The 53,028-nt window shown below is 65.1% G+C and carries 62 protein-coding genes and 1 riboswitch (1 of these 63 cut by a window edge); of the genes, 38 read left to right on the forward strand and 24 right to left on the reverse strand.

Translation table 11 applies throughout. The features are described from left to right. Together DKB74_RS10150 and DKB74_RS10155 are read right to left on the reverse strand one after the other, a co-directional pair. On the reverse strand, positions 1-82 hold the start of the coding sequence (locus DKB74_RS10150) for a serine hydrolase domain-containing protein (protein ID WP_109808020.1). 1,349 nt of this gene lie to the left of the window's left edge; the window shows 82 of its 1,431 coding nt (coding positions 1-82); the start codon lies at positions 80-82; its stop codon lies beyond the left edge, outside the window. Between the two features lie 186 nt (positions 83-268). Next, positions 269-904: a hypothetical protein gene (locus DKB74_RS10155; RefSeq protein ID WP_109808021.1), complete on the reverse strand. Its 636-nt coding sequence runs from the start codon at positions 902-904 to the stop codon at positions 269-271. Positions 905-1,060: 156 nt separating this feature from the next. On the opposite strand from DKB74_RS10155, the gene DKB74_RS10160 reads away from it, so the two are divergent. From DKB74_RS10160 to DKB74_RS18565, 6 genes are all read left to right on the forward strand, one after another. Then, positions 1,061-1,789, forward strand: a complete 729-nt coding sequence (locus DKB74_RS10160; RefSeq protein ID WP_193504438.1) for a sterol desaturase family protein — start codon at positions 1,061-1,063, stop codon at positions 1,787-1,789. 62 nt (positions 1,790-1,851) lie between these two features. Next, positions 1,852-2,688: a MipA/OmpV family protein gene (locus DKB74_RS10165; protein WP_109808022.1), complete on the forward strand. Its 837-nt coding sequence runs from the start codon at positions 1,852-1,854 to the stop codon at positions 2,686-2,688. Between the two features lie 42 nt (positions 2,689-2,730). Then, positions 2,731-2,839: riboswitch (TPP riboswitch) on the forward strand. Positions 2,840-2,910: 71 nt separating this feature from the next. Continuing rightward, a complete protein-coding gene (gene thiC, locus DKB74_RS10170) occupies positions 2,911-4,890 on the forward strand; it encodes a phosphomethylpyrimidine synthase ThiC (RefSeq protein ID WP_109808023.1) in 1,980 nt (659 codons plus the stop codon). A gap of 112 nt (positions 4,891-5,002) precedes the next feature. Then, positions 5,003-5,518 carry a nuclear transport factor 2 family protein gene (locus DKB74_RS10175; RefSeq protein WP_109808024.1) on the forward strand — a complete coding sequence of 172 codons (516 nt, stop codon included), beginning with the start codon at positions 5,003-5,005 and terminating at the stop codon, positions 5,516-5,518. A gap of 338 nt (positions 5,519-5,856) precedes the next feature. After that, positions 5,857-6,429, forward strand: coding sequence for a DUF2199 domain-containing protein (locus tag DKB74_RS10185; protein ID WP_109808026.1), 573 nt, complete (start codon positions 5,857-5,859; stop codon positions 6,427-6,429). A 222-nt stretch (positions 6,430-6,651) separates the two neighbouring features. After that, positions 6,652-7,590 (forward strand): hypothetical protein, encoded by a 939-nt coding sequence (locus DKB74_RS18565; RefSeq protein WP_145960946.1) that lies wholly within the window; start codon positions 6,652-6,654, stop codon positions 7,588-7,590. A 35-nt stretch (positions 7,591-7,625) separates the two neighbouring features. On the opposite strand, the gene DKB74_RS10190 is transcribed toward DKB74_RS18565, so the two are convergent. After that, entirely contained in the window at positions 7,626-7,892 is a 267-nt protein-coding gene (locus DKB74_RS10190; RefSeq protein ID WP_109808027.1) for a Txe/YoeB family addiction module toxin, read from the reverse strand. A gap of 242 nt (positions 7,893-8,134) precedes the next feature. Between DKB74_RS10190 and DKB74_RS10200 the strand changes: the two genes are divergently transcribed. Further along, positions 8,135-8,815, forward strand: a complete 681-nt coding sequence (locus tag DKB74_RS10200) for a hypothetical protein (protein ID WP_109808028.1) — start codon at positions 8,135-8,137, stop codon at positions 8,813-8,815. Positions 8,816-8,880: 65 nt separating this feature from the next. Here DKB74_RS10200 and DKB74_RS10205 read toward each other — a convergent pair whose 3' ends face one another. Then, on the reverse strand, positions 8,881-9,627 hold the full coding sequence (locus DKB74_RS10205) for an SDR family NAD(P)-dependent oxidoreductase (RefSeq protein WP_109808029.1): 747 nt from the start codon (positions 9,625-9,627) through the stop codon (positions 8,881-8,883). A gap of 110 nt (positions 9,628-9,737) precedes the next feature. Here DKB74_RS10205 and DKB74_RS10210 point away from each other — a divergent pair, with 110 nt between their 5' ends. Together DKB74_RS10210 and DKB74_RS18895 are read left to right on the forward strand one after the other, a co-directional pair. Further along, positions 9,738-10,103, forward strand: coding sequence for an ArsR/SmtB family transcription factor (locus tag DKB74_RS10210; RefSeq protein WP_109808030.1), 366 nt, complete (start codon positions 9,738-9,740; stop codon positions 10,101-10,103). A gap of 79 nt (positions 10,104-10,182) precedes the next feature. Further along, complete coding sequence (locus tag DKB74_RS18895; protein WP_164497938.1) at positions 10,183-10,338, forward strand: hypothetical protein; 156 nt, start codon at positions 10,183-10,185, stop codon at positions 10,336-10,338. 51 nt (positions 10,339-10,389) lie between these two features. Here DKB74_RS18895 and DKB74_RS19080 read toward each other — a convergent pair whose 3' ends face one another. Continuing rightward, on the reverse strand, positions 10,390-10,515 hold the full coding sequence (locus tag DKB74_RS19080) for a hypothetical protein (protein WP_275658167.1): 126 nt from the start codon (positions 10,513-10,515) through the stop codon (positions 10,390-10,392). A gap of 125 nt (positions 10,516-10,640) precedes the next feature. Between DKB74_RS19080 and DKB74_RS10215 the strand changes: the two genes are divergently transcribed. Next, complete coding sequence (locus DKB74_RS10215; protein WP_109808031.1) at positions 10,641-11,027, forward strand: DUF4440 domain-containing protein; 387 nt, start codon at positions 10,641-10,643, stop codon at positions 11,025-11,027. 8 nt (positions 11,028-11,035) lie between these two features. Here the strand turns inward: DKB74_RS10215 and DKB74_RS10220 are convergent, their stop codons facing one another. Further along, positions 11,036-11,515, reverse strand: coding sequence for a YaiI/YqxD family protein (locus DKB74_RS10220; protein WP_109808032.1), 480 nt, complete (start codon positions 11,513-11,515; stop codon positions 11,036-11,038). Between the two features lie 90 nt (positions 11,516-11,605). Between DKB74_RS10220 and DKB74_RS10225 the strand changes: the two genes are divergently transcribed. After that, positions 11,606-12,202 (forward strand): hypothetical protein, encoded by a 597-nt coding sequence (locus tag DKB74_RS10225; RefSeq protein WP_109808033.1) that lies wholly within the window; start codon positions 11,606-11,608, stop codon positions 12,200-12,202. A gap of 15 nt (positions 12,203-12,217) precedes the next feature. Here the strand turns inward: DKB74_RS10225 and DKB74_RS10230 are convergent, their stop codons facing one another. Then, positions 12,218-13,354: a GGDEF domain-containing protein gene (locus DKB74_RS10230; protein WP_239987459.1), complete on the reverse strand. Its 1,137-nt coding sequence runs from the start codon at positions 13,352-13,354 to the stop codon at positions 12,218-12,220. A 75-nt stretch (positions 13,355-13,429) separates the two neighbouring features. Beyond that, complete coding sequence (gene ung, locus DKB74_RS10235; protein ID WP_109808035.1) at positions 13,430-14,164, reverse strand: uracil-DNA glycosylase; 735 nt, start codon at positions 14,162-14,164, stop codon at positions 13,430-13,432. Between the two features lie 84 nt (positions 14,165-14,248). On the opposite strand from ung, the gene DKB74_RS10240 reads away from it, so the two are divergent. Both DKB74_RS10240 and DKB74_RS10245 read left to right on the forward strand, forming a co-directional pair. Then, entirely contained in the window at positions 14,249-14,866 is a 618-nt protein-coding gene (locus DKB74_RS10240; RefSeq protein WP_109808275.1) for a DUF6445 family protein, read from the forward strand. Between the two features lie 11 nt (positions 14,867-14,877). Beyond that, positions 14,878-15,249 carry a tRNA-binding protein gene (locus DKB74_RS10245; RefSeq protein ID WP_109808036.1) on the forward strand — a complete coding sequence of 124 codons (372 nt, stop codon included), beginning with the start codon at positions 14,878-14,880 and terminating at the stop codon, positions 15,247-15,249. A gap of 25 nt (positions 15,250-15,274) precedes the next feature. Here the strand turns inward: DKB74_RS10245 and ubiG are convergent, their stop codons facing one another. Beyond that, complete coding sequence (ubiG, locus tag DKB74_RS10250) at positions 15,275-16,006, reverse strand: bifunctional 2-polyprenyl-6-hydroxyphenol methylase/3-demethylubiquinol 3-O-methyltransferase UbiG (protein WP_109808037.1); 732 nt, start codon at positions 16,004-16,006, stop codon at positions 15,275-15,277. A gap of 59 nt (positions 16,007-16,065) precedes the next feature. Here ubiG and DKB74_RS10255 point away from each other — a divergent pair, with 59 nt between their 5' ends. From DKB74_RS10255 to DKB74_RS10270, 4 genes are all read left to right on the forward strand, one after another. Further along, positions 16,066-17,331: an aspartate kinase gene (locus DKB74_RS10255; RefSeq protein WP_109808038.1), complete on the forward strand. Its 1,266-nt coding sequence runs from the start codon at positions 16,066-16,068 to the stop codon at positions 17,329-17,331. Between the two features lie 233 nt (positions 17,332-17,564). After that, positions 17,565-18,005, forward strand: coding sequence for a helix-turn-helix transcriptional regulator (locus DKB74_RS10260; RefSeq protein WP_239987460.1), 441 nt, complete (start codon positions 17,565-17,567; stop codon positions 18,003-18,005). Between the two features lie 103 nt (positions 18,006-18,108). Then, the gene (locus DKB74_RS10265) at positions 18,109-18,639 is read left to right on the forward strand and encodes a DUF4199 domain-containing protein (protein WP_109808276.1); all 531 of its coding nucleotides are present in this window, start codon (positions 18,109-18,111) and stop codon (positions 18,637-18,639) included. 128 nt (positions 18,640-18,767) lie between these two features. After that, positions 18,768-21,734 (forward strand): porin family protein, encoded by a 2,967-nt coding sequence (locus DKB74_RS10270; RefSeq protein ID WP_239987461.1) that lies wholly within the window; start codon positions 18,768-18,770, stop codon positions 21,732-21,734. A gap of 111 nt (positions 21,735-21,845) precedes the next feature. Here DKB74_RS10270 and DKB74_RS10275 read toward each other — a convergent pair whose 3' ends face one another. From DKB74_RS10275 to DKB74_RS10335, 13 genes are all read right to left on the reverse strand, one after another. Continuing rightward, positions 21,846-22,748, reverse strand: coding sequence for a flagellar motor protein MotB (locus DKB74_RS10275; RefSeq protein ID WP_109808040.1), 903 nt, complete (start codon positions 22,746-22,748; stop codon positions 21,846-21,848). A 56-nt stretch (positions 22,749-22,804) separates the two neighbouring features. Next, on the reverse strand, positions 22,805-23,668 hold the full coding sequence (gene motA / locus DKB74_RS10280; protein WP_109808041.1) for a flagellar motor stator protein MotA: 864 nt from the start codon (positions 23,666-23,668) through the stop codon (positions 22,805-22,807). 100 nt (positions 23,669-23,768) lie between these two features. Continuing rightward, positions 23,769-24,659, reverse strand: a complete 891-nt coding sequence (gene flgL, locus DKB74_RS10285; RefSeq protein WP_145960947.1) for a flagellar hook-associated protein FlgL — start codon at positions 24,657-24,659, stop codon at positions 23,769-23,771. An 8-nt stretch (positions 24,660-24,667) separates the two neighbouring features. After that, positions 24,668-26,002, reverse strand: coding sequence for a flagellar hook-associated protein FlgK (gene flgK, locus DKB74_RS10290; RefSeq protein WP_109808043.1), 1,335 nt, complete (start codon positions 26,000-26,002; stop codon positions 24,668-24,670). Further along, positions 25,999-26,352 (reverse strand): rod-binding protein, encoded by a 354-nt coding sequence (locus DKB74_RS18940; protein ID WP_109808044.1) that lies wholly within the window; start codon positions 26,350-26,352, stop codon positions 25,999-26,001. Before DKB74_RS18940 ends, flgK begins: the two co-directional genes overlap by 4 nt. Beyond that, positions 26,349-27,443 carry a flagellar basal body P-ring protein FlgI gene (locus tag DKB74_RS10300; protein WP_109808278.1) on the reverse strand — a complete coding sequence of 365 codons (1,095 nt, stop codon included), beginning with the start codon at positions 27,441-27,443 and terminating at the stop codon, positions 26,349-26,351. The genes DKB74_RS18940 and DKB74_RS10300 overlap by 4 nt, the downstream gene beginning before the upstream one ends. A 17-nt stretch (positions 27,444-27,460) precedes the next feature. Further along, positions 27,461-28,165: a flagellar basal body L-ring protein FlgH gene (locus DKB74_RS10305; RefSeq protein WP_109808045.1), complete on the reverse strand. Its 705-nt coding sequence runs from the start codon at positions 28,163-28,165 to the stop codon at positions 27,461-27,463. 1 nt (position 28,166) lies between these two features. Then, on the reverse strand, positions 28,167-28,955 hold the full coding sequence (gene flgG, locus DKB74_RS10310; protein WP_109808046.1) for a flagellar basal-body rod protein FlgG: 789 nt from the start codon (positions 28,953-28,955) through the stop codon (positions 28,167-28,169). 14 nt (positions 28,956-28,969) lie between these two features. Then, positions 28,970-29,713, reverse strand: coding sequence for a flagellar basal-body rod protein FlgF (gene flgF / locus DKB74_RS10315; protein WP_109808047.1), 744 nt, complete (start codon positions 29,711-29,713; stop codon positions 28,970-28,972). 23 nt (positions 29,714-29,736) lie between these two features. Continuing rightward, entirely contained in the window at positions 29,737-31,032 is a 1,296-nt protein-coding gene (locus DKB74_RS10320; RefSeq protein WP_109808048.1) for a flagellar hook protein FlgE, read from the reverse strand. Positions 31,033-31,058: 26 nt separating this feature from the next. Then, positions 31,059-31,748: a flagellar hook assembly protein FlgD gene (locus tag DKB74_RS10325; protein ID WP_109808049.1), complete on the reverse strand. Its 690-nt coding sequence runs from the start codon at positions 31,746-31,748 to the stop codon at positions 31,059-31,061. 2 nt (positions 31,749-31,750) lie between these two features. Beyond that, a complete protein-coding gene (gene flgC, locus DKB74_RS10330; RefSeq protein ID WP_109808050.1) occupies positions 31,751-32,164 on the reverse strand; it encodes a flagellar basal body rod protein FlgC in 414 nt (137 codons plus the stop codon). Between the two features lie 3 nt (positions 32,165-32,167). Then, a complete protein-coding gene (locus tag DKB74_RS10335; RefSeq protein ID WP_109808051.1) occupies positions 32,168-32,518 on the reverse strand; it encodes a flagellar basal body rod protein FlgB in 351 nt (116 codons plus the stop codon). 211 nt (positions 32,519-32,729) lie between these two features. Between DKB74_RS10335 and DKB74_RS10340 the strand changes: the two genes are divergently transcribed. The 8 genes from DKB74_RS10340 (at position 32,730) to DKB74_RS10375 (ending at position 39,166) form a co-directional block, all read left to right on the forward strand. Further along, positions 32,730-33,401 carry a motility protein A gene (locus DKB74_RS10340; protein ID WP_109808279.1) on the forward strand — a complete coding sequence of 224 codons (672 nt, stop codon included), beginning with the start codon at positions 32,730-32,732 and terminating at the stop codon, positions 33,399-33,401. Beyond that, positions 33,398-33,949: an OmpA family protein gene (locus tag DKB74_RS10345; RefSeq protein WP_109808052.1), complete on the forward strand. Its 552-nt coding sequence runs from the start codon at positions 33,398-33,400 to the stop codon at positions 33,947-33,949. Before DKB74_RS10340 ends, DKB74_RS10345 begins: the two co-directional genes overlap by 4 nt. A gap of 35 nt (positions 33,950-33,984) precedes the next feature. Further along, on the forward strand, positions 33,985-34,524 hold the full coding sequence (locus DKB74_RS10350) for a flagella basal body P-ring formation protein FlgA (protein WP_239987462.1): 540 nt from the start codon (positions 33,985-33,987) through the stop codon (positions 34,522-34,524). 74 nt (positions 34,525-34,598) lie between these two features. Continuing rightward, positions 34,599-34,898, forward strand: a complete 300-nt coding sequence (locus DKB74_RS10355; protein ID WP_109808053.1) for a flagellar biosynthesis anti-sigma factor FlgM — start codon at positions 34,599-34,601, stop codon at positions 34,896-34,898. Further along, entirely contained in the window at positions 34,885-35,196 is a 312-nt protein-coding gene (locus tag DKB74_RS10360) for a flagellar protein FlgN (protein WP_109808054.1), read from the forward strand. Before DKB74_RS10355 ends, DKB74_RS10360 begins: the two co-directional genes overlap by 14 nt. A 199-nt stretch (positions 35,197-35,395) precedes the next feature. Then, on the forward strand, positions 35,396-36,310 hold the full coding sequence (locus DKB74_RS10365; protein ID WP_109808055.1) for a lysozyme family protein: 915 nt from the start codon (positions 35,396-35,398) through the stop codon (positions 36,308-36,310). A 4-nt stretch (positions 36,311-36,314) separates the two neighbouring features. Then, complete coding sequence (flhA, locus tag DKB74_RS10370; protein WP_193504418.1) at positions 36,315-38,399, forward strand: flagellar biosynthesis protein FlhA; 2,085 nt, start codon at positions 36,315-36,317, stop codon at positions 38,397-38,399. Between the two features lie 29 nt (positions 38,400-38,428). Next, entirely contained in the window at positions 38,429-39,166 is a 738-nt protein-coding gene (locus tag DKB74_RS10375) for a sigma-70 family RNA polymerase sigma factor (RefSeq protein ID WP_239987463.1), read from the forward strand. Positions 39,167-39,178: 12 nt separating this feature from the next. On the opposite strand, the gene DKB74_RS10380 is transcribed toward DKB74_RS10375, so the two are convergent. Together DKB74_RS10380 and DKB74_RS10385 are read right to left on the reverse strand one after the other, a co-directional pair. Continuing rightward, entirely contained in the window at positions 39,179-40,075 is an 897-nt protein-coding gene (locus DKB74_RS10380) for a retropepsin-like aspartic protease (protein WP_109808057.1), read from the reverse strand. Between the two features lie 250 nt (positions 40,076-40,325). Continuing rightward, positions 40,326-41,465 carry a flagellin N-terminal helical domain-containing protein gene (locus tag DKB74_RS10385; RefSeq protein WP_109808058.1) on the reverse strand — a complete coding sequence of 380 codons (1,140 nt, stop codon included), beginning with the start codon at positions 41,463-41,465 and terminating at the stop codon, positions 40,326-40,328. A 238-nt stretch (positions 41,466-41,703) separates the two neighbouring features. On the opposite strand from DKB74_RS10385, the gene DKB74_RS10390 reads away from it, so the two are divergent. From DKB74_RS10390 to fliP, 13 genes are all read left to right on the forward strand, one after another. Continuing rightward, entirely contained in the window at positions 41,704-42,969 is a 1,266-nt protein-coding gene (locus DKB74_RS10390) for a sigma-54 interaction domain-containing protein (protein ID WP_109808059.1), read from the forward strand. Next, the gene (fliE, locus tag DKB74_RS10395) at positions 42,966-43,319 is read left to right on the forward strand and encodes a flagellar hook-basal body complex protein FliE (protein ID WP_109808060.1); all 354 of its coding nucleotides are present in this window, start codon (positions 42,966-42,968) and stop codon (positions 43,317-43,319) included. The genes DKB74_RS10390 and fliE overlap by 4 nt, the downstream gene beginning before the upstream one ends. A 3-nt stretch (positions 43,320-43,322) precedes the next feature. Next, a complete protein-coding gene (gene fliF / locus DKB74_RS10400) occupies positions 43,323-45,023 on the forward strand; it encodes a flagellar basal-body MS-ring/collar protein FliF (RefSeq protein WP_109808061.1) in 1,701 nt (566 codons plus the stop codon). Next, positions 45,020-46,033: a flagellar motor switch protein FliG gene (gene fliG, locus DKB74_RS10405; protein ID WP_109808062.1), complete on the forward strand. Its 1,014-nt coding sequence runs from the start codon at positions 45,020-45,022 to the stop codon at positions 46,031-46,033. The genes fliF and fliG overlap by 4 nt, the downstream gene beginning before the upstream one ends. Beyond that, positions 46,026-46,775, forward strand: coding sequence for a FliH/SctL family protein (locus tag DKB74_RS10410; RefSeq protein ID WP_109808063.1), 750 nt, complete (start codon positions 46,026-46,028; stop codon positions 46,773-46,775). Before fliG ends, DKB74_RS10410 begins: the two co-directional genes overlap by 8 nt. Beyond that, on the forward strand, positions 46,769-48,100 hold the full coding sequence (locus DKB74_RS10415; RefSeq protein WP_109808064.1) for a FliI/YscN family ATPase: 1,332 nt from the start codon (positions 46,769-46,771) through the stop codon (positions 48,098-48,100). The genes DKB74_RS10410 and DKB74_RS10415 overlap by 7 nt, the downstream gene beginning before the upstream one ends. Next, positions 48,093-48,524 (forward strand): hypothetical protein, encoded by a 432-nt coding sequence (locus DKB74_RS10420; RefSeq protein WP_109808065.1) that lies wholly within the window; start codon positions 48,093-48,095, stop codon positions 48,522-48,524. Before DKB74_RS10415 ends, DKB74_RS10420 begins: the two co-directional genes overlap by 8 nt. Positions 48,525-48,559: 35 nt before the next feature. Then, entirely contained in the window at positions 48,560-49,861 is a 1,302-nt protein-coding gene (locus tag DKB74_RS10425) for a flagellar hook-length control protein FliK (protein ID WP_109808066.1), read from the forward strand. 17 nt (positions 49,862-49,878) lie between these two features. Beyond that, a complete protein-coding gene (locus tag DKB74_RS10430; RefSeq protein WP_109808067.1) occupies positions 49,879-50,496 on the forward strand; it encodes a flagellar basal body-associated FliL family protein in 618 nt (205 codons plus the stop codon). Positions 50,497-50,502: 6 nt separating this feature from the next. Beyond that, positions 50,503-51,447, forward strand: coding sequence for a flagellar motor switch protein FliM (locus DKB74_RS10435; RefSeq protein WP_109808068.1), 945 nt, complete (start codon positions 50,503-50,505; stop codon positions 51,445-51,447). Next, positions 51,444-51,743 (forward strand): flagellar motor switch protein FliN, encoded by a 300-nt coding sequence (gene fliN, locus DKB74_RS10440; RefSeq protein WP_109808069.1) that lies wholly within the window; start codon positions 51,444-51,446, stop codon positions 51,741-51,743. The genes DKB74_RS10435 and fliN overlap by 4 nt, the downstream gene beginning before the upstream one ends. Beyond that, positions 51,740-51,994, forward strand: a complete 255-nt coding sequence (locus DKB74_RS10445; RefSeq protein ID WP_109808070.1) for a flagellar biosynthetic protein FliO — start codon at positions 51,740-51,742, stop codon at positions 51,992-51,994. The genes fliN and DKB74_RS10445 overlap by 4 nt, the downstream gene beginning before the upstream one ends. A gap of 155 nt (positions 51,995-52,149) precedes the next feature. Continuing rightward, on the forward strand, positions 52,150-52,917 hold the full coding sequence (gene fliP / locus DKB74_RS10450) for a flagellar type III secretion system pore protein FliP (RefSeq protein ID WP_420822407.1): 768 nt from the start codon (positions 52,150-52,152) through the stop codon (positions 52,915-52,917). Positions 52,918-53,028 lie beyond the last annotated feature (111 nt).

The following is a 53,028-nucleotide window of genomic DNA, read 5'->3' on the forward strand; positions in this document are numbered from 1 at the left end:
CGTCGATCGCGCGGTCGGGCGTGCTCGCATGCAGGATGCAGCTCATCCCCAACGCCGCCAGTATCGCTATCGCCCGCCGCATGCCCGCTTCCCCTGAAACTTCTGCGTCAGCCTAGCATGGCAGCGACGTTCGACCCAATTCGTGTCGGAAACGCAACGGTCGTTCCGCGCCGTTACCGTTCCAGCGGCGAGCGGTTCAGCCATGGCAGGCCGATCAGATAGCCCATGCCGGATTCAAGCCCGATGGGGATGATCGGATGCAGTTGGATCAGGTCAGGGCCTCTCGTACCGGGCCGGTCGCTTCGGGCGCCAGTTCGCGCCACAGCATCGCCTGCGCCTTGTGCGCGCGTGCAATCGACCGTTCGTCGTCGACCGGAAAGAGGCGCGCGTTGAGGCCGACTATGCCGATCTGTTCGCGCACATGGAAATAGCGGGTTTCTCCGGAAAGCAGCTCGAATCCGAAGCAATGCGCTCCCCCGCCGCCACCGCTTATCCTTACCTGCCCTTCATAACGGCCGGGCGGAACCGTTACTGCTGTTCCCGACCATTGCGGCAGCGCCACTTCGCCGATGCCGCCCAGCTTTACGACTGCCGGCGAGCCTTGATGGACGCGGTGATCGGCATAGAATATCAGCTGCGCCGCTCCGGGTGGCGGCGGCGCGACAAGGTCGCCGACATATGTGTCGCGCAGCTTGAACACCCGCCGACCGCCCACCAGCATCGGCATGAAGAACAGGAATGCGATTATTGCGAGCGCGCCGCCCATCACTGCGGCCATCACCGGCCAGTCGCCTGCTTCCGCTCTGCCAAGGTTTTGAAGAATGAAAAAGGCAGCGGCGCAGGCGAGGATGAACGCCAGCGACCGTGCATAGGACAGAATCAGCCGGATCAGTGCGACGAACATGGCGGCCCCCCTTGCCGATGATGGTCGATCATTTGTTTAGCGCGTCGGTTCGCGTCGTAAAGCGGATGGCGCCCTCGCCACTAGGACGCGCCGCCGTTTCACGATATCGGTCGGTGCGTGGATATTGCCCTCGCCATTATTGCGTCCGCGCTTGCCATGACGCTGATCGTCGGGGTGCGCTATCTGCTGTCCAGCGGCGGCTTTGCGCTGGCGACGCGGCTGCGCCATCCCGGCCTGTATCGCGGGCTGGAGCCTCAGATGCGGCGAGAGATCTATTGGTCGCTCGCCAGCGCCGCGATTTACGGCATCCCGGCGGGCGTGGTGGCATGGGGGTGGCGCGCCTATGGCTGGACGCGCATCTATGAAGACGTCCACGCCTTTCCGCTCTGGTATCTGCCGGTGTCGGTGCTGCTCTATCTGTTCGCGCACGACACATGGTTCTACTGGACACACCGGTGGATGCACCGTCCGCGCTGGTTCCGCATCGCCCATGCCGTCCATCATGCCAGCCGCCCGCCCACCGCATGGGCGGCGATGGCGTTCCATCCGGTCGAGGCGATTACCGGCGCGGTGGTGATCCCGGCGCTGGTGTTCCTGATCCCGATCCATGTCGCCGCGCTTGGCCTGGTATTGGCGATCATGACCGTGATGGGCGTGACCAACCATATGGGATGGGAGGTTTTTCCCCGTTTCCTGTGGCACGGGCCGATCGGCCGGTGGGTGATCACTGCCAGCCATCATCAGCGGCATCACGAACGCTATCGGTGCAATTACGGCCTGTATTTCCGCTTCTGGGACCGGCTCTGCGGCACCGATGCCGGGCTGGGCGGATTCGGCGGCGATGCTGCGCTGCAAAAATCGCGGCGTGCGCCGGAGCGAAAGTAGAAGCGCATCGTTTCAGCTTCTATCGGGCACGTGTTCGCGTTCCCCTCCGGAGAATTTTGCTTATGCGTATCCTGATCCTCGCCGGCGCGATTGCCTGCACTGCCGTCGCGTTTCCCGCTTATGCCCAATCGGCAGGCGAAGACCGGAACGAGGATTTCGCGATTCTGGGCGTCGCCGCGACGCTTGTCCCCGATTATGAAGGGTCGAGCGATTATCGCATCGCGCCTGCGCCGGGCGGGTTCGGCCAGGTCGGCGGTGTCGGGTTTCAGCTTGCCGGCAATCGCCTCAGCTTCGATCTGATGCCCGATCTTCTCGACTCCGGGTGGAAGATCCAGGCCGGCCCGATGGGGGCGATCAATTTCAACCGCACCAGCACCAAGGCGATCGACAATGCGCAGGTCGCTTCGCTGGGCAAGATCGGCACGGCCGTCGAACTCGGCGGATTTGTCGGCATTGCCAAGACCGGCGTGGTTACCAGCGACTATGATCGGCTGTCGGTGACGCTCAGCTATCGCCACGATGTTTCCGGCGTCCATGACAGCGGCGTGTGGACTCCCACCCTCGCCTATATGACACCGCTCAGCCGCAAGGCGATGGTGTCGGTGTTCTTCTCTGCCGACCATGTCGGTGACGGCTATGCCGACACCTATTTCTCGATCTCGCCCGCCCAGTCGGTGACCAGCGGCCTGCCCGCCTATGCCGCGCGCGGCGGGTGGAAGAATTGGGGCACCGGGATCGGCGGCGCCTATGCGCTGACCGGCGATCTTACCGGCGGTCTGCTGCTCGTCGGCGGCGTCGGCTATCGCCACCTGCTCGGCGATTTCGCCGACAGCCCGGTCACTATGGTCGGCAGCGCCGACCAGTGGCTCGGCGTCGCCGGGCTCGCCTACAGCTTCTGATCCGCCCCCTTGCGCGCGGCCCGATAAGCTCTAGACTCACGACCATATCCCCGGGGGAGCGCTGACCCGCGCTTGAGAGGCAGGCTGGAGCCTGCGACCCGCTGAACCTGATCCGGTTGAGACCGGCGTAGGGAGTGGCGCGCACAGGCAGTCCGGGGGATTGCCGCGCACGACGCTCATTCCGCCGGTCGTGATCGATCGGCAATCTGGAGTGAGCATTGCATGGCCGACAACCCGACGATTCCCGAACTGAAAGTCACCACCGGCGCGATCCGCGGCAGCCGCAAGGTGCATGTCGGCCCGCTCCGCGTCGCAATGCGCGAGATCGATCTGGAGCCCTCGTCGGGCGAACCGCCGCTGCGCGTCTATGATCCCTCCGGCCCCTATACCGACCCGCAAGCCCGCATCGACATCATGGCCGGCCTGCCCGAACTGCGCCGCGACTGGATTCGCGGGCGCGGCGATGTCGAGGAAGTTACCCAGCGCGAAGTAAAGCCAGAGGATAACGGCCTGTCCGGCCCCGATCGTTCGGGCGGGGTCCAACCCTTCCCCAATGTCCGCAAGCGCGTGCTGCGCGCCAAACCCGGCGCCAATGTCAGCCAGATGCATTATGCGCGCAAAGGCATCATCACGCCTGAAATGGAATATGTCGCGATCCGCGAAAATATGGGGCGCGAAGCGATGCACCGCGACGCGACGCGCGACGGCGAAAGCTTCGGTGCCGCCATCCCCGATTTCGTCACCCCCGAATTCGTCCGCGACGAAGTCGCGCGCGGCCGCGCGATCATCCCCAACAACATCAACCACCCCGAAAGCGAGCCGATGGCGATCGGCCGCAATTTCCTGGTCAAGATCAACGCCAATATCGGCAACAGCGCCGTCGCCAGCGACGTGGCGAGCGAAGTCGACAAGATGGTCTGGGCCACTCGCTGGGGTGCGGACACGGTGATGGACCTTTCCACCGGCCGCAACATTCACGACACCCGCGAATGGATCCTGCGCAACTCCCCCGTCCCGATCGGCACCGTCCCCATCTATCAGGCGCTGGAGAAAGTCGGCGGCGTTGCCGAGGATCTCAGCTGGGACATTTTCCGCGATACGCTGATCGAACAGGCCGAACAGGGCGTCGATTATTTCACCATCCACGCCGGCGTCCGCCTGCCCTATGTCCCGCTCGCGGCAAAGCGCGTCACCGGCATCGTTTCGCGCGGCGGCTCGATCATGGCCAAATGGTGCCTCGCCCATCACAAGGAGAGCTTCCTCTACGAAAAGTTCGAGGAAATCTGCGAGATCATGAAGGCCTATGACGTCGCCTTCAGCCTGGGCGACGGCCTGCGCCCCGGCAGCATCGCCGACGCCAATGACGAGGCACAGTTCGCCGAACTCTACACGCTGGGCGAACTGACGCATAAGGCATGGGCGCATGACGTTCAGGTGATGATCGAAGGCCCCGGCCATGTGCCGATGCACAAGATCAAGGAGAATATGGACAAGCAACTGGAGGTGTGCGGCGAAGCGCCCTTCTACACGCTCGGCCCGCTCACCACCGACATCGCGCCCGGATACGACCATATCACCAGCGGCATCGGCGCCGCGATGATCGGCTGGTACGGCACGGCGATGCTCTGCTACGTCACGCCCAAGGAGCATCTGGGCCTGCCCGACCGCGACGATGTGAAGGTGGGCGTGGTGACCTACAAGCTCGCCGCCCACGCCGCCGATCTCGCCAAGGGCCACCCGGCGGCGAAGCTGCGCGACGACGCGCTCAGCCGCGCCCGCTTCGAATTCCGCTGGCGCGACCAGTTCAACCTGTCGCTCGATCCCGACACGGCGGAGCAATATCACGATCAGACGCTCCCGGCCGAAGGCGCCAAGACCGCGCATTTCTGCTCGATGTGCGGCCCCAAATTCTGCTCGATGAAGATTTCGCAAGAGGTGCGCGATTTCGCCGCGAAGCAGAATCAGGGCGCCGACGGCTTCCTCGCCGCCAATCCTCCCCGCGACGGGGATGCGGGCGCAGGAGCGGATAGCGATTTGCCGGGGGCAAACCGCAGTTCCGGAGCCGACTCGCAAAGCGAGCCGTGGCCGCAGGCCGGTGGAGAGGGCTCAGCCCCGACCGAAACCGAAGCCGAAGCCGGGATGGCGAAGATGTCGGAGAAATATCGCGATGGCGGCGATCTCTATGTGAAGGCGGAGCACTGACCCCTCGCTGCGCCGCCGATGGCTCCATCTGCGCGGTTGGCAGAATGTCCGATTGACCCGCAAACGGCCTCCGCGCTTGTTCGCCTCAGAGCGGCAAACAGGGAGAGTTCGGATGAAAACAGCATGGCTGGTCATGGCCGGGGCGGCGCTCGTGCAGTCCGCGCCGGCATCGGCGCAGGAGGGCGCGCGCAAGGATTATACCGCCGTCAGCGCGGCGACCGCACCGGTCGCCGATGCCTATTTCGATGCCTATGTATCGCGAAACTGGGACGCGCTGGAAATCCTGCTGGCGGAGGATGCGAGCTTTCAGGACCCGACCGCCACCCATATTTTCGGCGGCGTCCTTTCCCAGGGGCGTCAGGCGATGATGCAGCGCTTTCGCATGGGCTATGCCGGCATCAGCCATATGGAATTCGTCAGCAACCGCCGGCTCTATTCGGGCGAAACCGCGATCTACGAAGGGGTGCTCCATTGGGGCCTGGACCTTGGCGACGGGACATTGGTGGACAGCGCCACGCCGATGGTGATCCTGTTGACGGTGGAAAACGGAAAGGTCGTGCGCCACCGCGACTATGTCGATTATGCGCCGTTCGTCGCAGCGGTCCGAAAGGCCCGCTCGTCCGGTTGAGCCGCCCGGCCAATACGCCGGAACCACGCATTTCCGCGCAATGAAAATCGCGCAGAAAGTTCGCGAATCCGCAGCGGGCCGCACAGCAAATAGCGGCGACCCGGGCGACGGCCGCGATCGCAAACCCGAAACCTCCGCCGCGAAGCAGAATCACGCCGCCAACAGCTTCCCCGCCGCTTCCGCCCGCCCGCGAGGGGCAGGGGGAGGGCTCGTCGCCGCTCCCGGCGGAAGCCGAAGCCGGAATGGCCGATATGCGCTAAGGGTCTTCAAGCGAACCGGCAGCGAGCTGTATATGGGTGCCGGGGATCGCGAACACGACTGAAACACCGGGGGGATTGATGTTCGGATGGGGCAAGAAACCACCACCGAGTGCGGCCGAGGTGCTGCGCTCTGGCCGGTGGCGGTGCGAAAATTGTGCGACCGAACATAGCTGGCCGTTCGATCTCGCCGCGCGCGCGCCGGATCCCTGGTCGCATGGAGACGCGTATCAGCCCAATAGCGAGCTCCATCTGGACGGCGATTTCCTCTCGGAGGATTTTTGCGTCATCGAAGGGCGGCACTTCATGGTCCGCGCGGTGCTCACGATTCCCGTCAACGGCGTGGACGGCGATTTTGGCTTTGGCTGCTGGACCACGCTCAGCCGCGAGAATTTCGGCAAATATGTCGATGGCTTCGACAGCGGCGACTTTGGCGAAGACGCAATGTGGTCGGGCTGGCTGGTCAATCGTCTCGCCATCGTGGCGGAGGATGACGATCCGATCGCGCTGTGGGTGCAACCCAGACCGGAGCGCCAGCGCCCGTTGCTATGGGCGCAGAGCGACGAACACGTCCTCGGCATCGCTCAGGACGAAGGGATTTCCCCGGAAACGATGCTCGAAATCCTGCGCCGTTACGGTCACGCGCCGGAATGACTAGCATTCCCATACGGCAAGCGCCGAAGCAGCCATGGAACAGATGAGCAAGGTGTTCAAGGAAACTGGCAGCGAACTCTACATTGGCGCCGGGGATCGCGAGCGGGATTGAGAAAATGCGCGCAGTATTTGCTCGTCATCTCAAATGGTGCTTTCTTTCTCTCGGGCTAATATTGCTGCTTGAGGGGAAGGAATATGGGGTGGCGAGGCACTCTGCGTGCAATGGAAGCTGCGGGACGGCGCGCGCAGCGAGACGCAGAGCGCCGACAAAGGCTTCAACAGAAAGCGAACATGATTTCGGAGGCGGCCGATGCTGTTGCCGAATGGGAAGATGTCATGAGCGATCTCGTCTCAATTCATGACGCTAAAACCACGACTATCGATTGGGCAGCCCTGACCAAGGCACCGGCGCCATTGCAGCCGCAAGCTACTTCATCTCGAGAGCTGATAGCCATTTCCAAAATCGAGGCCTTCAAGCCTAGTGTTTTCGATTTTCTCAGGGGAGGTTCAGACAGACGCCTCGCTCGATTGCAAATGGTACTTGATACCGCGCGGGCTGAAGATGAGAGAGACAATCAGCTGGCATCGAACTCATATAAAATCGCACTTTCCGAATGGGAAAGCGACCGCGCTCTCGCGAAGCGAATTCTCGATCACGACCCTGCGGCCTTTCGCGATGTGATATCAGAAATGCAAACCCTATCTTCAGAAGGGCTCATTGGGTCCAACATTGAATTCAATATTTCGCAAGCCGCAGTTCATGCCATTGCAAAGGTTCATGACGATAGCATCGTGCCAAGGGTACGGAGAAAGCAACTTGCCAGCGGCAAGCTTTCAGAATCCAAGATGCCAGCTGGCGATTTCAACGAACACTATCAAGATTATGTCAGTAGTGTTGCGCTGAGAATAGCGGGTGATCTGTATGCGATATTGCCAATTAATGAAATATATGTAACATGTTCTCCGGAGATTCTTGATACAAAGACAGGATACAAGCGGTTTACCCCAATTATATCTGTAAAGTTTGTACGAGAAACTTTTAACAAATTGAACCTAAGTCGCATTGACCCTTCAGATGCGTTGAGAAATTTTGTTCACAGGATGGACTTCAAGCGAACAAGAGGGTTCGCTGAAGTAGATCCGCTAATGCCGTTAGAATAAGCAAATAGAATAATAGAATAATGGTGGCGGTCCACTCAATAACAATACCGACAATTCGCCATCTGCAGCGTCTGCTCCTCACCGCTTCCCGCCACGCGATACACCAGCTGCTCCTCCCAACTGATCCCCCGCGACCACCAGCCGGACAGGTTGCCGCCGATCGGCTCGGGTTTGCCGGTCCCCTTGAACGGGTGTCGCCGACATTCCTCGATCAGGCCATTCAGCTTTTCGAGCAGCTTCGGATCATGCTCCTGCCAATGGCGATAGTCTTCCCACGCCGTAGACCAGAAGGCGACGTTCACGGGAATTCTATGCCCTTGGCCTCGCCTGCCTCGAACCCGCGCACTGCTTCCAGCAGCCGCTCGGCGTTCATCGGGCAACTGTACAATAATACGTACAGATTTTCAGTCGTCAGTTGTGGCCGTCGTTCCCGCCTGCGCAGGCGGTACGGATGCTGTCGAGAATGACGCAGACATAGGCCCGGGGAGAACAAACCAAAAACAAACCCTGTCCTACACGCGCAAAATCTGCTCCATCCTGTCCGATGAAGCACAGCAGACCTCCGACCCCGCCCGAACCGGCCGATGACGAAGCTCCGTTCGATGCCGAGTTCGAACCCGTCCCCACGCGCCATCGCCACGATGGCTGGACCCCCGACAAACAGACTGGCTTTATCGAGGCGCTCGCCGAATGCGGCTGTGTCGATGAAGCCTGCAAACGTGTCGGCATGTCGACCACTGCCGCCTATGCGCTGCGCCGCCGTGTCGATGCGCAAAGCTTTCGCGTCGCCTGGGATGCGGCGCTCGATTACGCGATCCGCCGCCTGTCCGACGCCGCCTTCGCCCGCGCGCTTCATGGCGTCACCCGGCCGGTCTTCTATCAGGGCGAACAGATTGGCGAGCGGCGCTATTATGACGAGCGGCTCACCATGTTTCTGCTGCGCTATCGCAATCCCGAACGCTATGGCGCCTGGCTCGATAATATGGAGGCACGGCGCCACCCGGACGGCGCCGCGCTGACGCTCGCCCAGGCGGTCGATCGCGTTGCCGAGGACGGCTGGGCCGATGCGCACGGCCATCACGCGCCCGAACGCGATCCGCTGCGCACCGATCCACGCCGCCTCACCGAACGCGACCTGCAACAGGCCGCAACCGATAGCGCGCGGCGCGAAAGCGAACGCCAGGATGCCGATTGGCGCGACTTTCTCGACGGGAGCGACGAATGACGGGGGACGTGGTGGCAACTTCGCCAACTTCCACGCCCGCCGTCGCCGCGCCCGCCCGCCCGCAATCAGGCGCCGCCGCTAACGCCCAGCGCTTCGCCCGTGATCCACCGCGCCTCGTCGCTTGCCAGGAACACCGCAGCCAGTGCGATATCGTCGGGATGGCCGACCCGGCCCAGCGGCGTCTGTGCGATGATCTGGTTGGCGAAGTCCGACCCCTCGACGATCCCCGCCGCGTCGGTCCCTTCGGTCATCGTCATCCCCGGCGAGATCGCGTTGACGCGGATCTGGCGCGGGCCAAGCTCGCTCGAATGGACGCGCGTGATCGCGTCGACCGCCGCCTTGCTCGCGGTATAGAGCGCGGAGCCCGGCATCTTCATCCGCGTGATGTTCGAAGAGATGTTGATGATGCTCGCCCCCTGCCCAAGATGCGGCACCGCGGCCTTGGTGACGTTGAGCAGCCCCAGTACGTTGACGCCGAACATCCGGTGATATTCCGCCGGGTCGAATTCCTCGATCGGGGCAAAGGCATAAACGCCGCTGTTATTGACCACCACGTCGACGCCGCCGAATTCCCGCCTGGCCGCCGCGATCAGCGCGTCGGCCTGACTCGCATCGGTCACATCGGCCTGCACCGCCACTGCCTTGCCGCCCGCGTTCACGATCGCTTCGACGGTGGCGTCCGCGCCCTCCCGGCTGCTCGCATAATTGACGATGACGGACGCGCCCTCGGCGGCCAGCGATTTGGCGATCGCCGCGCCGATGCCCTTCGATCCGCCGGTCACAACGGCGGTTTTGCCCTGCAAACGAGCCATAATAAGTTCCTTTTCCAGACGCCAACGGTCGAAAGTGACCGCTTAGTGCGTTAGTTCGGGAATATGGAACTATTGAACCTTGGGACAAAGGGGACTATCTGATTTTTATCATGCGTGCCTTCGTTCATCCCACCGTCGATCAGATGACTCCGCAGGCAATTCTGCACGCGCTCGCCGATCCGGAACGGGCGAAAATCTATGCCGAAATCGCCGGGCTGGGATGTATTCAGGGCTGTGCGACGCTTGCCGACACGGGCGAGCGCGTCATTCCGAAATCCTCGCTTTCGCAGCATTTTCGCGTGCTTCGTGAGGCCGGGTTGATCCGGTCCGAACGGCACGGCGTGGAAATGCGCAACTATGCCCGATGCGCCGAAATCGACGCTCGCTTCCCCGGACTGCTTGTCGCGATCATGCGCGCATATGCCCAAAATTCGGGGCAGGAATTCGCGGAGGCGGTCGCGGCAAAGCACGCTTAGGCGATCGGTTCGCGCGCCCCGGCGGCCAAATCCGCACGCCCACTGGCGTCGAACCGCCACAGCGCGCATAAGCCCGCCGATGGCCGATCTCTATCTCAAGAAACTCGAATCCGAACGCCGCCAGCTCTGGGCAACCTGCCGCCTTAAGGGGCTGGCGCGCGACACGCCCGAGCGGCAGCGGATCGCGGAACTGGACGAAGCGATCGCCGCGCACAAGGCGCGCACGGCGGGCTGAGCCCGGGCTCCCGGCGCGCCTGCACCCGCGCCGCTCGCGCTGCTGTGCCGGCTAGTTGTTGATCGTCACCATCGCGACCGGCTTGCCCTTGGTCGACGGGTTGGATGCGTTCTTCTTTTCCTTTTCCGCCTTGGGCTTGCGGATTTCGCGGTTCGACTTTTTCTGGCTCTTGGCCATGGGTGGTTCCTTTGCGGGCGATGGTCGCCCGGCACCACCCTAGGCGCTTTCCCGCGCGCAGCCCCATCAATTCGGCGGCGCGCGTATCTTGCCTTTGGCGGCGATGGCGCAGAAAAGCCCGCACCATGTCTGCCGCCGAAATCGCCATCCGCGCCCGCCGCGCCGCGTTCAATGCCGCAATCGCCGCACGCGATGCTGCCGCGATCGGCCCGATCCTGGCGCGCGACTGCGTGATGGTGACGGGCAGCGACAGCGCCGTGATCGCCGGGCGGCTGGCGCAGGTAAAGGTCTGGCGCCGCGAATTCGCCGCCGCGCGCCCCGCGCTCTATGTCCGCATGCCGGAAAGCGTGACGGTCTCGCCGGTCGAACCGATCGCAATGGAACAGGGGCGCTGGGAAGGGCGCGACGGCGCCGACGGCCCGGTGACCAGCGCGGGCAGCTATGCCGCCAAATGGCGCGAAACCGGCGGCGATTGGGTGATCGTGGCAGAGATTTTCGTGACGCTGGCCTGAAGGCAGCTTCAGCGGCTTTTCTGTCGCACCAATGCCGTGTCGAGCGCCTGCAGGAACCGCGATCGATCCGCCTTGGAAAAGGGCGGCGGCCCGCCGCCGATCCCGTCCGCCCCGGCGCGCAGGTCCGCCATGATCGCCCGCGTCGCGATCGCGCCGCCGATCGATGCGCTGGTAAACGGCTTGCCATTGTTGCCGATCACGGTCGCGCCCGCCTTCAGGCACCGGTCGGCGAGCAGGATGTCGGCAGTGATGACGATGGTCTCCGGCCCGGCATGTTCGGCGATCCAGTCATCGGCGGCATCGAACCCGTCCGAAACGATCTTGCGGCTGATCAGCGGATGCGCAGGAATGCGGAACGGGCTGTTGCTGACGATCGTCACCGCAACCGCGTGCCGCATCGCGACGCGATAGATTTCGTCCTTCACCGGACAGGCATCGGCATCGACCAATATGCCGGGTTCGGCTTGCGCCGCACGGGGTTCGTTCATTCGCCCGGCTTACCCGCCCGCCCGGCTTTCGCCAAACCCCTGGCATGCGGCAAAGGGAACCGCGCGCCGCGCTCGGGGGTTGTTGCGGCCATGAAAAAATTCCTTGCCGCAACCGCGCTTACGCTCGTCCTCGCCGCCTGCTCGCCTGCGTCGACCGACGCTCCGGCAACGCAGAATGTCGTCGTCGCCAACGAAACCGATCCGCTGACTCCGGTCGATCCGGGCACGCCGACACCCGCCCCCGGCGAAACCGCCGGCGCCAACACGCTGACGCTGGAAGGGCTGGGCGCGTTGAAGATCGGGCAACCGGTGCCGGAAGATTCGGGCTGGGCCGTCCGCGGGGCCCAGACGTCCGACGCATGCACGACCGTATCCTCGCCCGATTATCCGGGCGTCTATGCCATCGTCACCGACGGTGCCGTCCACCGCATCAGCGTGGGGCAGCGTTCGGACGTGAAGCTGATCGAAGGCATCGGCCCGGGATCGACCGAAGCCGAGGTCAAGGCTGCTTTCCCCGGTTTCCGCGAAACGCCGCATAAATATGTCGAAGGCGGCAAATATCTGACCGCACCCAATGCCGATAGCGGCGACCCGGCCGTCCGGTTCGAACTCGACGCCGATGGCAAGGTAACGGTGATGCATGTCGGCACCATGCCGGTGCTCGGCTATGTCGAAGGCTGCGCCTGACGCCGGATTGACCGTTCAGGCCGCGGCGGTGGCGCGGGACGGCGAGCGACCAGCTTCGCGCGCTTCTTCCTTGGCGGCATAAAGCCGCATATCGGCGGCGTGCATCAGCGCGGCGACGCTGGTGGCGTCCTCCGGCGTTGCCGCCGCGCCGAAACTCGCCCCGACGCGCAACCGCTGTCCGTCATGCGGGACCGGCATGGTCAGTGCGATGCTGATCGCTTCGATCTGATCGCGCGCCGAACGGGCATCGTTGCCGGGCAACAGGATGGCGAATTCGTCGCCGCCGATCCGCGCGACCGAAAGCGCCGCAGGTGCCATCGCCCGCATCCGTTTTGCCAGGGCAATCAGCACGGCGTCGCCCGCCTGATGACCATGGGTGTCGTTGACCGGCTTGAACCCGTCGAGATCGGCGAGCAACAGCGTCAGCGGCGCGGCGCTATCCATCTCGGCCTGGGCGATGCGCTCGAACGCCAGCCGGTTGTCGAGCCCGGTCAGCGGATCGGCTTCTGCCAGCTGTTCGAGTCGCTTCTCCAGCACCAGCGCGGCGACGGTCTCCCGGAACTTGCTCAGCACCACGCTCGCCTGCATCGCCGTCAGCAGGATCAGCATCACCGCCATCGCCCGCAGCGAGCTATATTCATAGGTCATCAGCTTGATCGTGATCGGCGCGAGCGCGCCCACCATTCCGGCAATCGCGGCGCGCGGCACGCTGAGCAGACAGGTCGAGGCGATGATCGCCGCGATGCCGGTGAAGACCGGCGCGGTCATGCAATAATATTGCTCAGTTTCGGTAAAGGCATTGACGCACCACAGGCCCGACACCAGCCCCATCGCGCCGCTGGTCCAGATCGCATAACGATGCTGGCGCCGGGCGGCATCGGCATGTTGTGGTTGCGGGCGAAAGCGGCTGATCGCTAGCACGGCAAGGCAGGTGCCGGTGAGGATGACGGGCGGCGCGGCTTGCTGCCACCAGGGCAGATCGCCGAGAATGGCATAGGCCATCGCCAGCGAATTCGCCGCGACCAGCACGCACATCATCGGCAGGAAATCATGGAGCCGGCGGCTTTGGCGCAGCGCCAGCTCGTCGCGAACCGCCAAAGGAATTTCTGGGCGCACCAGCCGGCGCAGTCGCGCGCGCGCGGACGAGGTCACCGTGGATTCCGCGTACATACCCATCCCCCGGCAGGTGCAAGCCCCCGGGAATGCGCTGAATTTGCTAATAAAAGCCTAAATCAGCCCCACAGGCGAGTCAGTCGGCGAGGGGAGCGACCAGTCGATCGGAGCGCGGCCATGGCTTTCCAGAAAATCATTGGCCTTCGAGAAATGCCTGCAGCCGAGAAAGCCGTTATGCGCCGATAGCGGCGAGGGGTGCGCGGCCTTGAGCACCAGATGGCGTCCACCTCGCTCGACCGACGGGATGAAGGCTGCCTTCTTCTGGGCATAGCTGCCCCAGAGCAGGAAGACGACCGGCTCTTCCTTGGCTGCAACCAGCCGGATCACCGCGTCGGTGAATTTTTCCCACCCCCGGTCGCGGTGCGATGCGGCCTTTGCCATTTCGACGGTCAGCACCGAGTTGAGCAACAACACGCCCTGCTGCGCCCAATGTTCGAGAAAGCCGTGGCAGGGCCGTTCGATGCCCAGATCGGCGTGAAGTTCCTTGTAAATATTGACGAGGCTGGGGGGCGGACGAACGCCCGGGCGAACCGAAAAGCACAGGCCATGCGCCTGTCCGGGGCCGTGATAGGGATCCTGCCCCAGGATGACGACGCGCACCTTGTCGAGCGGGGTGAGGTCGAGCGCCCGGAACCATTCGCTGCCGGCCGGGAATATCCGCTTTCCCGCCTGGCGCTCGCCGAGCAGGAACTGCTTGAGTGCGGCCATATAGGGACTTGCGAATTCGCCGGCGAGCGGTTCGCGCCAGCTCGGGTCAAGCTTGATGTCGGTCGGTTCGGCAGAGGCCATGTCGCTCTGGTGGCGCAGGGCGGGGGAGCGCGTCAATGCCCTGCGGGCTTTGCGGCGGCGGCGCAGGCTGGCATGGAAGGCGTCATGCTGCCTTCGCTGATCCTCATCGACGATTTTCTGGCCGACCCCTGGTCGGTGCGGCGCCGCGCACTGGCACTCGATTATGATCCGAAGTTCAAGAAGGGCAATTATCCGGGCCTGATGTCGACCACCCCGCTGGAAGTTCGCGGGATGGAGCAGGCGGTGTCGCAACGCGTCGGCGTGCCGCTGATGGCGGCTCCACGCACGATGCACGGCCATTGCCGCCTGACGCTGGCGGGCGACACCGGCAAGAGCGGCGTGCATATCGATCCCGCCGCCTATTCGGGCATCCTCTATCTGACACCGCCCGAACATTGCCGTGGCGGCACCGATTTCTTCCGCCACCGCCCCACCGGGCTCGATCGCGTCCCGCAAAGCGAGCGCGAGCTTGCGCCGACCGGCTATCGCGATATCAACCGGCTGATCGAGGAGGTCGTCAACGGCGACACGCTGAAGCCCGCGCGCTGGGAAAAGACGATGACGGTGCCGATGCGGTTCAACCGCCTGCTCTTGTTCAGCCCGTGGATGTTTCACAATGCAGCGAAGGGCTTTGGCAAGGGGCCCGAGGACGGGCGTCTGGTCCAGACGCTGTTCTTTGCCGCCGCGCCGCGCCCTGCCTGAGGAGCAATGCGATGCACATGAACCATGATCCCGCCGAAGATGCGGCACCGCAAATCGCCTTCGACCAGTTTCTCGCCGTCGATATCCGCGTCGGCACGATCATCGCAGCCGAAGCCTTTCCCGAGGCGCGCAAGCCCGCGTACAAGCTGACGATCGATTTCGGACCGGTGATCGGAACGAAGCGCAGCTCGGCGCAGATCACCGAACATTATGCGCTCGACGACCTGCCGGGGATGCAGGTCGCCGCCGTCGTCAATTTCCCGCCGCGCCAGATCGGGCCGATGATGTCCGAAGTGCTGACGCTGGGCATGCCCGATGCCGATGGCAAGGTGGTGCTGATCGGCCCGAGCAAGCCGGTCCCCAATGGGGGGCGGCTGTTCTAGGCTACTCCTGCGGAGCCGGCTGCCTTCAGGCCGCAACTGCCGCCAGCAGATAGTTGAGCGTTTCGTTGTCGCCGGTCGTGAAGCCATGGCCGGGGGTGAAGCTGAGCCCGGTCCTGGCGATTACCGTGAGCCCGGCATCCGCCAGCATTGGCTCGAGTTCTTCGGGACGCAGGAAACGGCTCCAGTCATGCGTCCCCCTGGGGATCATGCCGGTGCCTTCGCCGATGGTGATCATCGCCAGACGCGAGATCGCGGTGCGGTTGGGTGTCGACAGCAGCAGCAGCCCGCCCGGTGCCAGTGCTCCCGCGAGCCCCGCGACAAAGGCAGCGGGATCGGCGACATGTTCGATCACTTCCATCGACGTGACCAGATCGAAGCGGCGCCCCGCCAGATCCTCGATCCCGCCCGCGATATATTCGATGTCGAGCCCCGATTGCGCGGCATGGGCAGCGGCGGCGCCGATATTTTCGGGCGCGGCATCGACGCCGGTCACTCGGGCGCCCATTCGGGCGAGCGGTTCGGCAAGCAGCCCCGCGCCGCAACCGACATCGATTGCGGTTTTGCCCGCCAGCGGCGTGAAGCTGGCCGGGTCGCCGCCCCAATGCGCATCGATCTGTTCGCGGATGAAGGCGAGGCGCGGCGGATTGAGGCGATGCAGCATCGCCGAGCTGCCCTTCGGATTCCACCAGTCGGCGGCGAGAGTGCCGAAATGTTTTGCTTCAGCCGGGTCAATCGTTGCTTTTATTGCGTTCGCCATAAACCGCTCCTATCAGGACGCCCCATTCTATCCAATGCGCGGAATCGAGCGACACCCACATGGCACGTATCGTGATGAAGTTCGGCGGCACCTCGATGGCCGGGATCGAGCGCATCCGCAATGTCGCCCAGCGTGTCAAACACGAATGGGACCAGGGCAATGAAGTCGCCGTCGTCGTATCGGCGATGGCAGGCGAAACCGACCGGCTGGTCAATTTCTGCCGCGAAGCATCCTCGCTGTACGACCCGCGCGAATATGACGTGGTCGTATCGTCGGGCGAACAGGTGACGAGCGGCCTGCTCGCCATCGCGCTGCAGGCGATCGGCGTTCCGGCGCGCAGCTGGATGGGCTGGCAATTGCCGATCCGCACGTCGGACGGCCATGCATCGGCTCGGATCGAAGCGATCGAGACCGATTCGCTGCTCGCGGCGATGGGCGAAGGCGGCAGCGGCCGCGAAGTCGCGGTAATTCCCGGCTTTCAGGGCATGGCGCTGGGCGATCGCGTCGCGACGCTGGGCCGTGGCGGATCGGACACATCGGCAGTGGCGATGGCCGCGGCGATGAAGGCCGACCGCTGCGACATCTATACCGATGTCGATGGCGTCTATACCACCGATCCGCGCATCGTGCCGCGGGCACAGAAGCTGTCCAAAGTGACATATGAGGAAATGCTCGAACTGGCGAGCGTCGGGGCCAAGGTGCTGCAGACGCGATCGGTCGGGCTGGCGATGAAGGAAAAGGTGCGCGTCCGCGTGCTTTCCTCCTTCGATGACATTCGCGACGAAGACGGACATCGCGGCACGTTGATCGTGGGCGAAGAGGAAGTGAACATGGAACGGCAGCTCATCACCGGTATCGCGCACGACAAGAACGAAGCGAAGATCACGCTTACCGAGGTTTCGGATCGTCCCGGCGCGGTGGCATCGATCTTCACGCCGCTGGCCGATGCGAACATCAATGTGGACATGATCGTCCAGAATGTCGCGCACACGACCGGATCGACCGACGTCACCTTCACCGTGCCCAAGGCAGAGCTCGCCCGCGCGCTCGACGTGCTCGAAAAGGGACAGGAAGCAATCGGCTATTCGAAGCTGATCCACGATCCCAAGGTGACCAAGGTGTCGGTGGTGGGCGTCGGCATGCGCAGCCATGCCGGTGTCGCGGCGGCGATGTTCAAGACGCTGGGCGATCGCGGCATCAATATTCAGGCGATCACGACGTCGGAGATCAAGGTCAGCGTGCTGATCGAAGAGGATTATACCGAACTGGCGGTGCGCGTGCTGCACACCGCATACGGCCTCGACGGTCCCGACGCGGCGGAATAGGCTGGGTCCACCCGACCCCGGAAAACCGCAGAAACGCGTGCAAAGTTCGCACAGGTTCGCACCGTAACGCGCGCGGGCACATGCGCGCGCGTACGCGAGGGGACTTTTTGCACCGATTGCGCGGGGCATCGGCGGCTTCACATCAACGATTCGAAAGAGCCTTTCCCGACTGGCAAATCAAATCCTACATTGCAAACTCCGCCGTCTGTCGGGCGGGCAGCAAGGGGAAGCAGGTGCGGATCGGCGTCGAACAGATCGGAGGATGGCGGCGCATCCTGATCTATGGCGCGCTTTTCGCGCTGGGCGTGCTGCTGCTCGAATGGATCGACTATCAGCGGCTGGTGCGGTCGCGGTCGAGCGATATCTGGCTTTTCCTTGTCGCGCTGGGCTTTCTGGTGCTCGGCATCTATCTGGGCGGGCGGCTATTGCGCGCGCCGGCGCCGCGCCCGTTCGACGGCAATCCGCAGGCGCGGGCGCAACTGGGCATCAGCGACCGCGAACTGACGGTTCTTGAGGCGCTGGCCGCGGGCAAATCCAACCGTCAGATCGCCGATGCGCTGCATGTCTCCCCCAATACGGTGAAGACGCATCTGGCCAATCTCTATGCCAAGCTCGAGGCCGAACGGCGGACCGATGCGGTGGCGCGCGGCCGGGCGCTGGGGCTGATTCCATGACCGCCCATTTCCCCCCGTTCACGAAAATCACCCGTTCGGGCGATTGCCCCAACCGGGTTGTGCGGTGCTGATCGGCGCTTCTTCGCAAACAAGGGAGCGGACGATGATACGACATATTCTGATATTCGGTACGATCGCGGGGCTGATCGTGGGATCGGTGCTGTTCGGCACCGGCGTGACGATCCTGCACGATGTGACACCGACGATCGGCATGGCGATCGGCTATACGTCGATGCTGGTCGCATTCAGCATGATCTTCATCGCGATCAAGCGGCAGCGCGATATCGTGCAGGGCGGCGTGATCCGGTTTCTGCCCGCGCTGGGCATGGGGCTGGGCATCACGATCGTGGCGGGGATATTCTATGTCCTTGCCTGGGAAGGCGTGCTGGCGGTGACCGGCTTCGATTTCATGGCGGGCTATGTCGAGGCCGATCTGGATGCGATGCGCGCGGCGGGGGCGGATGCGGCGGCGATTGCGCGGCGCAGTGCCGAACTGAATGCGATGATGGCCGGATATGACAATCCGCTCTATCGCATGCCGCTGACCTTTACCGAGATCGCGCCGGTGGGCGCAGTGATTTCGCTGATTTCGGCGGCGTTGCTGGCAAACCCCAGGTTCCTGCCCGCGCGCTGAGCCGGAGTGCCGGCGGAAATTTAATTCGCGCTGGCACATTTCTGCGACAAGTGGCTTGTAGCCGAATGGAGATGGGCATCGGCGCGTCCGGGGTTGGGCGCGCCGATCTGTTTGGGAGTATCTCCGGCATGCGCCGCTTGGTTCTGGTTTCTTCGATATTGATGGCGACGACATCTCCGGCAGCGCTCGCGGCGCAGGTGGTGCAGGATGTGCCGGGCGGTCAGGATGCCGCCGGACAGAATGTTCCTGCGCAGGAAACGCCATCGCAGGACGTTCCGCCCCAGGACGTTCCGCCGCAGGATGCCTCGGGCCAGACCGCACAGGATGCGCAAGCGGCGAGCGATATCGCCGTCACCGATGACGAAATCGTCGTCACTGCCGAAATGCGCGGCTCGGTGGTCGGCGACATCCAGCCCGAACAGGTGCTGACGCCGGCCGATATCCGTTCCTATGGCGTCAGTTCGGTCGGCGAATTGCTCGATGCCCTGGCGCCGCAGACAAGTTCGGGCCGGGGCAGTGGCAGGCCGGTCGTCCTGCTCAACGGGCGCCGCATTTCGGGCTTTCGCGAATTGCGCGACATCCCCACCGAAGCGATCGAGCGCGTCGATATCCTGCCCGAGGAAGTCGCGCTCAAATACGGGTATCGCGCCGATCAGCGCGTCGTGAACATCGTGCTGCGCGAACGGTTCCGCTCGATCACCGCCGAACTCGAAGGCGGCATGCCGACGGCGGGCGGGTTTTCGACGCAGGACGCCGATCTCGACATCCTGCGGATCGCGGGCGACGCGCGGATCAGCTTCCATATCGGCTATGAAGGCCGCTCGGCGCTGACCGAGGATGAGCGCGACATCGTGCCGACGCGCGAAAGCCTGTTCGACCGCTATGGCAATGTCACGGCAACCGACGGCAGCAGCGAAATCGATCCGGCGCTGAGCGCGCTGGTCGGAACGCCCGTAACCGTGGCCGGTGCGCTCGCGCGGGCGGCGGACGGCGCCGTGTCGCTCGCCGATTTCGTCCCCGGCGCCAATGCTCCGAACAGCGGCAGCGAAGCGCCCTATCGCACATTGCAGGGATCGAACCGGACGCTGACGGTCAACGGCGTCATCGCGCGGCCGATCGCGCCGCGCGTGACTGCGACGTTCAATGTCGAACTGACCGCGACCGAGAGCGAATCGCTGCTCGGGCTGTCGACGGCGACGCTCACTCTGCCGGCGGGCAATCCCTATTCGCCGTTCGCCGATGATGTGACGCTTTATCGCGCCTATCCTTCGCTCGGCGCGCTCGACCGCGATACGTCATCGCAGACGATCCATCTCGGCACCGGGTTCAATGGCGATGGCGATATCTGGCGCTGGTCGGTGACGGCGAATTACGACCGGTCGACGTCGGAAACGATCACCACCACCGGCATCGACGTCACGCCGTTCCAGACCGCGCTCGACCTGGGCGATCCGGCGTTCAATCCGTTCGGCGATCCGCCGCTGGATATGCTGTCGTTCCTGCCGCTCGATATTTCGCGATCGACATCGAATGCCGGAACGGTGGAGGCGCAGACATCGGGCAAGCTGTTCCGCATGCCCGCGGGCGAAGTGAATACCAGCATCCGGATCGGCGGCGCGCTGAGCGATTATTCGTCCGATTCGACGCGTTCGGGCATCAGCCGCACGAGCGGCGTTTCGCGCCAGACCGCCAATGGGCAGTGGAATGTCGACCTGCCGATCGCCAGTCGGCGCGAAGGCGTGCTCGACGCGATCGGTGATCTGTCGCTCAACGGCAATGTCGAAGTCGAGCAGCTTTCCGACTTCGGGACGCTGGTGACCTATGGCTATGGACTCAACTGGTCGCCGATCGAGCCGGTACGCTTCCTGATCTCGGTGACCGAGGAAGAAGACGCGCCGAGCGCGCAGCAGCTGGGCAATCCCACCGTGGTCACGCCCAATGTCCGCGTGTTCGATTATACGCGCGGCGAATCGGTGCTGGTGACAACGATCGGCGGCGGCAATCCGGGGCTGGAGGGCGAGCAGCGCCATGTCTTCAAGATCGGCATGAACGCGCAGATTTTCGAGGACAAGCCCGACCTGCGCTTCAGCGCCGAATATGTGCGCAGCACCACGCGCAATGCGATTTCGAGCCTTCCCGCCGCGACCGCCGAAATCGAGGCGGCGTTTCCGGACCGGTTCATTCGCGATGGCGATGGCGTGCTCGTCACGTTCGACAATCGCGCGGTCAATTTCGCGCGGACCGACCGCGAGCAGTTCCGCTATGGCGTCAACCTGTCGCTGCCGCTGTCCTCAACCGTCGAACGGCGCGTCGCCGAATATCGCGCGGCGCGCGAACGCGCCCAGCGCGACGGCACGGCGATGCCCGAACCGCCCTTTGGCATGGGTCGGCGCGGCAACCGGCCCGACGGCGCGCGCGGCGGCGAGGGGGCGCAGGGTGCGCCGGGTTCTCAGAGTGCGCAGGGCGAAGCGCGCGGCGAAGCCGGGCAGGGTGGCCCGGGCGGTCGCCAGCGTGCCGAGGGTCCCCCGCCGGGTGCCGGTGGCGGCGGTCGCGGGCCCGGTGGTGGTCGCGGCTTTGGCCGGATGGGCGGGCGCAACGGCGCGATGGCCGGGCGCATCCGCTTCTCGCTCTATCACACGATCCATCTGCGCGACGAAGTCGTGATCCGCGACGGCCTGCCCGTGCTGGACCGGCTCAACGGTTCGGCGGTGGGCAGCAGCGGCGGTCAGGCGCGGCACGAGTTCGAGCTGAACGCGGGCGTGTTCAAGGATGGTCTGGGCGTCAACCTGTCGGGCAAGTGGCAAGGCGCCACCCATGTCAACGCAGGCACCAGCGCCGCGCCCGAGCAATTGCGCTTCGGTAGCCTGGCCACCGTGGATGCGCGGCTGTTCGTCGATCTGGGGCGTCAGGTCACGCTGGTCCGCGACCATCGCTGGCTGCGCGGCACACGCGTGTCGCTTTCGATATCCAACCTGTTCGATTCGCGACAGAAAGTGACCGATGCGAGCGGCACGGTGCCGCTGACCTATCAACCCGATCTGATCGATCCGGTGGGGCGGCGCATCTCGATCGAGTTCCGCAAGCTGTTCTTCTGACGCTATTTGTGTAAGCGGCGCCGGCCCACTCCCCACCCGGCCTCCCACAAAATACTGCCGATGGGAGGCCGGGTGGGGGAGCGGGCCGGGGCCGCCAAACCGCAAACGCGCCTACTCGCCGAATTCACCGGGACGATAGAGCAATGTGATCGCCACCCGGCGGTTGCGCGGATCGGCGGGATTTTCGCGAATCATCGGTTCGCGATCGGCGACGCCCTCGATGCGCGAGAAGCGGGCTTCCTCCACGCCGCCCACGGCCAGCCGACGGCGCGTGGCCTCTGCGCGTCCGCTCGACAGCATCCAGTTGTTCATGCGCAACGGATCGCCATAGGGCACGCTGTCGGTGTGGCCGCGGATCATGATCGGGTTGGGCAGCGCCTTGATCGCTTCCGACACCAGGCCGACCAGCGAATCGGCGGACGATACCAGTGCCGTCGTGCCGCTGTCGAACATCGAATAATCGGCATCATCCATCAGGTCGATCCGCATGCCGTCACGCGTCTGGACAAAACGGACATGGTTGGCGAGTTGCGCCAGCTGGGGCGACTGGCTGATCCGGCGCTGCAATTCGCGGCGCATCTGTTCGAAATTGCGCTGATCCTCGCGCTCTATCGATTCGCGGCTGCGCAGCGAACCGCGCTCGGCGGTGCCGACCTGAATACCGCCGGTCGAATCGGCGGGGATCGTCAGCGCGCGCGTGCCCGTCTGGGCCGCCTTGTGCGGGTAATTATCCTTGTCGATCACGCTTTCGCCGCCGAACAGCCCGTTCGAACCGGCGCTGTTCTGTTTCAGTTCGATCAGCGTGGGCGCGAAATAGTCGGCCAGTGCCTTACGCTGTTTCTCGGTCGTCGCGCCGAGCAGCCAGAGCAGCAGGAAGAACGCCATCATCGCCGTCACGAAATCGGCATAGGCGACTTTCCAGGCACCGCCATGATGGCCGCCATGCCCTTCCTCGATGATTTTCTTGACGATGATGACCGGCTGGTTCGAACCGTGCGGCGCGCGAGCTGCCATTTACTGGTCCTCCCGGACAGAACGGCACCGGCCGAACAGGCGAAGCCGAACAAACATCATCGACCGCGCAATCCGTCGAACACTTCGCCGAATGCCGGCTGGTTCGAATGGGCGATGCCCGACCGTGCGGCTTCGATCACCAAAGGCTGCGGATGGCCGTGGAGCGAGGCAATGATGATCTGCTTCACCGTGTGATAGATTGCCGCATCGGCATCGATCACCTGCTGCAGCCGGGTGGCGAGCGGCCCGACGATGCCATAGGCGAGCAGCACGCCCATGAAGGTGCCGACCAGTGCCGACCCGATCATCCCGCCCAATATGCTCGGCGGCTTGTCGATCGAACCCATTGTCTTGACCACGCCCAGCACGGCGGCGACGATGCCGAGCGCGGGCAGGGCATCGGACAGCGACTGGAGCGTCGTCTGCGGCCCCTGAACCTCGTGATGGTGAGTCTTGATGGTGTTATCCATCACTTCCTCGACCGCATGCACGTCGAGCGTGCCCGACGACACGACGACGAGCCGCAGCGTATCGGCGATCAGATTGACCAGCGTCTTGTCGGCAAGCAGGCGCGGATATTCGGCGAAGATGGCGGAAGACTGCGGATCCTCGACATGCGGTTCGAGCGCGATCGGCCCTTCGGTACGCAGCATCTTCATCAGTTTCGACACGAGGAAGATCGTGTCGAGATAATCCTGTTTCTTGTATTTGGGGCCCTTGAGCACCTTGACCACGCCGCCGCCCAGCGCCTTCAGCTCCTTGGTCGAATTGCCGATGATCAGCGCGCCGACCGCGGCGCCGCCGATGATCAGCATTTCGTGCGGAATCGCTTCGAGCACGGGGCCAAGCGCGCCGCCGGTGATCGTGAAACCACCGAAGACCATGACCAGCAGGACGACAAGACCGATCAGCGGAAACATGACGTTATCGATATCCCCCCTTGGCCTGGAAAAGGCTCCCCGAACCCAGAACGGCCGGAGCGCGGAAAACTTGCGGCAAAACTGGTTACCGTGCCGCTAATCACCGCAGATAATCGAACAGCGACAGCGAAGTGAGCTTGGTGAAGCTCGATTGCGTGGCGTCGAGCACGGTCAGCGTCTTCTGAAGTTCGGCGATCGCCGCCGTCATATCGACTTCCTCGAGCGCGCTGCGGCTTTCGGTTCGCGTCGTCGCGGCAGTATCGAATCGCTCGGCGACATAATCGAGCCGGATCGCGCGCGCGCCGACCGAGGCGCGCGTCGCACCGACGCTGGACAGCGCGTCGCCGATGGCGTCCGCTGCCTGGCCGATTGCGCCGGTATCGCCTGCCTGAAGCGCGGAGGCCAGCGCCGCGAGCGCGCCGAACGCGCCATCGCCATCGCTGCCGAAGACCCGCGCGCCGCTGACGCTTGCCTGAACCGAATCGCCGTTGCCGATCGGGATCGCCGCCGGTTCCCCCGAACCGGCGAAGCGGATCGTGCCATCGTCCTGCTTCACATAGGCAGTATCGCCCGTCGCCCCGGCAAAGAGCGGCTGGCCACGGACATCGGTCTGATTGGCGAGCGAGAAAAGCTCGTCGACGACGCCGTCGAGCTCTGCCGAAATCGCCGCGCGATCGGTTTCGTTCAGCGTGTCGCTCGCGGCCTGCAGCGCGAGTTCCTGTGCGTGCTGCAATTGTTTTTCGACGCCGGACAGCGCGACATCGGTTTCGCCCAGGATCGTCTGGGCAAGATCGACATTGGCGGCGTCGGCCTTGGCATTGGCGCCGTCGCGATCGAGCGTCTGGATGCGCCGCCATGCGGTGGCATCGTCGGACGGCGCGTCGACGCGCTTGTTGGTCGCGATCTGTGTCTGCAGCCGATTGGCGTCGATCGACAGGCCGGTGATCTGCGACGTGGCGTGGCTGTAGAGCTGGTTGGTCGAAATGCGCATCGCCGTGCTCACTGGATATTGAGGATGGATTGCAGCGTTTCGCGCGCCACCTGGATGACGCGGCTCGACGCCTGATAGGCCTGCTGGAACCGGATAAGGTCGACCGCTTCCTCGTCCAGATTGACGCCGCTTACCGAATCGCGGGCGGCAACCGCGCTGTCGTGGATCGCGGTCTGGGCGTCGGCCACGGTGCGGCGTGCGGAAAGCGCCGTGGCGTTGGCGGTCACGGCATCGGCGATGCGCCCTTCGGCATTGGTGGTGCTGCGCAGCGCCTCCAGATTGGCGAGGTTGCTGTTGTCGCGCGTTCCACCGCCCGGGGCGGCCGCCGCGATTCCGCGTGGATCGGTGAGCGCGAGACTCATCTGCGACGGCGGATCGCCTGCTTCGAACATCGGTGCGCCCGACATGCCGTCGAGCCCGATGCCCTGCGCTTGCACGCCATTGACGCCTTCGGTCACGGCAGTGGCGACGGCGTCGAGTTCGGCCCGGGCGTCGGCGATGCGCTGAGCCCCTTCGATCGTCCCGGCGAGCGTGCCGCCGCGCGCGACCATCGCCTGGGTTCCGGCATGGTTGTGCACGGCAAGCGAAACCGCGCCCGCTTCGTTGCGCAGATAGGTGACGCCGCCATGGCTCTCGCCCTGGACGAGCATCGGCCCGTCGCTGCCGCCCGCCAGAACATTGGCGCGTCCGAAGCCGTCGAGCGTGACGGTGACATCGGTGATCGCGCTCATTTGTTCGAGCAGCTGATCGCGCTGATCGAGCAGAGTCGCCTGTCCCGCGCCGCCCGAAGCGGCGCGCGAGAGGCCGGCATTGACCTTGGCAAGCCCTTCGGCGAGCTGGTTGAGCTGAGTCACCGCGGCTTCGGCGCTGGCGTCGAGATCGGTCGCGGCGGCGTCCAGCGCCTTGCCGGTCGCGTTGAAGGCGCTGGCGAGCGATGCGGCGGATTCGAGCATCACCGCGCGCGGCGCGATGGCCGAAGGATCGGCGGCGACGCTTTTCCCGGCGTTGAAAAAAACAGTCAGCTGATCGGACAGGCCATTGTCGGCGAGCGCATTTTCGATCCGCTCGAGCCAGGTGGCGCTGGTTTCGGTCTTGGCGAGATCGGCGCTCGCGTTGCGCACGGTGCCTGCGCGCGCGTCGTCGCCCATGCGCGCGACGCCGGTTACCACCACGCCCGCGCCGCTGCCGGTGCGCGCGGTGGTCGCGATGCTGACTTCGGACATGGCGGTGGTGCGGCGGGTATAGCCCGCGCTGCCCGCATTGGCGATATTGTCGGACGTGGTGCCGATCGCCGCCTGATAGGCGCGCACGCCGCTGGCGCCGATCGAAAGCAGGTCGCTCATCCGCCGGTGCTTTCGTCATTGCCGGCCGGGGCGGCGGCATCGCCGCTGCCCACGCCGCGCGCGAGGAATTCGGTCATTGCCTTGCCGATGCCCATCGGCGTGTTCACCGACATGGATTTGGCGAGCTGATCGTCCTGCATGTCGCGAAACTGGTCGAGCGCCTTGCTGTCGAACAGGCCGTCGCCCAGCTTGGCCTTGCGCATCGAGCTGAGCATCATCTTGGTGAAGATCGCTTCGAAACGCTGGCCCGCCGCTTCCAGATTATCCTTGTTCTGAAGGCGCGACGTATCGCTGGCGGACCCGGCGGTCCCCGCGATTGCGCCGGTCGGGGATGCGACCGCGCCGGTCACAGGATCACCAGTTCGGCGTCGAGCGCGCCGGCTTCCTTGAGCGCCTGAAGGATCGCGACGAGATCGCCCGGCGAAGCGCCGATCGCGTTCACCGCCTTGACGATATCGGCAAGGTTCGCGCCGCCGTCGAGGATGAACATCGGGCGGCGTTCCTCATGCACGCCCACCGAGCTTTGCTCTTCGGTGGTCGTCTGGCCACGGCTGAACGGCGCGGGCTGGCTGACGCGCGGGGCCTCGTCGATCCGCACGGTCAGGCTGCCGTGCGAGACGGCGGCGGGTCGGACCCGCACCGCCGAATTGATCACCACCGTGCCGGTGCGCGCATTGACGATGACGCGCGCCGCGGCTTCGGCCGCCTGGACCGGCAGATTTTCGATCTCGCTGATCATCGCCGCGCGGATGTCTGCGCCGGGAGGTGCGATCACCGCGACCGAAACGGCATCGACCGCGCGGGCACGGTTATCGCCGAAATGGAAGTTGATCGCGTCCGCGACATGCTGGGCCGTAGTGAAATCGGCGCGCGAAAGGTTGAAGGTCAGATAGGGTGCGGTGTCGAACCCGGTTTCCACCGTCCGTTCGACGCTCGCCCCTTCGGGAATGCGGCCGGAGGAGGGGATGTTGACGACGACCGAGGATCCGTCGCGCCCCTCCGCGCCCAGACCGCCGACGACCAGACCGCCCTGCGCCATCGCATAGATGTTGCCGTCGGCGCCGAGCAGCGGGGTCAGCACCAGTGTGCCGCCGCGCAGGCTCTTGGCCTTGCCGAGCGCCGAGACCGTGACGTCGAGCCGCTGGCCGGGCTTGGCAAAGGCAGGCAGTTCGGCAGTGATCACCACTGCCGCTGCATTTTTGAGCGCGGGATTGACGCCCGGCGGCAATTCGAGCCCGAAGCGCGATGCCACGCCCCGCATCGACTGGACGGTATATTCCAGATTGTCGTCGCCCGTGCCCGGCAGACCGACGACGATGCCGTATCCGGTCAGCTGGTTGGCGCGAATGCCCTGAAAGCCGCCGAGATCCTTCACGCGCTGCGCGGCGGCGGGCTGAACCGCGACGAACAGCGCGAAAAGCGCGAGAAGAATGCGAATCATGACGCGATGCTCCATCGTCAGAAGGGGCTGATGATCTGGAAGAACCGGCTCAGCCAGCCCTGACGGCTGGACCGGGCGAGATCGCCCTTGCCGGTGTAGGAAATCTGGGCGTCGGCGACGCGCGTCGATGCCACCTGATTATATTGGTTGACGTCGGCGGTGCGGATGATGCCGCTGATCGTGATATATTCGTCGCCGCGGTTGAGCGTCAGCCGCTTTTCGCCGCGCACCAGCATCGTGCCGTTGCCATAGACTTCGGCGATGGTGACGGTGATTTCGCCCGACAGCTGGTTCGCCTGGCTGGCGGTGCCGCCGCCGTTGAACCCGCGATTGCTGCTGACCGTGGCGTCGGTGGCGCTGAACAGCGACAGCGCGCCGGTGGTCGGCGGCAGGATCGAAAAGCCGCCGGTGCTGTCGTAATCGGTCCCCTGCGACTTGGTCGCCTGAGTCCGTTCGACCAGCACGATCGTCACCGGATCGCCGACGCGGCGCGCGCGATTGCCTTCGTAAAGCGCGGCATAGCCCTGGCTCGCCTGAAAGATGCCGCCATTGGCCGCGACCGGCATCGGCGCGACCGGCGCGGTGGGCGCATATTCGCGCACCTGTTCGCGGTCGCGGTCGCGATCGCGGCGCTGGGCGTCGGCGGGCGTGACCGTGGCGGCGGCGATGACCACCGCCAGCGCGCCCGTGGCGAGACCGGCGAGGAATTTGGCGCTGCGCATATCAGATGTTCTGGTTGACATATTTCAGCATCTCATCGGTGGCGGAGATCATCTTCGAATTGACTTCGTAGGCGCGCTGCGTCTCGATCATGTCGACCAGTTCCTCGACGACATTGACGTTCGACCCTTCGAGCATGCCCTGGCGGATCATGCCGCGGCCTTCCTCGCCCGCCGCGCCCAGACTGGCGGCACCCGAAGCCGCGCTTTCAACGAGATAATTGTCGCCGACTGCGCGCAGCCCCGCCGAATTGGGGAAGCTGGCGATCTGGATCTGGCCCAGATCGCTCGATTCGCTTTGTCCGGCGAGCGTCGCCGAAACGGTGCCGTCGGTGCCGATGGTGATCGACGTGGCGGTTTCCGGGATCGTGATGCCGGGCATCACCTGATAGCCTTCGGAAGTCACCAGCTGGCCCTGGCTGTCGCGCGAGAAATTGCCGGCGCGGGTATAGCCGAGCTGACCGCCCGGCATCTGCACCTGAAAATAGCCATTGCCGTCGAGCGCGACATCGAGCGCGTTGCCCGTCGTCTGAAACTCGCCCTGCGTGTCGATCCGGGCAGTGCCCTGAATACGCACGCCGGTGCCCAGGTTGATGCCGGTGGCATATTTGGTTTCGGCGGTGCTCGACGCGCCCGGCGCAGTCACCACCTGATAGGCGAGCGTCTGAAACGAGGCGCGGTCGCGCTTGTAGGCAGTGGTGTTGACGTTCGCGAGGTTGTTCGAGATCACGCGCATGCGCATGTCCTGCGCGTCGAGCCCGGTGCGGGCGATATGGAGTGCTGCAGAACCCATTTGGTAAAACTCCCTTAGCCGGGCATCCGCATCAGCGATGCGGTGCTTTCATCCATCTGCTTGGCTTCTTTCAGCAGATTGGCCTGAACTTCGTAGGCGCGCTGGTTCTCGATCATGTCGACCAGCGCTTGCGTCAGATTGACGTTGGATTGTTCGAGCGAACCGGAGCGCACGGTCGCATCCAGGTCTTCCGGCAGCACGCCGCCGCCCTTCACATGCAACAGATTGTCCAGCCCCTTGACGGTGTTCGACCCTTGCGTGCTCACCAGCTTGATCTTGTCGATCTGCTGGGGCTGGTCGGGATCGCCGCCGGGCGGGACGATCGAAACCGTGCCGTCGGCTGCGATGCTGATCGATTCATGGGGCGGCACGGTGATGGGCCCCCCCGAGCCCATCACCGGGAAACCGTCGCCGGTTTCCAAAACGCCCGAGGCAGCGACGGAAAGATCGCCGCGCCGCGTATAGGCCTCGGCCCCGTCGGTCGCCTGCACCGCGATCCAGCTGTCGGTGGTCACGGCAACGTCGAGCGGATTGTCGGTCTGGAGCATCGCACCGGGGCCGCGATCGGAATCGTGCACGCTGGCCGATGCCAGCTGGCGCGTGTCGAGGCCCGAACCCGTCAGCATCATCCGGTCGAACGACACCCGGTCGGCGCGATAGCCGATGGTCGATGCGTTCGCGATGTTGTTGGCAATCGCCGCCTGCGCCTGCATCTGGCTGCGCAGGCCCGAAAGCGCCGTATAGACGAGCCGGTCCATGGCCTATTCCTTCCCCGCCTGCATCAGCCGCGGATGTTGAAGATGGTCTGCGAAATCTGATTGGCGGTATCGAGCGCCTTGGCGTTCGCCTGGAAATTCTGCTGCGCCGCAATCAGGTTCACCAGCTCTTCGGTGATGTCGACGTTCGACTGTTCGATCGCACCCGACATCAGCGACCCGAAGCCGTTGGCGCCCGGCTCGCCGAGCCGTGCCTCGCCCGAAATCCCGGTCGCGGCCCAGGTCGAATCACCCAGCTGGCGCAGGCCCGACGGATTGGTGAAATTGGCGAGCACCACCTTGCCCAGCGGCTGGGTATCGCCGTTGGAGAAGCTGGCAGTGACGGTGCCGTCTTCGCCGATGGTGATGCCTTCGAACTGGCCGACGGCATTGCCGTCCTGGCTGCGCGAATCGACCGAGAAAGCGGCGCTCAGCTGAGTGGTGGACGAACCGAAATCGAGCGTCAGCGGCTGTTCGCTGGTCGACCCGGCCGGCGTGAACCCGCTGAAGGTGGTGGCGGCGGTCGGCGCGAGCATCTTGCCCTTGGCGTCGAATTCGAGCGAAATCGCGCCGTCGTCCGATGCGCCCGGATCGAGCTGCTGGTCGCCGACGAAGCTGTACACTTTCCAGCTGCTGGTGCCGTCGTCGCCGGTCGCGGCGGTCTGGCGGACGAAATAATTCGTCATCGTCAGTGCGTTGCCGTTGGCGTCGTAGATCGTCGTCTGGGTCGACTGGTTATAGGTCGCCGGATCGAAGCGATCGAAGGCATAGGGATTGTCGGCGTCGAAGGCGGCGCTTTCCGACGGAATCGCCGAATTTGCCGACAGGTTCATCGTCAGCGCGACATTTTCGGTCGCCTGCGGCGATCCGCTGGTCTGCGGCACCTTGAGCGCGATGGTCGAATCGAGGCCGGTCGCGACGACCGTGCCCGAACCGTCGACGGGATAGACCTGCAGCTTGTTGCCCTGCGAATCGACGATATTGCGGTCGCTGTCGACCGAGAAGCTGCCGTTGCGCGTGAACATCACGTCGTTGCCGGCCGATTTGACCGCGAAGAACCCGTCGCCGGCGATCGCCAGGTCGAGCGAGGAGGTCGACTGGGTGTATCCGCCCGCGCTGAACTGCTGGCGGATCGATTTCACGACCGTGCCCGATCCGCTGATCTGATTGGGATTCGAGCTGGCGGTCGATGCGATCACGTCGGAAAACAACGTGGTCGAGCGCTTGAAGCCGTTGGTCGAGACGTTCGCAAGGTTGTGCGAGATCGTCCCCATATTGGTTTGCGCGGCCTGAAGTCCGCTCAGCGAGGTGTAGAAGGACATATATTCTGCTCCTTGGAAAGGCGGGTTCAGCCGACCTTGACGACGTCGTCGGGCGACGTCTGGCCGATGCCGGGAAGGTTGAGGACGGGCTTGCCGTCGCTGTCGAACGACACCGACTGGACCGGCGCCCAGACCAGAGTCTGTGCCGAAACCGATTTGCCGTCGGCATTCTGGGCGCTGACCGCGATGGTGAAGGGGCCGTTGCCCGCCGCTTCGCCGCTGTCGGTGCTGCCGTCCCATTCGAAATCGAGCGTGCCGGCTTCCTGCGCGCCCAGCGACACGGTCTTGAGCGTGGTGCCGTCGGCGTTGGAAATCTTGACTTCGACATTGCTGGCGTCGTCGCCGAGCAGGATCGTTCCGCCCAGCGTGCCGTCGGTGCGCGGAAAGGCAGTGTCGCCTTGCACCAGCACCGTCGATCCGACCCAGGACAGCAGGTCCGACGTCGTCGTCCCGCCCAGCTTTTGCGCGATCGCGCTCAGCGTGGCGTTCATTTCGGTGATGCCCGACAGGCTGGAGAATTGCGCCATCTGGGCAACCATCTGGTTGTTGTCCATCGGCTCGAACGGATCCTGATTGCGCAGCTGCGCGGTCATCAGCGTCAGGAAATCATCCTGTCCCATCGACGCGTTGTTCTTCGTCGTCGTGGTCGGCGCGGTGTTCGCGCCATAGCGGCTGATGCCCAGGTTAGAGAGGGTGGTGTCGAATGCGCTCGCCATGATCAGCTGCCCAGCTTGATCGTGTTGAGGATCAGATCCTTGGCGGTCTGAAGCACTTCGACATTGTTCTGATAGTTGCGTGCAGTTTCCATCATATCGATCAGCTCCGCGCTTTCATCGACGCCGCTTTCCCAGACATTGCCGTCGGCATCGGCCAGGGGATTGCCGGGATCGTAGCGTTTGGTGGGTTCGGTTCCGGCGGTGACGACCTGTTCGACATCGACGGTCGCGACGCCGGCGGCGGCATCGTCGAAATGAGTGCGGAACACCGGCTTGATCGGGCGATAGGCTTCGCCCGGGCTGGAAGCGACGGTGCCGGCATTGGCGAGATTCGATGCCGTGGTGTTCAGGCGCACGAGCTGCGCCGACATCGCCCGGCCCGAAATCTGGAATATCGAAAGCGGCTGGCCGTTCATGGCTTATTCTCCCCGCAAGGCGCGCGTGATGGTGCTGATCCGCCCGTTCAGGAACGACAGCGTCGTCTGATAAGCGACGGCATTTTCGGCGAAGGCGGTCTGTTCGGTGGCCAGCTCGACGGTGTTGCCGTCCTGCGAAGGCTGCAGCGGCACGCGATAGAGCGTCGCCTGGTCTATCGCCGCGTCGCTGGTGCCGCCCGCGTCGATCGAGCGCATCGCCGCGCTGAAATCGATGTCGCGTGCCTTGTATCCCGGGGTCGAGGCATTGGCGATGTTCGACGCCAGCACGCCCATGCGCTGTGAACGCACGGTCAGTGCTGCTCCATGCACACCGAAAAGGCCGTCATTTCCCATCGTGCTTCTCCCGCACAAAAACTCGCACGCATCCCAGCAAGGGGCGTGCCAATTTGCGCGAAGCGGCGGCGCGGCGGTGGAAAACCGGCCTTCCGGCAAGGCGGCGGCAAGATTTTGCCGGGCGGCGGCAAGCCCCTGCCGCACCGATGCGCGCGGCGGCGGCGGCGGGCGGGCAGGCGGCATTTGGCCCGACGCTTGCAATCCTGCGGGCATGGAAACGACAGTCGCCGCGCAGCTTGCGCCCTTTATCGATCCGCTTGCCCTGACCATTGTCGGTGGGGGCACGCTGCTCGCCATGATCCTGCGCACGCCGGTGCGCGATTTCCTGCGCGGGATTGCGGCGCTGCGCATATTGCCGCGCCGGGCATTCCGTGCCGATCCGGGGCTGGCACAGATCGGCGCGCTGGCGCGGATCGTGCGCCGCCACGGGGTGATCGCACTCGACAAGGCAGTGATCGCCGATGCCGATATCGCGGCGGCGGCGGCCGCGATCGTCGACGGGGCCGGCCCGGACGATGTCCGCGATCTGCTCGATACACGCGCCGCCGAGCGCGCCGAGCGCCACCGCGCCGCCGCCGACCTGTGGAGCGGGGCCGCCGAAGCCGCGCCGGCAATGGGGATGATCGGCACGCTGGTGGGGCTGGTGAAGATGTTCACGACGATGAACGACCCCAATGCCATTGGCGGGGCGATGGCGGTCGCGCTGCTCACCACGCTCTATGGTGCGGTGCTGGCCAGCCTGGTTGCCTTGCCGATCGCCAACCGGCTGCGCCGCCATGCACGCCAGGAAATGCGCGAGCGCGCGCGGCTGACGACGCCGCTTGCAGAACTCGCAGCGATCGAACCGCCGCGCCGCATGACGATCCGGGAAGTCGCGGCATGACAGCCGATATCGCCGATGAGGATGCGCCGTCCGGTCGCCCGGTCTGGCTGACGACGCTTGCCGATCTTGGCCTGCTGCTCGTCGGCTTTTTCGTGTTTCTCCAGGCCAACCAGTCGCTCGACCATCGCGCGATGGCCGCCGCTATGCGCGCTGCATTCGATGGACCGGCGGTGCAGGAAACCGAAATGCCGGTGGCGATCGCTGCTGCGGTGGGTTTTCCGGCCGGTTCGGCGGTGTCGCGCGAGACCGGAGCGCTGGTCGCCTGGGCACGCGAAGCTGCGCGCGACCCGCGCACGCGCCTTACTGTGACGGGAGAAACCGATGGCAGCGCCGCCGATGTCGATCCCGCGACCGGCAGCGCGGCGATCCTGGCCGCCGATCGCGCCCGCGCGGTTGCGGCGCTGCTGGTGCGGAGTGGCGCTGTCGCGCCCAATCGGATCGCCGTGGCGACCGGCGAGGGGCGTCGCCGGGTGGTCGCGACGCTGGGATATGCCGGGAAGGTGGCCGAAGATTGCGACACCGCGCGCAACCGGCACGCAACTTGCTGAAACAACGGACGATGCTTTTTTTGAAGGAGATGGCCATGCACCGCCTTGTGATGCTCTCGGCCCCGGCTCTGCTGATGGCGGCACCCGCCGCCGCGCAGACTTTTCAGTCGACCCAGACGCTCGACACGATCGTGGCGCAATTCACCGGCAGCGCGATCGGCCAGCCGGGCGGCGCGCGCACGGCGGTTGACAGCCGCCTGCGGCTTGCCGCCTGCGCCGCGCCGCAGCTCAGCTGGCGCACCGATGCACAGGACGCCGTGGTGGTGCGGTGCATGACGCCGGTGTGGCGCATCTTCGTGCCGGTCAACGCGCTGCCCCAGGCGCCCGAGGCGGCGTTGGTCGGCGCGGTTGCGGCGGCGACACCGCCCGCGCCGGTCGAACCCGTCATTCGCCGCGGCGATCCGATCACGATCGAAGTCGGCACCGGCAGCTTTTCGATCTCGCGCGATGGAATCGCGATGGGCGATGCGCGTCCGGGCGAACGGCTGTTGGTGCGCGTGGAGGAGCGGAAGCCGCCGATCCAGGCCGTGGCGCTGGAAAGCGGGCGCGCGACGTTGCCCGGATGGGCACGATAATTTTTCGCTAAAGATGTGACGCAGCCTGTCGTTCATGGCTGTGAGAACATCTTTTTGGATGAGGAACGGCGGAGATGGTGGATCCCATCGGCATCAGAAACGGAACGGCAATCGACCGTCGCTCTGCGCCGGTCGGTCCTGCCGATCCCGTTGCGGCGGCACGCAAGCTCGCCAATCGCGACAGCGAAGCCGCTGAGGCACCTGCCGCGACATTGCTTTCGCGGGCGATGGCCGCGAAGCCGCCGGTCGATTCCGAACGCGTCGCCGAAATCCGCCGTGCAGTGGCAAGCGGGAATTTCCCGCTCGTCCCGTCGACGATCGCGGATCGGTTGCTGGCGCTCAAGATGAATTGGGATTCCAATGAACAGGCGTGACGCACTGATTGCCGTGATCGAGGCGCTGCATGCCGAAATCGCTGCGCTGAAAGCGAGCGACGTTGCCGCGCTGGAGACCGCCACCAAGGCGAAGCTGGCCGGTATCGAAGCGGCGGCGCGGCACGATGGGGAACCGGCGGACGCGGAAATCCGCGATCTGGCGGGCGAGGCGCATCGCCTCAACGAAACCTGCCGTATCTATGTCAATCTGATGGCGGCAAATGTTCGCCGCCGCCTGCAAATTCTTTCCGGTGCGGCAAACCCCGCTTATGGGCGCGGCGCGACCTACGCGGCCTGAGCGCCGGATTTTCCTGCAGAACTCCGAAATTTTCAGCATTTCGAGGCGCTTTTTCGTCGCATGCTTGCGGCGTGCGGGAGCAAAGCGCGCTCTGCCGCGCGGTTCGCGGATCGCCCGTTTCAGAAAATCGCCGAACTCCGAATAACTGGCACGGTCCTTGCTGATTTGTCCCTGAACCAGACACTGGGATCAGGGGTCGATGGAACTCGCTTCGGTCGGAAACAGGACGGACGTACAGACGGCGATCGCGAATGCGAGCTGCCGGACCGGCGTCGACTTCACCTATCTGCTCGGCCAGGCGCAGGTCGAAAGCGGCATGCGCCCCGATGCGCGTGCACCGACGTCGAGCGCGTCGGGCCTGTATCAGTTCATCGAACAAAGCTGGCTGGCGGTCGTCAAGCAACATGGCGAGGAGCATGGGCTCGGCTGGGCGGCGGACAGCATCCGCCAGACACAGGGCGGGCGCTATATCGTTGCCGACGGTGCGACGCGCCAGGCCATCCTCGATCTGCGCAACGATCCGCAGACCGCCGCGCTGATGGCGGCCGAACACGCCGCCGATAACAAGCAATCGCTCGAAGGGTCGCTAGGTCGCTCGGTCACCGGCACCGATCTCTATATGGCGCATTTTCTGGGACTGGGCGGAGCGCGCAATTTCCTGACCGCGATGGACGCTTCGCCCGACCGGTCGGGCGCGGCGATGTTCCCGGCCGCCGCGCGCGCCAATCGCAACATCTTCTACGCGCCCGATGGCCAGCCGCGCACGCTGGCGCAAATCTATTCCGGCTTTTCCGACAAGCTCGATCGCGGCGTCGCCGCCGTGGGTGGCAGCGGCGTGGCTTCGGCGCCGTTCGCCATGCCGGGCGAACAGCTCGCCGGGGGCGGCAGCGTGATCTACGGCAACGGCGCCGGCGCGGACGAAAGCGCCTGGGTCCAGGCGGCGATGGACCGGTTCGGTATCGCCGGCGGCACGGCCGATACTGGCCTTGCCGATGCCGCCGCGCCCAATGCCGGGTTCGGCACTTTCAACACCGGAATGCGCCTCAATCCCCTGCGTCCGACGCCGGAGACCGCGCACCTCGCCTATCTGATGCTCGCGAGCCTGGGGGCCTGACTGAATGCAAGCTTTGCGTATTTCACCGCGTATCATGGTGCCCTCGCTTCGCAATTTCGCGCTGCCGCTGGCTATATTGACGCTGGTCGTGCTGATGGTGCTGCCGATCCCGGCGTTCCTGCTCGACCTGTTCTTCGTCACCAACATCATGATCAGCCTTGCCGTGCTGATGGTGGCGCTGAACGCGCAAAAGCCGCTCGATTTCTCGTCCTTTCCGACGGTGCTGCTGTTCGCCACGCTGTTCCGGCTTGGCCTCAACGTCGCTTCGACGCGCGTCGTGCTGGTCCACGGTCATGAAGGCGAAGCCGCCGCCGGCATGGTCATCCAGGCGTTCGGCGATTTCCTGATCGGCGGCGATTATATCGTCGGCCTGTTTGTTTTCGCGATCCTGATCATCATCAACATGATCGTGGTGACCAAGGGCGCGGGCCGCGTGTCCGAAGTGTCGGCGCGCTTCACGCTCGATGCGTTGCCGGGCAAGCAGATGGCGATCGATGCCGATCTCAATGCCGGGCTGATCACGCCCGACGAAGCGCGCGCGCGCCGCGCCGAAGTCGCGACCGAAGCCGATTTCTATGGCGCGATGGACGGTTCGTCGAAATTCGTGAAGGGCGACGCGATTGCGGGCCTGCTGATCCTGGGCGTCAACATCATCGGCGGCCTGATCCTGGGCGTCGCTTCGCACGGCATGGCGGTGGGCGATGCCGCGCATACCTATGTCCTGCTTGCGATCGGCGACGCGCTGGTCGCGCAGCTGCCGTCGCTGATGCTGTCGATCGCGGCGGCCGCGATCGTCACGCGTGTTACGTCCAGCCACGATCTTGCCGGCCAGATCGGCAGCCAGTTCGGCAGCCACCGCACCTGGATGCCGGTTTCGGCGATCCTGACGCTGTTGGGCGTCATGCCGGGCATGCCGCATTTCGTGATCCTGCCGCTTGCCGCCGGGTCGGGCTATGCGGCCTGGCGCCTGTACCGAAACGCCCAGCGCCCGCCCGAACCCGAGGCTGTGGTGGAGGAACCCAAGGATCTGTCGCGGATCGGATGGGAAGAAGTCACCGACAATATGCAGGTGATGCTCGATATCGGCTATGGCCTGGTGCCGCTGGTCGACGAGCGTCGCGGGGGGCCGCTGATGGGGCGGATCACCGGCGTGCGCCGCCAGCTTTCCAAGGAACTGGGCTTCGTCGTGCCGCAGGTGCGGGTCCGCGACGACATCAACCTTGGCCCCTATACCTATCGCATCGTCGTCGGCGGCGTGGTGATCGGCGAAGACAGCGTCTCGCCCGACGAGATGCTGGCGCTCGATACCGGTCAGGCGGTCGGCGATCTCGACGGCAAGCCGGTCAAGGACCCGACCTTCGGCCTGGACGCGGTGTGGATTGCGCGGGGCGATGCCGATGCCGCCACTGGCGCGGGCTATCTGGTCGTCGATCCCGGCACGGTGGTGGCGACGCATCTCAACCAGTGCCTGTCGCAAAGCGCGAGCGACCTGCTCGGCCCCGACGAGGTCCAGTCGCTGCTCGACGGGCTCAAGGAACGGTCGGCACAGCTGGTGGCCTCGCTCAGCCCCAATCCGGTGCCGCTCACCACGCTGACGCAAGTGCTGCGCGGACTGCTGGCCGAGAATATCCCGCTCAAGGAATTCCGCCGCATCGCCGCCGCAATTGCCGTCGCCGCGCAGCGGACGCTCGATGCCGAGGAAATCATCGAGCTGATCCGGCCCGAGCTGGGCCCGCTGATCATCCAGCGCCTGTGCGGCGTGCGCGAACCGCTGCGGGTGATGACGCTCGAAGGGCAGCTCGAAGGGCTGCTGGGGCAGACGCTGCGCAACGATATGTCGCGACGCCATGCGATCGAACCCGATCTTGGCCGCCGCATCGTCGACGCGCTGACTCAGGCGGCCGGGCCGCTGGTCGCAGAGGCCAAGCCGTTCGCGCTGGTGGTGCAGCCGGCGATCCGCATCGCGATCCGCAAGCTGATCCGCACCGCGCTGCCCGACACGCCGGTGATGAGTTTCTTCGAGGTTCCCGAAGACAAGCCCGTCGAAGTCGTCGCCGTGATCGGCGCACCGGGAGCGCTGCCCGCATGACCGCCCAATCCAAGAGGAAAGACACCGCAATGTCGGCTGTTCCGGCCCAGTCTCCGCTTACCTATTCGCGCACCTCTTCGCCGGCGCGCGATACCGAATTGCTCGTGCAGCGGCATTTGCCGCTGGTGCGGCGGCTTGCCTGGCACGTTCACGGCACGATGAGCGCGCTCGTCGAAGTCGAGGATCTGATTCAGGTGGGGCTGGTCGCGCTGGTCGAGGCCGCCGGCGGGTTCGAGGATCGCGGGCAGGTAACCTTCGAACAATATCTCGTCACGCGGCTGCGCGGCGCGATGATCGACGAATTGCGCCGCCAGGCGACGACGACGCGCGGCGCGATGCGGCGCAGGCGCGCCTATAACGAAGCGGTCACGACATTGACCGACAGCCTGGATCGCACGCCGACCGACGAGGAAGTCGCGACGAAGCTGGGGGTGAGCGTCGAAAAGCTGCGCACCGAATATGTGACGGCAGAGGCAGTGCGATTCGATTCGATCGACGATGTCTATTCGGACGATGCGCCCTGGTTCATGTCCGACGAGCCCGACGCGTTCGACCAGCTGGCCGAGGCCGACCAGCGCGAGGCGCTGATCGCGGCGATCGGCGAGCTGCCCGAGCGCGAGCAGCTGGTGATCCAGCTTTATTATGTCGAGGAACTCAACCTTGAGGAGATCGGACAGGTGATCGGCGTTGGCGCCGCGCGAATCTGTCAGATCAAGAGCGCAGCGCATGCCCGGCTCAAAAAGGGACTGGCGCGGCGGCTGGGTTAGGCTTGCCCGACCTTACTGGTCCCCTTCAGGCAGCGAGCCCGGCGCCAGCACCCAGTTGCGGTTCGCCTCGGCGTCGATCACCAGCGTCAGCTTGCGCAGGATCGGCAGGCCGATATTGGCGATATCGCCGAGAAAGGTGACTTCGGGATTTTCGAGCACGACCGGACCGATCCGCACGGTCCCCCTGATCCGGCCGCCATAGACATCGCCTTCCTGGCTGATCGAGCGGAACCGGCCGACGACTTGGGCGGGATGCTCCAGCGGCACCTTGTCGATCATCGACAGCGGCAGGCTGAGCGCGCCGTCGAACCCGGTGTCGAAATGCGCCACCATCGTGCCGCCGTCGGGCATGACCATATGGACGGTGGGCAGCCCGTCGACATAATCGATCGGCGCCTCGGCGGGGCGGGTTGCCGCATCGCGTGCCGTCAGCACCGCGCGGCCGCTTGCCAGATCGAGATAGAGCAGGCTTTGGGTGAACGTCTCCGACGAGAAAATGCCCATCGCGTCGTTCCGGTCATATTCGACCGCGGCTGCATCGATGCTTCCGACCGGAAGGCCGCCGACCGTCAGTTCGCGCAGCGCGACACTGGGCAGGATGCGGACATGGCCGGTCGATCCGTCGACTTCCTGAACCTCGCCGATCCTTTCAAGCTTCAGGCGATCGACAAGCGACAGGTCGATCGTGTTGCCGTCCGACCCGGTATCGAACACCATCGGCAGCAAATCGCCGTCCCCCACCCGCATCATCACCAGGACCCGACCGGGCGACTGAAACAGTGTGATCTCGCCCGTGACGGGCAGATCGGAGCGGGCGGCTTCGGCAGGCTCGGTAACAGGCTGTGCGCTTGCCGGTGCGATACCGGCGAAGAACAGCACAGCCGCGCTGAGGGATGCGGCGGGAGACATGGATATCCTGTCGGAAAGGGCGCGATCGACGGCATCGCGCGGTTGCCGCCCGCACTATAACTACAACTGTAGTCGATGTGTCAATCGAGTCGATGACGCCGGTCGAACGGCGCTCGACTCTTGCGCGCGTCGACGCGCAAAAGCCCCGGCAGTCTTTCGACCGCCGGGGCCCGTTGCGCCTCCCGGAAAGCGGGAGTTGACCGGCCGGAGGTGCCTGTCAGGGGGGTGACACCCCCGGACCGGCACACGCTTACTGCAGGAGCTGCAGAACCGATTGCTTGCTCTGATTGGCCTGGGCCAGCATCGCGGTCGATGCCTGCGACAGGATCTGAGCCTTGGCGAGGTTCGCCGTTTCGACCGAGAAGTCGGCATCCTCGATGCGGCTGCGCGCATCGGTGAGGCTGGTGACGTTGTTGGTCAGGTTGGTCACCACCGAACCCAGACGGCTCTGTGCGGCGCCGATGCCGGCACGAACCGTATTCAGGCTGGTGAGGAAGGTGTCGACGATGCCCAGCGCCGAAGTGGCATTGGCAGCCGACGTAACGTCAAGGCCCGGCGTCGCAGCGACGGCTTCCACTGCTTCCTGCGCTTCGACGGCCGCCTTCGCTTCGACACCCGTCGTGGTGACGGTGTCCGCCGTGAGATAGATAACGTCATCGGCAGCCAGCGTATATTCCTGACCAGCGGTCGGCGAGCTGCCGCCGATCGTGCCGCTGTCTTCGTCATCCTGCGTGGCGGTGTAGGTCTTGCCGACGAAATCGTCGCCTTCCTTCACCGTGTAGGTGCCGTCGGCTGACATCTTTTCCTCATCGACGGCGTCGACGGCGTCCTGCGCTGCGACGGCTTCCTTGCCTTCGACACCAGCGACCGGATCGAAGCTCGACGTGTCGAGGTTGCCGATCGACAGGTTCACCGTCTGCGACGCCTTCGAACCGACCTGGATCGACAGGCTGACGCCGCTGCCGCCCTTGGCGGTGTCGAACAGCTTCACGCCGTTGAATTCGGCATCGCCCAGCGACTGTTTGATCTGCGCGGTAAGCTGCGTGACTTCCGCCTGAAGGTTCGTGCGGTCGCCGTCGGAATAGGTGCCCGAAGCCGACTGCACCGCCAGTTCGCGAATGCGCTGCAGCATGTTGCTGACTTCGCCCAGCGTACCTTCCGCCGTCTGTGCCAGCGAAATGCCGTCATTGGCGTTGCGGACCGCCTGGCTCATGCCGCGGATCGACGACGTCATCGACGAAACGATGGCCATGCCGGCCGCGTCGTCCTTGGAGCTGTTGATACGCTTGCCGGTCGACAGCCGCTCCATGGCCGTCTGCATCGTGGCGTTCGCACCGCTCGAAGCGTTGGCCGCCCGGATACTGGCAATATTGGTTCCGATAACTGTCATGTCCAATACTCCTCAAAGCTGGCGCCCCTCACTGCACCCCCCAACACGGGAGCCCGAGCCGCCACACCGAGGAACGGCAGGGTGAGGAGGGGATTAAGCAAAAAAATCGCCTCGCCCTCGCGCGCGCGCGCGTAGGTGCGCCCGGAAACTGCGGCGAAAAAATGCGGAAAATAATTTTAAGGTTTACGGCCTGTTTACCATTAACCCCCCAAAAAGTCGGTCCGAACAGGGGGGATCAATGGGATCGATTTTTCCGTCCGCAGCGGTGCTGCGACAGAAATACGCACTGGTGTCCGCGCTGCGGGCGCAGGGCTTCACCGTCAAATCCTTCGAAGCCGACAAGCCGTCGGCGGGCGACCTGTTTCTGGTCGTCGAAGGCGAAACGCCGCCGATCGCGGCGCGCACGCTGATCGTCGGATCGGATTGCAACGAAGCGATACCCTTTCACGACGGCAATCCCGCACGCGTCGGATGGACCGCCGATAACCACGCGATCGGTGTCGGCTTTGCCAGCGCGCTGTTGCGCGGCGCCAACGCGCCGGTTGCGTCGGACCCCGAAAGCCTGGCGCTGCTCGCACTTGCCGAGCGCATTGCCCAGTCGGACGTCACGGTCCTGATCAACGGCCCCACAGGCACGGGCAAGGAAGTGATGGCGAAGGCGATCCATCAGGCTTCGCCGCGCCGCGACGGCCCGTTCATCGCGGTCAATTGCGCCGCGCTTCCCGAAACCATGCTCGAAGCGATGCTGTTCGGCCATCACAAGGGCGCCTTTACCGGCGCTTCGGCGGCGGGGCAGGGATTTTTCCGCGCGGCCGAGGGCGGCACGCTGCTGCTCGACGAAATCGCCGAAATGCCGATCCAGCTTCAGGCCAAGCTGCTGCGCGCGCTGCAGGAACGCGAAGTCGTGCCGATCGGCGGCACGCTGCCCGAAAAAGTCGATGTCCGCGTGATCGCCTGCGCCAACCGCGACTTGCAGGACGAAGTCGAGGCGGGCCGGTTCCGCGCCGACCTTTATTATCGCCTGTCGGTGTTTCCGCTTGCCACCAAATCGCTGGCGGAACGCCCGGGCGACGTGGTGGCGCTCGCATCGGCGATGGTGCTGCGCCACGCCGCGGGCCGCGCCAAGCTGCCCTGGCTTGCCGACGACGCGATCGACGCGCTGATCGACCATGACTGGCCGGGCAATGTCCGCGAGCTGGAAAATGTGATCCAGCGGGCGATGCTGCTGACGATGGACGATGAAATCCGCGCTGAACATATCCTGTTCGACCGGCGTCCCGCCGCCGCGTCCGCGCCGCGGATCGCGAGCGACGACAGCCTGTCGAACATCGTTCAGATGTCCGAATTCCAGGCGATCCGCGAAACGCTCGCCGCCTGCAACGGCAGCCGGATCGAAACCGCGAAACGGCTCGGCATTTCCGAACGCACCCTGCGCTATCGCCTCGCCAAGGCGCGCGAACAGGGTGAGGATATCGACGCCATGCCGCACCGGGTGTCGGCATGAGCGGCGTTACCGGACCGATGAGCGTCGATCGCGTCATGGCGCTGCGGGCGCAGATCGTCGAACGCAATCAGGCGCTGTCGCGCGCGCAGCAGGCGACCTCCGCCGCGCCCGCCGCACAGGCCGAAGGCCCTGCCAGCTTTACCGACGTGTTCGAAGGCGCGGTGCGCAACGTCAACAATGCGCAGGCCCGCGCCGGCGAGCTTTCCGCCGCCTATGAGCGCGGCGAAACCGTCGACATCGCCAAGGTCATGCTGGCCCGTCAGGAAGCCTCGGTAGGCTTTGAAGCGACGATGCAGGTCCGCAACAAACTCCTGTCCGCTTACAAGGACATTATGAGCATGCCGGTCTAACCTATGAGCACGCCAGCAACCCAGCCGCAGCCCGCTGCGCCCGTCCAGGCGAACCCGCTTTCGGGCTTCGCCAATCCGCTCAATCAGATGAGCAGCATGGTGAGCCCTGCGCTGATCCGGCGCAGCCTGCCGCTCATTTTCCTCGTCGGTCTGGTGATCGCGGGGGCGATGGCATGGGCGGTGATCTCGACGCCGCCGCAGCGCGTGCTGTTCACCAATCTGGCGGATGGCGATCAGGCCGCCGTCGTTCAGGCGCTCGACGCCGCGGGCATCGATTCCGGGTTCGACGGCGCCGGTTCGATCACGGTCGCCGAAAGCGAATATCACAAGGCGCGGATGCTGCTCGCCAGCCAGGATCTGCCGCATGCGGCGCCGGGCGGCTATGCCATTCTCGACCAGCTTCCGCTCGGCGCCAGCCGCGCCGTCGAGGGCGAAAGGCTGCGTCAGGCCCGCGAAACCGAAATGGCGCGATCGATCACCGAACTCGATTCGGTGGCCGAGGCGCGCGTCCACCTTGCCATGCCCGAAGCTTCGGTATTCGTGCGCGACCATGCCGAACCTTCGGCATCGGTGATCGTCAAATTGCAGCCGGGGCGCTCACTTGGCGATGCGCAGGTGCGTTCGATCGTCAATCTGGTGGCGTCGTCGGTGCCGGGCATGAAGCCCGATGCCGTGACGATCGTCGATCAGCAGGGCGCCCTGCTCAGCCATGGCAGCGATGCCGACAAGGGTGGCAGCGCGGGCAATGAACGCATCGATTTCGAACGGCGCGTCGAAAACGACTATCGCGAAAAGCTGGTCCAGCTGCTGACGCCGATGCTCGGCGCCGGCAATTTCACGGCCGAAATTCAGGCCGATGTCGATCTGAACGAAAGCCAGGCGACGCGCGAAAGCTATGACCCCAGCGGCGCGTTGCGCGCCGAACAGGGCAATTGGACCGGCACGCCGGGCAACCGCAACGGTCAGGCGCCGGGCGGCATTCCCGGCGCATTGTCGAACACGCCGCCTGCCGATGCCACGCTTTCCGCGCCTGAAGGTCAGGGCGGGCAACAGGGTGCGGGCGGCGGTGCGCCGGGCGCCGACCCCAACGCCGTTGTCCGTCAGACCGACAGCTTCGCGCGCACCTATGACCTCGGCAAGGAAATCTCCGTCACGCGGCAGGTGCCGGGCAGCGTCCAGCGGCTTTCGGTCGCGGTCCTGTTGCGCGAAACCGACGGCAAGCCGCGCAGCGAAGCCGAAATGAACCAGATCACCGAACTGGTGCGTGCGGCGGTGGGATATGACCAGTCGCGCGGCGACAAGGTGACTGTCATCAGTCGCAAATTTTCCGAAGTGCCGGCCATGGAAACCGGCGCCGCCTGGTATGAGGCGGGCTGGGTGCCGCTGGTGGCGCGCCACGCCACGGCGCTGGTCATCGCGCTGCTCGTCCTGCTGCTCGGGGTGCGGCCGCTTGCAAAGGCGCTGCTCAAGAAGCGTGACGAAGGCGGCGCCCCGAACCGCCCGGCACTGGCGATGGGCGGGCATTATGGCGCGCCCGGCGAAGGCGGCGATCCCGCTGCGGTCGGTCCGCCGGTCAGCATCGAGGCGCTCGATCGCAGCGCCAGCTATGACGAGCGCGTCGGCGCGGTGCGCGGCTTTACCCGCGACAATCCGGCACGCGCGGCGCTCGCGGTGCGCGACATGATCCGGGCAGACGGCCAATGAACGTGCAGGCCCGCCATTTCACCGGCGTCGAGCGCGCCGCGGTGCTGATGATGCTGGTCGGCGAAGAGGAAGCGGCGTCGATCCTGCAGAAGCTCGATCCCGAGGAAGTCCGTTCGCTGGGCAAGGCGATGTTCGCCGTTGCCGATGTCAGCGAAATGGAAGTCGAACAGGTGCTCGACGATTTCGTCTATAAGGCGCGCGCGCGGACCGGCATCCGGTTCGATCCGGGTCCGCGGATCGAAGGTATGATGACCAAGGCGCTTGGTCCCGAACGCGCCGAAAGCGTGCTCGCGCGGATCATGCCGGCGCAGCAGCAATCGGGCATCGAACTGCTCGAATGGTTCGAACCCGATGAAATCGCATCGATGATCGAGACCGAGCATCCCCAGATCGCGGCGGTGCTGCTCGCCAATCTCGATCCCGATATCGCCGCCAAGGTGTTCGAGGCGCTGCCCGAAGCCGCGCAGCCCCAGATTTTGCGGCGCGTGGCACGGCTCGGGCCGGTGCCGCCGGATGCGATCGAGGAACTCAAGGCGATGCTTCAGACGCGCGCAGGCGCCCGCAAGAAGCCGACCGCCGGATTGCAGCTGGGCGGCACGCGCGAAGCGGCAAAGATCCTGTCGGGTGCGCGCAAGGCCACCGAAGCGCGGGTGATGCCGCGCCTTTCCAAGATCGACAAGAAAGTCGCCAAGGAAATCGAAGAGGCGATGTTCGTCTTCGACAATCTGCTCGATCTGGACGACAAGAATCTTTCGACCCTGATCCGCAGCATCGATGCCGATACGCTCGCCCGCGCGCTGAAGGGTGTCGAGGAAGACGATCGCAATCGCTTCCTGGGTTGCATGTCGAGCCGCGCGGCCGACGGCATTCGCGACGAGATGGAAGCGCGCGGCCAGATGAAGATGGCCGAAGTGCTCGACGCGCAGAAGGTGATGATCGGCATCGCCCGTGCGCTGGTGAAGGATGGCACGATCCAGATGCCGGGCGGTGAGGACGACGAATATGTCTGAGTTTGTCCCCGGATTCGCCAGCCGCCAGGTCGCGGCCGAAGTCGCGCTCGAACGCGCCTTTGCCGACACGGGCAATGGCGGATTTTCGCCGGGCGACGCGATGCGCATCGTCGGCCGTCCCGAAGCCGAGACCGAGCAGGACCCGGTTCAGCCGCGCCATTTCAGCCCGGCCAATCCCGGAACCAACCCGACCGAGGGATGGGATCCGTTCGACGGCGAAGTCCTGCCGCCGACATCGGAGCAGGCGGGCTTTTCCGATCCGATTGCCGATGCGCGGGAAAAGGGCTTTGCCGAGGGGCGCGCCGCCGCGCTTGCCGAAGCCGCCGCCACCCGGTCGCAGGAACTGGTGCTGCTCGAACAAGTGTCGCAATCGCTATCCGCAGGAACGCATTTCGATCGCGACCGGCTTGCCGCGCAGATCCGCCAGACCGTGCTCCATCTGGTGCGCAAGCTGGTGGGCGAACTGGGCATCGCGCCGGACATGCTCGCCGCGCGGATCGAAGCGGCAGTCGACATGCTTGCCGACAATGCCGAATCGGCGCTGCTGCGCGTGCATCCCGACGATGTCGCGCTGCTGTCGGGCCGATTGCCGCGCAATATCTTCCCGGTCGGCGATCCGCATATCGGACGCGGCAGCTTCGTCATCGAAAGCGCGTCGACCATTGTCGAGGACGGGCCCGATCTGTGGATCGAACAGCTGGCCGAAGCGATCGACCGGGTGCCGATACCGCCGTCATGCTGAACGATTTCTCCCACGAATATCTCGAAGGGCTCAACGTCGCCGATTTCGCGCCGAAGCCCAAGGTTTCGGGACGGCTAGCGTCCTATGACGGGCTGTTGATGGAGGCCGTCGGGTTGACCCTGCCGGTCGGAACCGTCTGTGCGGTCGGCGCGGCGGGAGGCGATCGGGTCGAAGCCGAAGTGATCGGGTTTCGTTCGGGCCGCACCTTGCTGATGAACCTGGGGGGGCCGGCGGCGCTGCTGCCCAATGCGCCGGTGCGCCCGATCGGCCCGCCGGGCGAAGCCGAAGTCGGCGCCGCGCTGCTGGGCCGCGTGGTCGATGGCGCGGGCAAGCCGATCGACGGGCTGGGCCCGATTCGCGGCGCTGGCCGCTGGCCGCTGGCGGGCAAGCTTCAATCGCCGCTCGATCGCGGGCGCGTGCTTCAGCCGATGGATGTCGGGGTCCGGGCGATCAACGGGCTGCTGACCATTGGACAGGGCCAGCGCGTCGGCATCATGGCCGGATCCGGCGTCGGCAAATCGGTGCTGCTCGGCATGATGGTGCGCGCGGCGCAGGCCGATGTGGTGGTGATCGGCCTGATCGGCGAACGCTCGCGCGAAGTCGCCGATTTTCTGGAAACCAAAGTGGCGGGCGAAGCGCGTGCGCGCTCGGTCGTCGTCGCGGTCCCGGCCAATCATTCCCCGGTGCTGCGCATTCGTGGCGCGTTGCGCGCCACGGCGATTGCCGAAAGCTTCCGCGCCGAGGGCAAGAAGGTCCTGCTGATCATGGACAGCCTGACCCGCGTCGCCCATGCCGGTCGCGAAATCGGACTGGCGCTGGGCGAACCGGCATCGGCGCGCGGCTATCCGCCCAGCGCCATTGCGATGCTGCCCAGCCTGATCGAGCGCGCGGGAACCTGTGTCAGCTCGGGCGGATCGATCACCGCGATCTATACCGTGCTTGCCGATGGCGATGATGGCAATGATCCGGTCGTCGACAGCGCGCGCTCGATCCTCGACGGCCATATCGTGCTGAGCCGGCAACTGGCCGAACGCGGTGTCTATCCCGCGATTGACCTGGGGCCTTCGGTAAGCCGCGTGATGACCGATATTGCGGGCAAGGAGCATATCCATGCCGCCCGCGTGCTGCGCCGTCACCTCGCCACCTATGAGGAAAATCGCGATCTGGTGCTGATGGGTGCCTATCGTGCCGGGGCCGATGCGGCGATCGACAACGCCATCGCCTGTCATCCGGCGATCCTGGAATATATCCGCCAGGACGCCGATACGAGCGTGTCGCTCGACGAGGCGATTGCGGAGCTGACCGGCGTGTTCGGCGATGGCTGACGCCAAAGCGCGGCGGCTCGACCGGCTCCACCGGGTCCGGTCGCTGCAGTTGCATCAGGTGCGCGCCGAGGAAGCCGAGGCGCGGATGCGCGTCGCCGAGGAAATGGCGATGCGCGAACGCATATTGAAACTGTCGCACAATGTCGCGCCCGCGCCTGCACCCGCGCCGATCGCCGCGACCAGCCTGATCGCCGCCGCGCATTTTCGCGAGCGGCTGCATCGCACCGCCGAAGCGTCCGACAAGCGGATCGAACAAGCCGAACAGGGGCTCGACGCCGCCCGCGTCGCGACGCGCGAGGCGAAGCGCGACCAGAATGCCGTCGAAAAGCTGATCGCACGCGAAGAGGCCGATGCGGCGCTGCGCGCGCTGCGCGAGCTGGAAAAACTGCCGCCAATCCGGCGAAAACGGCACGATCCTTGCTGAGTATCCGGTGACGTAACGTCACTGGGAGTTTCAGGGTGCAGATTTCCGCGATCTCGGTTGCCGGTCCGGCCAGCGTCAGGCCTGAATCCGCGCCGCTTTCGGCCGGTTCGAGCGGGTTTGCGATCGCGCTGGCGGATGTTCGCATCGATCGCACACCCGATGGCAAGCTTGCCGGGCACGAACGGCAGGCGATTGCCGGAAGCGGCAAGAATTTGCCGGTTGCCGCCGCGGGAGACGGCGAGACCGAAGAGGACGGCGCGGAAGACGTGTTGTTCGGCTGGATGCCGGGCGTCGCCCCGCAGCCGGATGACAGCGGCGCGGCGGCCAATGCGACCGCCGATCGGCCCGCGCCGGTCCTGTCGCGCACGCCGCTCTCGCGCGGATTGCCGGGCGGCGCGGACGCGGGTTCGGCAGATGCGGCGACAGCGCCGCAAACCGCCCCGGCGCAGACCGGGGGCATAGAGGTTTCGAACAGTGCCTCGCGCACTGCTGCGGCGCCGCTTCCACCGTTCGGGGGGACGGTTGGAAGCGGCCCGCAGGGAATCGCGAAGGCTGATGGCGCCGTTGCACCGGCGTCGACCACGCCGCCCATGGGCGGCGCGACCGTGCAACCGGCGATACCGACAGTGCCGAACGGCGCGCCGTCCTCCGCCGTCGCTCCGGTTCAGGCGGAGAGTGTATCTTCCGCGATCCAGACCGCCGGAGCGCCGAACATCGCGCTTGCCGCCGCGCTGCCGATGCCCGCCAATCCGCTGGTCCGCGACATCATGCCGCGCGCGGCGATCGGCGACTGGGCGCTGGAGGACCGGCGTGCGCCGGGCGCCGCCACGGGCGGTACGGGAGGATTGGAAGCGCTGATCGCGGGCGGAGCGGGGGCTGCCGCCGATGTTCGTGCCGTCGCCGCCGCTGCGGGGGGCAGCGAGGCGCAGCTCGACATGACCGGCGATGGCTGGGTCGAGGATATGATCGACCATATCGACGTGCTGCGCGATGCCGGCGGCACGCGCGTCGCCCGGCTGCGACTGTCGCCCGATGCGCTGGGTCGGATTGATATCTCGGTCCATCGCCAGGGTGATTCGACGCATGTCCGGATCGACGCGCACGAACATGCCGCGCGCGCGATGCTCGCGGACGCGGCGCCGCGCCTCACCGAACTTGCCGAAGCGCGCGGCATTCGCCTGTCGCAGACACTGGCCGATGCGGGCCAGTCGGGCGCGGGCACGGCCGGGGGCGAGCAACGTCCCGCCGCCCCGGCGCAGCCGGTGCTTTCCGATGCGCCGGCCGCCGCGCGCGCCGGGGACACCGCCGAAGACATTCTTACTGACCGTATTGCCTGATCATCCGGGAGCCGAAGATGAGCGACGAAACGACCGAAGGTACCAAGCCCAAGAAGAAAAAGGGCGGATTGATGAAAATGCTGCTGCTGATCGTCGGGCTGCTTGTCCTGGTCGGCGGCGGCGTGGGCGGTGGCCTCTATGCCGCGCAGGCCGGATGGCTGGGCGGCGGCGGCGATCATGCCGCAAAAGTCGATGAGCCCGGCCTCGTCCCCAAATCCGAGCAGAAGCGCGCCGGCGAAGAAGGCGGCGGCCATGGTGAAGAAGGCGGGGAAAGCCATGAAGGCACGCCGACGCCCGAGGGCCAGGGCGGCGAGCAATATGCCTCCAATTACTACACGCTCGAAAAGGAGTTCACTTCGAACCTTCAGAACAGCGTGCATTTCATCCAGGTGGGGCTGGCCGTGGCGACACATTATGACGACCGCGTGATCCAGAACCTGCGCACGCACGAAATCGCGGTGCGATCGGCGGTGTTGATGACGCTGAGCGAAACCACCGAGGAACAGGTGTTCACCGTCGAGGGCAAGCGCCAGCTTCAGAAGCGTCTGGTCGATGCGATCAACGGCGTGCTCAAACAAAAAGAGGGTTTTGGGGGGATTGGTAACGTCTACTTTACCAATTTCATTGTTCAGTGAACGGGCATGGTTAACGCCCTTTCAGAAACGCAGGCGCCCGAACGGCGCGAACGCCCCCGGGCCGGAGCGGATCACGCCCCGGCACTGGGGTCGTCGCCGCTCAATCCGTTCGGCGACCTGGTAACGCTCCAGCATCTTTCGGCACGACTGGCCAAGGGGCTGAAGCCGATGCTCGAAGCGATGATGCGGCGCGAGCTGCGCTGCTGGGCCGAACCCTTGGTCGTGCAGCGTTTTTCCGATTACCGCGCTGAACGCGGCGACGGTCTGACCGCATGGCAGCCGCTGGCGATGGAGCCGGGGCGTGCGCGCGCGCTGATCGTGATCGACGGGGCGCTGGTGCTCGAAATGCTCGATGCGTTTTTCGGCGGCGAGGGCGAAGCGCCTTCGCCGATGCCCGAGGAGTTCACGACATCGGCGGAAACGATGGTCGCGCGGATCGCGCGCGGCATGATCGCGCCGCTGCGCACTGCGTGGGAACCGGTATCGAAGATCGATTTCGCCGAAGTTTCCGATGCCAGCTGCGCCTCCGCACCCGATCTGGGCGAGGCGCCGATGGTGGTGACTCGCTTCGGCTTTGCGGCGGGCGACGCCGCTCCTGCCTTTATCGATCTCGTCTATCCGGTCGCCGGGCTGAAGCCGCATGGCGCGAAGCTGACCGCCAAGGTCCGGTCGGCGCAGGCCGATGTCGAACCGCAATGGCGCACCGAGCTGACCCGCGCGGTGATGTCGGTGAAACTGCCGGTCCGATCGGTTCTTGCCGAACCGACGATCGCGCTGGGCCGGCTGATGGAGCTCAAGACCGGCGACATCATACCGATCGAATTCGGTCCCGAAGTCCCGGTGATGGTCGGCGACCGCCGGCTGGGCACCGGCCAGGTCGGCACCGCCAATGGGTTTGCCGCCGTCCGCCTGACGGCGATCGAGGAATTTGAAGAGGGGGATTTCCAATGAACGACATGACCGGCGCATTTCCGGTCGACGCGGCGCTGGCGGCCAATTTCCGGCTGCTGCAGGACGTCGGCGTAAAGCTTACGGTAGAGATCGGCTCGACCAGCCTGTCGCTGCGCGAATTGCTCGCGCTGGGCGAAGAGAGCGTGATCGAGCTCGACCGCGAAGCCAATGAACTGCTCGACGTCTTCGTCAACGGCACGCTGATCGGCCGCGGCGAAGTGGTGACGGTGGGCGACAAGTTCGGGGTGCGGATGACCGAGCTGGTCAATCCGGAGAAGCGAGTCGCCAACGCATGATCTGGGCCTATGTCCTGAAGCTGGTCATCCTGCTGCCGCTCGTCTGCGGCTTGCTGATCGGCTGCCTCTATCTCTGGCGCAAGCTCGAGGGGCGGCTGCCGCGCGCGCAGGGCGAGCGGATGATCCAGGTGAAGGAAACGATGATGGTTTCGCCCGGCGTCCGGCTGGCGGTCGTCGATTTCGAGGGGCGCCGCCTGCTTGTATCGGTCGCGCGCTCCGGCGTGACTCTGGTCGATCGGGGCGAGGGATGATTTTCGTTCCAGCCCGTCGCTCCTGCGAAGGCGCGAGCCTGTTGCTGTCGCGTGTCGCCGAAGCGCTGACACAGGCGACAGCGCATCTGTTTCAAGCGATTGCGCGATATGCTTCAGCCATGGGCCGCTGCCTGCGCAGGGGCGACGTGCGGCTTATGGTTGCGGCTCTTCTGGCGGTGATGCTGTTCGCGACGCCCGCCTTTGCGCAAGGGGCGCCGTTGCCGGCTCCCGCGACGCCGGGGGTCGGCGATGCGCTCGATCGCGCGCTGGGCGATCTGGGCGGCAATGACGCACCGCTCAGCCTGTCGCTTCAGGTCCTTATCATCATGGGCCTGCTCACGATCCTGCCGGGCATCATCCTGATGATGACCAGCTTCACCCGGATCGTGATCGTGCTGGCGATCCTGCGTCAGGCACTGGGCCTGCAACAGACCCCGCCCAATCAGGTACTGATCGGGCTCGCGCTGTTTTTGAGCTTCTTCGTGATGGCGCCGGTGGTCAATCAGGCGAACACGACCGCGATCCAGCCCTATGCCGCCGGACAGATCAGCTCGACCGAGATGATTTCGGGTGTCGGCAAGTCGCTCCACGCCTTCATGCTCAAGCAGACGCGGGTGAAAGACGTCACCATGTTTGCCGACATGGCCAAGACGGGGCCGATCGCCAAGCCGGAAGACACGCCCTTTTCGGTGCTGCTGCCCGCATTCGTGACCAGCGAGCTGAAGACCGCGTTCCAGATCGGCTTTCTCGTCTTCCTGCCGTTCATCGTGATCGACCTTGTGGTCGCGACGGTGCTGATGAGCCTGGGCATGATGATGATGTCGCCGACGATCATTTCGCTGCCCTTCAAGCTGCTCCTCTTCGTCCTTGTCGACGGATGGGCGCTGACGATGGGGTCGCTCGCTTCGAGTTTCGTGACGTGACGGACGAAGGAAGCGCACCGTTCGCCCTGAGCCTGTCGAAGGGCGAGAACCCACGAGCGCAGCGCTCGCGGAACGCGGGGCTTCGACAAGCTCAGCCCCAACGGGAATTTA

This window comes from Stakelama portus (assembly GCF_003171655.1).
GTDB classification, from domain to species: Bacteria; Pseudomonadota; Alphaproteobacteria; order Sphingomonadales; family Sphingomonadaceae; genus Sphingomonas; species Sphingomonas portus.

What these genes read in the sequence shown, in the direction of transcription:
- DKB74_RS10305 (WP_109808045.1), bottom strand. Translation starts at nt 28,165, where the DNA reads ATGCGCAGCGCCAAATTCCTCGCCGGTCTCGCCACGGGCGCGCTGGCG.
- flhA (WP_193504418.1), top strand. Translation starts at nt 36,315, where the DNA reads ATGCAAGCTTTGCGTATTTCACCGCGTATCATGGTGCCCTCGCTTCGC.
- DKB74_RS10245 (WP_109808036.1), top strand. Translation starts at nt 14,878, where the DNA reads ATGCACATGAACCATGATCCCGCCGAAGATGCGGCACCGCAAATCGCC.
- DKB74_RS10345 (WP_109808052.1), top strand. Translation starts at nt 33,398, where the DNA reads ATGACAGCCGATATCGCCGATGAGGATGCGCCGTCCGGTCGCCCGGTC.
- DKB74_RS10320 (WP_109808048.1), bottom strand. Translation starts at nt 31,032, where the DNA reads ATGTCCTTCTACACCTCGCTGAGCGGACTTCAGGCCGCGCAAACCAAT.
- DKB74_RS10255 (WP_109808038.1), top strand. Translation starts at nt 16,066, where the DNA reads ATGGCACGTATCGTGATGAAGTTCGGCGGCACCTCGATGGCCGGGATC.
- flgC (WP_109808050.1), bottom strand. Translation starts at nt 32,164, where the DNA reads ATGAACGGCCAGCCGCTTTCGATATTCCAGATTTCGGGCCGGGCGATG.
- DKB74_RS10335 (WP_109808051.1), bottom strand. Translation starts at nt 32,518, where the DNA reads ATGGGAAATGACGGCCTTTTCGGTGTGCATGGAGCAGCACTGACCGTG.
- DKB74_RS10205 (WP_109808029.1), bottom strand. Translation starts at nt 9,627, where the DNA reads ATGGCTCGTTTGCAGGGCAAAACCGCCGTTGTGACCGGCGGATCGAAG.
- DKB74_RS10265 (WP_109808276.1), top strand. Translation starts at nt 18,109, where the DNA reads ATGATACGACATATTCTGATATTCGGTACGATCGCGGGGCTGATCGTG.
- ubiG (WP_109808037.1), bottom strand. Translation starts at nt 16,006, where the DNA reads ATGGCGAACGCAATAAAAGCAACGATTGACCCGGCTGAAGCAAAACAT.
- ung (WP_109808035.1), bottom strand. Translation starts at nt 14,164, where the DNA reads ATGGCCTCTGCCGAACCGACCGACATCAAGCTTGACCCGAGCTGGCGC.
- flgK (WP_109808043.1), bottom strand. Translation starts at nt 26,002, where the DNA reads ATGAGCGACCTGCTTTCGATCGGCGCCAGCGGCGTGCGCGCCTATCAG.
- motA (WP_109808041.1), bottom strand. Translation starts at nt 23,668, where the DNA reads ATGTTTCCGCTGATCGGTCTTGTCGTCCTGCTGGTCATGGTCTTCGGT.
- DKB74_RS10220 (WP_109808032.1), bottom strand. Translation starts at nt 11,515, where the DNA reads ATGAACGAACCCCGTGCGGCGCAAGCCGAACCCGGCATATTGGTCGAT.
- DKB74_RS10270 (WP_239987461.1), top strand. Translation starts at nt 18,768, where the DNA reads ATGCGCCGCTTGGTTCTGGTTTCTTCGATATTGATGGCGACGACATCT.
- DKB74_RS10365 (WP_109808055.1), top strand. Translation starts at nt 35,396, where the DNA reads ATGGAACTCGCTTCGGTCGGAAACAGGACGGACGTACAGACGGCGATC.
- DKB74_RS10360 (WP_109808054.1), top strand. Translation starts at nt 34,885, where the DNA reads ATGAACAGGCGTGACGCACTGATTGCCGTGATCGAGGCGCTGCATGCC.
- DKB74_RS10225 (WP_109808033.1), top strand. Translation starts at nt 11,606, where the DNA reads ATGAAAAAATTCCTTGCCGCAACCGCGCTTACGCTCGTCCTCGCCGCC.
- DKB74_RS10215 (WP_109808031.1), top strand. Translation starts at nt 10,641, where the DNA reads ATGTCTGCCGCCGAAATCGCCATCCGCGCCCGCCGCGCCGCGTTCAAT.
- DKB74_RS10275 (WP_109808040.1), bottom strand. Translation starts at nt 22,748, where the DNA reads ATGGCAGCTCGCGCGCCGCACGGTTCGAACCAGCCGGTCATCATCGTC.
- fliP (WP_420822407.1), top strand. Translation starts at nt 52,150, where the DNA reads ATGGTTGCGGCTCTTCTGGCGGTGATGCTGTTCGCGACGCCCGCCTTT.
- DKB74_RS10385 (WP_109808058.1), bottom strand. Translation starts at nt 41,465, where the DNA reads ATGACAGTTATCGGAACCAATATTGCCAGTATCCGGGCGGCCAACGCT.
- DKB74_RS10340 (WP_109808279.1), top strand. Translation starts at nt 32,730, where the DNA reads ATGGAAACGACAGTCGCCGCGCAGCTTGCGCCCTTTATCGATCCGCTT.
- flgF (WP_109808047.1), bottom strand. Translation starts at nt 29,713, where the DNA reads ATGGACCGGCTCGTCTATACGGCGCTTTCGGGCCTGCGCAGCCAGATG.
- fliF (WP_109808061.1), top strand. Translation starts at nt 43,323, where the DNA reads ATGAGCACGCCAGCAACCCAGCCGCAGCCCGCTGCGCCCGTCCAGGCG.
- DKB74_RS10185 (WP_109808026.1), top strand. Translation starts at nt 5,857, where the DNA reads ATGTTCGGATGGGGCAAGAAACCACCACCGAGTGCGGCCGAGGTGCTG.
- DKB74_RS10350 (WP_239987462.1), top strand. Translation starts at nt 33,985, where the DNA reads ATGCACCGCCTTGTGATGCTCTCGGCCCCGGCTCTGCTGATGGCGGCA.
- thiC (WP_109808023.1), top strand. Translation starts at nt 2,911, where the DNA reads ATGGCCGACAACCCGACGATTCCCGAACTGAAAGTCACCACCGGCGCG.
- DKB74_RS10160 (WP_193504438.1), top strand. Translation starts at nt 1,061, where the DNA reads ATGACGCTGATCGTCGGGGTGCGCTATCTGCTGTCCAGCGGCGGCTTT.
- DKB74_RS10420 (WP_109808065.1), top strand. Translation starts at nt 48,093, where the DNA reads ATGGCTGACGCCAAAGCGCGGCGGCTCGACCGGCTCCACCGGGTCCGG.
- DKB74_RS10165 (WP_109808022.1), top strand. Translation starts at nt 1,852, where the DNA reads ATGCGTATCCTGATCCTCGCCGGCGCGATTGCCTGCACTGCCGTCGCG.
- DKB74_RS18895 (WP_164497938.1), top strand. Translation starts at nt 10,183, where the DNA reads ATGGCCGATCTCTATCTCAAGAAACTCGAATCCGAACGCCGCCAGCTC.
- fliN (WP_109808069.1), top strand. Translation starts at nt 51,444, where the DNA reads ATGAACGACATGACCGGCGCATTTCCGGTCGACGCGGCGCTGGCGGCC.
- DKB74_RS10155 (WP_109808021.1), bottom strand. Translation starts at nt 904, where the DNA reads ATGTTCGTCGCACTGATCCGGCTGATTCTGTCCTATGCACGGTCGCTG.
- DKB74_RS10445 (WP_109808070.1), top strand. Translation starts at nt 51,740, where the DNA reads ATGATCTGGGCCTATGTCCTGAAGCTGGTCATCCTGCTGCCGCTCGTC.
- DKB74_RS10300 (WP_109808278.1), bottom strand. Translation starts at nt 27,443, where the DNA reads ATGATTCGCATTCTTCTCGCGCTTTTCGCGCTGTTCGTCGCGGTTCAG.
- DKB74_RS10325 (WP_109808049.1), bottom strand. Translation starts at nt 31,748, where the DNA reads ATGGCGAGCGCATTCGACACCACCCTCTCTAACCTGGGCATCAGCCGC.
- DKB74_RS10380 (WP_109808057.1), bottom strand. Translation starts at nt 40,075, where the DNA reads ATGTCTCCCGCCGCATCCCTCAGCGCGGCTGTGCTGTTCTTCGCCGGT.
- fliE (WP_109808060.1), top strand. Translation starts at nt 42,966, where the DNA reads ATGAGCGGCGTTACCGGACCGATGAGCGTCGATCGCGTCATGGCGCTG.
- DKB74_RS10355 (WP_109808053.1), top strand. Translation starts at nt 34,599, where the DNA reads ATGGTGGATCCCATCGGCATCAGAAACGGAACGGCAATCGACCGTCGC.
- DKB74_RS10415 (WP_109808064.1), top strand. Translation starts at nt 46,769, where the DNA reads ATGCTGAACGATTTCTCCCACGAATATCTCGAAGGGCTCAACGTCGCC.
- DKB74_RS10435 (WP_109808068.1), top strand. Translation starts at nt 50,503, where the DNA reads ATGGTTAACGCCCTTTCAGAAACGCAGGCGCCCGAACGGCGCGAACGC.
- fliG (WP_109808062.1), top strand. Translation starts at nt 45,020, where the DNA reads ATGAACGTGCAGGCCCGCCATTTCACCGGCGTCGAGCGCGCCGCGGTG.
- DKB74_RS10375 (WP_239987463.1), top strand. Translation starts at nt 38,429, where the DNA reads ATGTCGGCTGTTCCGGCCCAGTCTCCGCTTACCTATTCGCGCACCTCT.
- DKB74_RS10410 (WP_109808063.1), top strand. Translation starts at nt 46,026, where the DNA reads ATGTCTGAGTTTGTCCCCGGATTCGCCAGCCGCCAGGTCGCGGCCGAA.
- DKB74_RS10390 (WP_109808059.1), top strand. Translation starts at nt 41,704, where the DNA reads ATGGGATCGATTTTTCCGTCCGCAGCGGTGCTGCGACAGAAATACGCA.
- DKB74_RS10200 (WP_109808028.1), top strand. Translation starts at nt 8,135, where the DNA reads ATGAAGCACAGCAGACCTCCGACCCCGCCCGAACCGGCCGATGACGAA.
- flgG (WP_109808046.1), bottom strand. Translation starts at nt 28,955, where the DNA reads ATGGGTTCTGCAGCACTCCATATCGCCCGCACCGGGCTCGACGCGCAG.
- DKB74_RS10210 (WP_109808030.1), top strand. Translation starts at nt 9,738, where the DNA reads ATGCGTGCCTTCGTTCATCCCACCGTCGATCAGATGACTCCGCAGGCA.
- DKB74_RS10430 (WP_109808067.1), top strand. Translation starts at nt 49,879, where the DNA reads ATGAGCGACGAAACGACCGAAGGTACCAAGCCCAAGAAGAAAAAGGGC.
- DKB74_RS19080 (WP_275658167.1), bottom strand. Translation starts at nt 10,515, where the DNA reads ATGGCCAAGAGCCAGAAAAAGTCGAACCGCGAAATCCGCAAGCCCAAG.
- DKB74_RS18565 (WP_145960946.1), top strand. Translation starts at nt 6,652, where the DNA reads ATGGAAGCTGCGGGACGGCGCGCGCAGCGAGACGCAGAGCGCCGACAA.
- flgL (WP_145960947.1), bottom strand. Translation starts at nt 24,659, where the DNA reads ATGCGCATTTCGACCAACCAGCTCTACAGCCACGCCACGTCGCAGATC.
- DKB74_RS10240 (WP_109808275.1), top strand. Translation starts at nt 14,249, where the DNA reads ATGCTGCCTTCGCTGATCCTCATCGACGATTTTCTGGCCGACCCCTGG.
- DKB74_RS10175 (WP_109808024.1), top strand. Translation starts at nt 5,003, where the DNA reads ATGAAAACAGCATGGCTGGTCATGGCCGGGGCGGCGCTCGTGCAGTCC.